Source organism: Fictibacillus enclensis (genome assembly GCF_030123385.1).
Taxonomy (GTDB): domain Bacteria; phylum Bacillota; class Bacilli; order Bacillales; family Fictibacillaceae; genus Fictibacillus_C; species Fictibacillus_C enclensis.
Genome location: NZ_CP126109.1, coordinates 3,101,349 through 3,159,019, shown reverse-complemented (window position 1 = coordinate 3,159,019; position 57,671 = coordinate 3,101,349). Strand labels below are relative to the sequence as shown.

The following is a 57,671-nucleotide window of genomic DNA, read 5'->3' as shown; positions in this document are numbered from 1 at the left end:
AGCACAACGCCAACCGGCCATTCTTACATTCTTCTTGTACCGGCAGGCGAAGATCAGGAAGATGATAGCGACGAGCAGGAAGTTTTCCCTTTCCGCTTTGAGGACAAAGGAGAAGGCGAAGACGATATCGAGCTCTTCCCTCTGGAAACAGATGAAGAGTGGCAGATGATTGAAGAAACCTTAAACGCATTTCAGGATGAAGAAGAATAAAACGACTTCGCAGCTAAAGGTAAACTTTAGCTGCTTTTTTTATGCAAATTGAACATACTAAATGACTATACCAGTACACTAGAGATTTGAAGATTCATGCTGTTTTCTGTTTCTTTATTATGGAAACTAGACATGAAAATTACTTATCAGTATAATGAAGCAGATGAAAGGGGAGAAAAAGGTGTCACAATATAATGGTGTTCCCGGCGGTCCAACAGGTTTCGGTAAGAAAAAGAGAAAGAAAAGAGTACTTACAGTCCTGGCCGTCATTATAGTGCTGCTGGCAGCGGCTGCTATTTTTGGCTATACATATATTAAAGATGCGCTCGGCCCTGCCGATGCAGGAAATAAAAAGGATGTAACCGTTGATATACCCATCGGTTCTTCTGTCTCAACGATCGGAAAGATTTTGGAAAAAAACAACCTGATCAAAAGCAGTCTGGTCTTTCAGGTGTATGCCAAGACCAAAGAAAATGGGAACTTACAAGCCGGAGTCTATGACCTTAATCCTTCCATGAACATGGACCAATTAATCGCTGCTCTTAAAAACGGAAAAGTATACCGCCATCCTGAAACATCGTTTACCATACCGGAAGGATTTATTGTTCCGCAGATAGCAGAAGTGATTGCGAAAAATACCGGCAAAAGCAAAGAAGAAGTTATGAAGACGATAAATGATCCGGCATTTGTCAAAGAACTCCAAAAGCAGTTTCCTGTGATCGACAATAAAGTATACAACAAAAAAATATACTATCCGCTCGAGGGCTACTTGTTTCCGGCCAAATACGAGTTTGATGAAAAGCAACCGGATGTTAAAGCCGTCATCACAAAAATGGTGCAGAAAACGCAAAGAGTAATGGACGGCCATCAGGAAGAAGTCAAAAAGAGCGGCAAGAAACCATACGAAATTCTCACGTTGTCGTCCATGATTGAAGAAGAAGCCCAGCGGCCTGAAGACCGTCCCAAAATATCAGGCGTATTTTATAACAGGCTTAAAAAAGGGATGAAGCTTGATTCCGACCCGACGGTTAAATATGCCCGCAAGAGCTTTAAAGTGCAGGTTCTCTACAAAGAGCTGAAAGTGGATTCTCCTTATAATACTTACAAGTACAAGGGGCTGCCTATTGGTCCGGTTGCTTCCCCGGGCGAAGAAGCGATTATAGCGGCATTGAATCCTGAACAAACAACGTATTACTTTTTTTATGCACGTCCAAACGGACAAGTCATCTATACAAAAACATATAACGAGCATAAAAGAATCGTTCAGAAATACCGACATGAATGGCAGGAACGTGCAGGAAAAACTAAAAAGAAAACATGACAGGTTGTTTTTATGATATAATGTTTCGGTTAAGTAAGGAGGCATAGCCTTGATATCACAGGAAGTCCAGAATTATATTGAACAATTAATACCCAGTCGGGATATTCGTATTCAAAAGATAGAGGAGTACGCCAAAGAACACGGTGTACCCATTATGGAGCTCGTGGGCATTGAAGTTCTGCTGCAGCAGCTTCGGATGATACAACCCCAAAAAATACTGGAAGTGGGAACGGCTATCGGATATTCAGCGATAAGAATGGCTGAAGCCTTGCCGGATGTGTCTATCGTTACGATTGAAAGAGACCCGGAACGCTATGAGCTGGCACTTCAAAATATAAAAGAATTTGACCTTTCTGAACGAATTGAAGTATTGTTTGGCGATGCCAACGAATTGGTCGCTGAAGCCGGAAAAAAGGCACCTTATGATGTGGTCTTTATTGATGCAGCTAAAGGCCAGTATCAGCGTTTTTTTGAAAGTTATGGAGAGTTTCTCCGGCCAGAAGGCATCATTTTTTCAGATAATATTCTGTTTAAGGGATATGTGACCGGCGATGTTCATCCAGGGACCAGGAGGCTGGCTTCCCTCGTCCGGAAAATACGTTCCTACAATGAATTTCTTATGAATCACAATGGATATACAACTGCCATTTTGCCAGTAGGAGATGGCCTGGGCATCAGCATTAAAAAAGATAACCAGCAGCGTTAGAGATTTCGGAAGGAGAAAGAAAATGGTACAAAAACCGATTGTCATTGGGGTAGCCGGGGGATCGGGCTCCGGAAAAACAACTGTAGCGAAAGAAATTTACCGCCAGTTTGCCGATCAGTCGATTCTCATCATTGAACAGGACTCCTATTACAGAGACCAATCCGATAAAACAATGGATGAGCGCTTGAAAACAAATTATGACCATCCTTTGGCATTTGATAATGAGTTATTAATTTCACAATTAAATGCTCTTTTGGAATTTAAATCCATCGAAAAACCCGTTTATGACTATACAGCGCATACAAGAAGTGATAAAATTATCCCAGTTGAACCGAAAGATGTTATCATTCTTGAAGGAATTTTGATATTGGAAGATGAGCGTCTCAGAGATCTGATGGATATCAAGCTCTTTGTCGATACAGATGCCGATGTACGCATCATCCGACGAATGGTCAGAGATACACGTGACAGGGGACGAACACTTGAATCAGTGATCGATCAATATACATCGGTTGTACGCCCGATGCACAATCAATTCATTGAGCCAACCAAACGATATGCGGATATCATCATCCCTGAAGGCGGACAAAACCGGGTAGCCATTGATTTGATGGTAACCAAAATTCAAACGATCCTTGAAGAAAAAGCAATATTAAAAAAATGAGGCCGAGCCCTCATTTTTTGCTCGTATACTGGATGTTGCGAAGTAAAAAATTTGGCAAGCGCTTTATTTTTTAGTAAGGTGTAAGCATCCACTATACATATCCGATCTATTAGACAACATATATAGTTATCAGGGTACTGATTAATTGAAGGAGTGAATACAGTATGTCAGAAGAGAAAAAGCATTATATGACACTTGAGGGTAAGCAAAAGCTTGAAAACGAACTAGAGCAATTAAAAACTGAAAAAAGAAAAGAAGTTGTAGAACGTATCAAGATTGCCCGCAGTTTCGGCGACCTTTCTGAGAACTCGGAATACGATGCAGCCAAAGATGAACAAGCTTTCGTTGAAGCGCGGATTGTTCAGTTGGAAAAAATGATTCGTGATGCTGTAATCATCGAAGAAAACAAAGCTGCCGGAGATGTGGTTTCCATCGGAAAATCGGTCAAGTTCCTTGAGCTGCCCGATGGTGATGAAGAAACGTACAAGATTGTCGGAAGTGCCGAAGCGGATCCGTTTGAAGGCAAAATCTCCAATGATTCTCCAATGGCCAAAAGCTTGCTCGGCAAGAAAGTAGGAGAGCAGGTCTCAGTTCAGACTCCTGGCGGAGAAATTAGTGTCAGAATCATAGAAGTAAAATAAATGACTCAAGGCGCCAAAGCTCAAGCTTGGCGTCTTTTTATGTTGAACCGTTTAATAATTCCTTCGCGCGACCACACTGGGAGTGAGGTGGTCTCCATGAAAAGGATCCGTAAACGAATAGTTATTGCAGGCGCTTTGTTTCTTGCGGCATTGTTTTTGCTGGTGGGGCGGCTGATTCAAATCCAGCTCATTTCTACAGAATCTTTTTCAAAGCATAACATTAATTTAATCGATGAGAGTGTCAGACAGCGAACCCATTCTTTTATGATCAATGAAGGAAGAGGCTTGCTGCTCGACCGCAAAGGCCAAATGATTTCAGCTGAATTGAAACCGGCGATCATCTTATTTCCATTTATCCAGGACCAAAAAGGTACCATTGACAAGGTGGCAAACATACTGGGAAAGCCAACCGAAGAAATCAAAAGCGCCCTGAAAGACCATGAGGAGCCCTTTGTCATCGCCGATGATCAGGATCAGATCACGCAGGAGGCGATGGAAGAAATTAATGGACTGCAGCTCCCAGGTGTTTATGCTCAATACATCTCCCGAACGAAGCACTCTCCCTTTGCCGGTGCGTTGCTGGGAGTCACCGGACAGGCACCGGAATTCATTAAGAAAAAATACCCCGACAAGCTGAACAAGGGGACAATTACCATTAATACCAAAATAGGAAAAACCGGATTGCAGCAGGCGTTTGACCCTTTTTTGATTTCTGAGGGGGAGACGAAATTAATCTATCATGTGGACCGTTCAGGTTCCCCGTTATTCGGGCTGGACGTCAAGTATTTGTCTCCATCGAATCCTTTTTACCCGGTAAGCGTTAAAACGACAATCGACAGTACCCTCCAGGGGATAATGGAAAAGGCGGTAAAAGCGAGTGGTATCAAAAAGGGAGGGGCTGTGCTGCTCGATATCGAGAAGAATGAACTTCTCGGTATGGTAAGTGTCCCGTATACGTCCGGTTTAATGAAAAATCAAATGCTGAGCCGGCATGCTCCAGGCTCTGTATTTAAAATCGTAACGGCAGCTTCTGCCATCGAGCATCAAGATCTTGCAAGCGGGAAAACATTTGACTGTAACCTCGGTATTGACGGAAAAGAGGCAAAACACGCACTTGGAACGCTTGATTTTTCAGAGAGCTTTGCCCAAAGCTGCAATCGGACGTTTGGATTGCTGGCCAATGAAATAATGAAAGAAGATCCAAAAATGATCGATGAATATTCAGGAAAGCTTGGCTTGACCGGAACATCCGGATGGAGGGGACAAGTATACCATTATCCGGATTTTTCACAGTTTCCGGAAGAAGAAACAGGAAACATATGGGGTGCTTCTTCTGACAAAAAAGTCCCGCTGGCAGTCTCGCAAACGGCGATCGGGCAAAAAGATGTTCAAGTAACACCGCTCTCGGTTGCCAACATGGTTGCGGCCATTGCACGGGGCGGCACGGTAAAGGAAGTTAAAGCGGCAACAGAAATTGAGTATAAAAATGGAACAACGTTTCTTTCTTTTTCTGATCACAAAAAGGAAAACAAGATTGAGCCCTATACAGCAAAGAAGCTGCAAATGCTCATGCGCGGGGTGGTCACCAACCCAAAAGGAACAGGACGTGCTTTAAATGGGCTGCCGTATAAGATTGCAGGAAAATCGGGTACAGCCGAAAAGGGTGACTCCAAAACATCCAATAAATGGTTTTCCGGCTACTTTCCCGCAGACCAGCCGAAATACGCACTGGTCATTGTCGATCTGGACTATAAAGGAGGAACCAATGGGGTCCTTTCCGCTTATTCAGACATCGTAAAACAAATTTACAAAAATGATAAAAAAAATAAATAAGGCACTCGACATACGCAAAATCTCAAACTTGTCGAATTCGTTTATCGTGGTAAAATTGATGTAGGCATAGTTTTGAGGAGGTAAGTATGGGAAGAAAAGAGTACCGTTCTCGTTTTGAGAAACGAAAACAAAATCGAGTGCTAAATATAGCAATTGGAGTCGTGCTATTATTAATCGTGGTAGTGGGAGCAAGCATTTTTATAAACGGAGGCAGCAGCCAGACAACATCATCAAATCATTCAGCCGACAAGAAAGATCAGTCTTCTTCTGTAAATAAAGATTCAAATAAGAACGATGATTCGTCGATCGCTGTTGAAGATAAGAATGACAGTGAGGCTGCTGATGAGAATAAGGATGCTTCCAAAAAAGAAGATAGTGAAGACAAGGATAAAGAAGCCGCTGACAAAGAAAAATCGGAAGATAAGGCGAAAGGCGGTCCTGAAGGTCCTTGGGATCCGGTTGGCACATCTCAAACCGGTGAGCATACAAAATCGTATGACAAAGGATCCTCAGACTGGAGCGAACAGACAAAAGCTCTTTCCTATGCTTCAGGAATTCCTGAAGATCAAATGACCATCCTTTGGCTGGGTAACGGCGGAGGACCGGATAAATCGGTCGGACGAGTCCTTTCAAAAGCCGACGGATCCCGATATGAGGTTCAACTTCAATGGGAAGACGGAAAAGGCTGGAAGCCAACAAGCGTAAAAAAACAATAACAGGGAATTTAATTAAAGCCGGTGGGGAGGCGCAATGCCTCCCTCCGGCTTTTCTTATGTGTTTTTAAAAGGGTAAGAATGGAAGCGCCGTTTCATTGATTATTGCGGATTTCTGTGATAAATTGTAACTTGTAACGATTTAATTCATAGTATAGTGATAGGAATTATATATTTTGTGATAAACGGAGTGAAAATATTATGGGCAGAGAGTTTATTTCACTGTTTGATGAGTGGGCAGAATCCTATGATCAATCGGTTTCAGGAAAAGACGAAGAGTATAGGGAAGTGTTCGAGCAGTATGAACACATTCTCGAAACCGTCGCATCCAAAACGACAGGAACAGTTGTGGAATTTGGAGTAGGGACCGGAAATCTCACAGAAAAGCTGTTGAAAGCGGGAAGAACTGTATACGGTATAGAGCCTTCTTTAGGAATGCGAGAAAAGACAAAAGCCCGTTTTAATGACCTTGAATTGTTAGACGGTGACTTTTTAACGTTTCCACAGCTTCCAGGTGAAGTGGACGCGATCGTAAGCACTTACGCTTTCCACCATCTCACAGATGAGGAAAAGGACTCAGCCATCCAATTATATAGCCAGATTTTAAAAGAAAATGGTAAAATTGTTTTTGCGGATACAGCATTCACTAATGAAGCCGACCGGGAGGAAAGACACCGACTTGTAAAGGAAAAGGGATACCTGAACCTTCTTCAGGACTTGCAGACGGAATATTATACGACCATTGACGTGCTGGATGATCTTTTCCGCAAGCACGGATTTGACGTTTCCTTTGAAAAACTGAACACCTACGTTTGGCTGATGGAAGCTGTTAAGACCAAAAAAATCTGAACAGAAGATACTGGAGTTGTCGCTATGAAAATTGGAATTATTGGGGCTATGGAAGAAGAAGTCATCATTCTCCGCAGCCAACTTGCCGAGAGAAAGGATACAAAGCTGGCCGGATGCGAATTCTATACCGGCCGGATCGATGGACTTGATATCGTTCTTTTAAAATCGGGTATCGGTAAAGTAAATGCAGCCATTGGAACAACGCTAATGATTGAGATGTTTAAACCGGATTGCATTATCAACACAGGTTCGGCGGGTGGATTCCACCAGGATTTAAACGTGGGGGATGTTGTGATCTCCACTGAGGTTCGTCACCATGATGTGGATGCCACCATTTTTGGTTATGAATACGGACAGGTGCCTCAAATGCCCGCCTATTATGTACCGGACCCAGAATTAGTATCTGTTGCAGTAAAAAGCGCGGAAAAAGTCAGCGGTATTCAAGTCGCTAAAGGACTTATCGCTTCCGGCGACTCCTTTATGAGCGATCATGACCGTGTAGAATTTATCCGGACGAAACTTGCGGGTCTTTATGCCGCTGAAATGGAAGCAGCCGCTATTGCGCAAGTGTCTTACCAGTTTAATGTCCCGTTTGTTATTATTCGGTCACTGTCGGATATAGCTGGCAAGGACGCCCGTGTATCCTATGACCAATTTTTGGATACCGCATCGAAGCATTCTGCAGAATTGATTTTATTAATGATTGAGGAGTTGAAACAGAATGGTTAAAAAAATGAATGTAGAAAGTTTTAATCTGGATCATACTAAAGTAGCAGCGCCTTATGTGCGCCTGGCTGGAACCACACAAGGTAAAAACGGAGATGTGATTCATAAATACGATATCCGTTTCTGCCAGCCGAACAAGGATCATATGGATATGGCCGGGCTTCACTCCATCGAGCATTTGATGGCAGAAAACATTAGGAATCATCATGATTCTGTAGTAGACATCAGTCCGATGGGATGCCAGACCGGTTTCTATCTTTCTGTGATCAATCACGATAACTATGAAGAGATTCTCGATGTTTTGGAAAAAACACTGCATGATGTTTTAAAAGCCGAAGAAGTGCCAGCCTGCAACGAAGTCCAATGCGGATGGGCTGCCAACCACAGTTTGGAAGGGGCTAAGCAAATTGCAGAGAAAATGCTTGAGAAAAAAGACGAATGGAATAAGGTATTTGCTGACTAAGAGGAGCCTGAGCAATGACGGTTTACAAAAACATACATGAATTGGTTGGAAATACACCACTGCTTCAGCTGACCCACTTTCCGCTGCCCAATAAGGTGAAACTCTTTGCGAAGCTGGAATACTTTAATCCGGGCGGTAGTGTGAAGGACCGGTTAGGAAGAGAATTACTGGATGAAGCCTTTCGTTCGGGGAAATTGGCTGAAGGAGGAACCATCATTGAGCCGACGGCCGGGAATACGGGTATCGGGCTGGCTCTTGCTGCGCTTAATCGTGGAGTACGTGTCATTTTCGTAATCCCTGAGAAGTTCAGTATAGAAAAACAGGAAATTATGAAGGCGCTGGGGGCAACCATCATCCACACTCCAACAAATGATGGAATCAAGGGGGCTATCAAAAAAACGGAGCTGCTCCTGAATGAAATCCCAGGTTCGTTTACGCCTGCCCAATTTTCCAATCCTTCCAATCCGAAGACGTACTATAAAACACTGGGTCCTGAGATATGGAACGATTTGAACGGTAAGGTAGACATCTTTGTTGCAGGAGCAGGAACGGGAGGCACCTTCATGGGTACTGCACAATTTTTAAAAGAAAAGAATCCATCATTAAAAACGGTGATCGTCGAACCGGAGGGCTCCATCCTTAACGGAGGCCAGTCGGGTCCTCACAAAACGGAAGGAATAGGCATGGAGTTTCTGCCGGACTATATGGACCCTTCTTATTTCAATGCCATTCATACAGTAATGGATACAGACGCGTTTTCCAGGGTGAAGGAACTCGCGCAAAAAGAGGGGATTTTGGTAGGCAGTTCCTCGGGTGCTGCGCTTCACGCAGCCTTGCTGGAAGCAGAAACTGCAGCTGAAGGCTCATCGATTGTCACGATCTTCCCCGACGGAAGTGACCGATATTTAAGCAAGAAGATTTATGAAGGGGGAATTTAAATGAAACGTAAAACAAAATTAATTCACGGCGGGATTCCAAGTGATGCAGCAACAGGCGCTGTTTCTGTTCCCATTTATCAAGTGAGCACATATAAACAGGAAGAAGTCGGAGTCCATAAAGGGTATGAGTATTCCAGAACCGGAAATCCTACCCGTTTTGCACTCGAGGAGCTTGTAAAAGACCTTGAAGAAGGAAGAAGAGGTTTTGCATTTGGTTCCGGCATGGCTGCCATCACTGCAGTCATGATGCTTTTCAGTTCAGGAGACCATGTCATCTTAACGGATGATGTGTATGGCGGTACGTACCGGGTGGTGTCCAAGGTGCTGAACCGTATCGGCATTGAGTCAACACTTGTTGATACAACTAATTTGGATGCCATTAAAGAAGCAATTCAGCCTAATACAAAAGCTCTTTATGTGGAAACACCAACAAACCCGCTGCTTAAAGTAACCGATCTTAAGGCGGTGTCCCAGCTTGCAAAAGAAAGCAGCCTTTTGTTGATCGTGGACAATACGTTCAGCACGCCATATTGGCAAAATCCGATCAAATTCGGTGCCGATATCGTCCTGCATTCAGCAACGAAATACCTTGGCGGACACAGTGATGTGGTAGCCGGAGTTGTTGTAGTAAATGATGACAAACTTGGTGAGGACCTGCACTTTGTTCAAAACTCCACAGGCGGCATTTTGGGACCTCAAGATTCATGGCTTCTTATCAGGGGGATTAAAACACTTGGCTTGCGAATGGAAGCTACGGAAGCCAACACAAAAAAAATCGTGAATTTCCTTTCCGGTCATCCAACGGTTAAAAAAATCTACTATCCGGGTCTTGAGAGCCATCCGCAGCACGAGATTGCCAAAGCACAATCCGGCGGATTCGGAGGCATGATTTCATTCGATGTAGGAAGTGAAGAAAAAGCAACAGAGGTGCTCAGAAAGGTTCGTTACTTTACGCTGGCTGAAAGTCTTGGAGCAGTGGAAAGCCTGATTTCTGTTCCTGCAAAAATGACTCATGCTTCCATACCGGCTGAGCGCCGTGCTGAGCTCGGTATTACCGATGGACTGATCAGAATCTCTGTTGGTATTGAAGATGCTGAAGATTTAATCGAAGACTTAAAAAATGCACTGGCATAAAACGGTATCTGGTTGGTTTAAAAACTCCCGTTCCTCTTTGGAGGAAACGGGAGTTTTTTTCATTTATTTGTCAAAAATTACGTGTGTCTTTGTACCTGTTCTATGTTATTGTAATACAAGAGGTTAGGAGGCTGGTTAAAAGTATGGAATCAAAAGTATTGCAAGACCTAAAGCAGAAGATCCAGGACTATCAGCACTACGGGATTGTCCTATTAGGGCTAAGTTCCTTTATGTATTTGGGAACCGTCATTCCGTTCGCAGGCAAAGACGTAACCGATGAAATCGTCTGCGGAACCACATCATTAACTGGACTAGGATTCACAGCACTTATGTACTTTCAGGCAAAGCGGCTGAAAAAACAGCTTCAGGATATAGAATCATAAATAAAAAAATGACCGGCAGCTTGTGGGCTGCCGGTCATTTTTTTATATGTTGAAATAATAGTTATCTTATATTGATATACCGATTAAGGTGCCTATGCAAAGAAGAATGCCAAAGCCTAAATGAAGCATGGCCGTTAATTCAAGTGAAGTGTTCAATTCTTTGGGATCCCAAGTGCGGAGACTGATGGACAGAGCTTTAATCGCAACGGGAAGTGACAAGAAAGCGAGCAGACTCCATAAAGGAAGCATAGAGATTGCTACCAGGATCAGCAACAGTCCATATGCGCCAATCATTAAAATCAAATATTCAACTCGGGCGCCGGTTCTGCCGAGCAAGCCGGCGACGGTGATTTTGTTAATCAATTTATCGCTGTCAATGTCTCTTAAATTATTGGCCTGCAAAATTGCCATAATCAAAAAGGCATTCGGCAGTGCCATAAGAACAGTACCCCAATCGACGGCAAGTGTCTGGACATAAAACGAACCGATGACGGCAAGTACGCCAAGCGTGGTGCCGGAAGCGAACTCTCCAAACCCGTTATAGGCCAAAGCGTAACGAGTGGCCGTATAGAAATAGCCAATTAAGAGAGATGGAATACCGATATAAAAAATAAAGCGGCCTGTGAGACCTGCCAAAACCAAGCCGATGATACTGCCGAGAGCAAAAAAGATGAGACCGGTAATATGGACTTGTTTTGGGGTCATTTCTCCGCGGTCAATAACGCCTGAAGGGCTGAGTGATCCAGGCTGGTCAGCACCTTTTACATGGTCGTAATAATCGTTGACCAGATTTGTTCCGCACTGCATAAAGACGGCACCAAGGAGTGTTAAAACAAATAGTCCCCAATGAATGCTTGTGGATTGCAGAGCAAGTATGGTTCCAAAAATAACCGGTATGATGGAAGCCGTTAATGAAAATGGCCGTGTAGAAGCCAAAATAACTTTAGGGCTTATCATAATGTTCCTCCTTACTAAAAAACAAATAATGTAGCATAACCATTATAATACAAATGTTTGTGAAAATGTACACAATATACCTGTTCCAACGAAATTGTACTGGCAGGAATGGAATCATTTTCTTTGAGCGGAAAAACGTTATAAAATGGGTGATCTTTTTCCTTTCTTCCGCATATAAATAAATTGTTTGAAAAAAGTGGTTTACAAGTTACCAAGTTATGGTTATACTTACCGTGTAAAGAATAATCAGAATTTATAAAGGAGGTCGAACACGATGATGAGATTACAACCGATTACAGCGTCACTGCAACCTTTTTCTGCACAACTACAACTTCATGCAACACTACGTTGTTCGGCCATTGGACACCAGCTTTTTTGATTTGCGATTTTTGATAAAAAAGCGCCGCAGGCCGAATGATGCCCTGTGGCTTTTTTGCGCCCTTTTATAGGGAAGGCTGCAGGGATCTGACTCCCTGCGGCCTTTTTTTATACAACTAAACGTGAAGGAGATGACAGGAATGATGATTAGCATTGCTTTATTAACCTGGTTTTCACTGGAGAAGGATATGGACTGTTAAATGAATATGAAAGGGGGAATGCCCAATGATTACACTGAACTTGTTTTTTGGAACGATTACGCTATCGTTTCAGGGTAAAATGAACAGCCAAAATGAATTGATTCATCAGCAGCATGTAAAGAAAATGTACCAAGAAACTCAAGAGAAATTGATGAACAATGTTCACATGTATTAAAACCCAAACATGAAAAAAATGAATGAAAAAGGAGAGGGTAGGAATGATGAAGCGAAAACTGGTATTTCTGGATTGGATGGTAACAGAGAAAGATACGACCTGAAAGGGTAAGAAAGCAGGAAAGGAGGAGTCTGTATGCTGACATTGAACCTTTTCTTTGCTACGTTGACCATTTCATTAAGGAAGAATGAAAGAACATACAAAGATTATGTGCATCAACAAAATGTGAACGAATTGTTCGAAGCTGCCCATACGAAGGCTGGCGAGGCGAACTATTTAAGATAAATGAACGGCAAAACCGCCCATGCAAAATCATTGCAGGGCGGTTTTTTTACGGTATGATGAAGATAACGACTTTGGTAAAGAAGGTGGAGAGTCAGCCATGAAAAAAGACATCCATTGCTGTGCAACGTGTGTAAACTTCAAGGCTTCACGGACGGATAAAGGAATGAAATATGAATGTGTGAGACTGGGGTTTGATACGAAGCCTTCCTATAAATTTAATTGCTGGGATCCGAAGGAACGTGTGAAAAAGTGGCTGGAAAAGTAGTTACCAGCCCCTTCCTGCGCCGCCTCCGCCGGATGATCCACCTCCGCCACCCCGGCGTCCTCCGCCTCCACCTCCACCTCTTGAAAGCATGGAAAGAATCATATAGGTGAGGAAACCATTAAAGAATTTGATGTCCAAAAAGATAATGGCCACGATAATGATGATGTAAAACCAGGAAAAGGGGTCCTTTTTCTTCTCCTCGGTCTTTGACGGGAGAGCATCCTGTCCTTTGTATTCTTTTTGTATTTCTTTGGCCAGGGCCTGATACGTATGGATAATGGCCTCATCGTTTTTTCCTTGCTTCAAATAAGGAACTGCATTTTCATCCAGAATTCTTCCAGCTTTGCCATCTGGAATCGCTCCTTCAAGACCATACCCCACTTCGATCCGGATTTTTTTCTGCGAGAGGGCCAAAACAAGCAGAACACCGTTATCCGCTTCCTTTGTTCCAAGTCCAAATTTCCTGAAGGCATCGTTGGCATACGTTTCAATCGGTGTATCTCCAATGGATTTAACCGTAAGAATAGCAAGCTGTGCACTTGTCTGATCTTCCAGCTGTCTTCCCTGGGACAGGAGCTTCGACTTTTCCTGCGGGCTAAGCACGCCTGCATGATCCTGTACATAAATGTCTCCCTCTGGCTCCGGTATCGCATCAGCAGATACCGGAATGGCGGTTGTTAATAATGAAAAAACAACAAACAACCCTAGTAAGAGGGAGAATTTTTTGGGAATCATCAGCTGTTTCCTCCAAAATCAACTTTTGGAGGCTCCTGTGCATTGGCGCTGGCCTTGAAGTATTCTTTTTTATCAAATCCTCCAATCCCTGCAATTAAGGCTCCTGGAAACCTTTTAACTTTTTTGTTATAGGAAGCAACTTTTTCATTATAGTCCCTTCTTGCCACAGCAATTCGGTTTTCTGTACCGGCAAGCTCATCCATCAGTTGGGTAAACTGCTTATCTGCTTTTAAGTTTGGATATCTTTCCTGAATCACAAGCAGGCGGCTAAGGGCACCGGTCAACTGGTCGTTCGCCTGGGCTTCATCCTGAGGGGATTTGGCCCCTGCAAGACGTGCACGGGAATCAGAGATATCTTTAAGAACCTCTTTTTCGTGGGAGGCGTAACCTTTAACGGTGCTGACGAGGTTGGGCACCAGATCAACACGCCGCTGAAGCTGGGTTTCAATCTGGGAATAGGACTGGTCCACATCTTCTTCGCTATTTACGAACCCGTTGTAGCTGGTGAAAAACAGAATCACAAGCACGGCAATAATAAGTACGGGCCATAGCCAACTTTTTTTCATTTGTACATTCCTCAATTCTATTTGGATATTTTTTATTTTTCCCCTATCCTATGATTTAAAAACGAAAAATATGGCGGGTGATTAATATTCCTTGGACATGGGTATATACCACTATAGACGATTATTGAATTTACTAAAGGAGGAACCAATCCATGAATGACGATCAGACACAAGGAAAATTAGACAAGCTGAAAGGCGAGGCGAAACGGGGACTCGGCAAATTGACAAATGATGAAACAACAGAGGCAGAAGGCAACAAGGACAAAATGAAAGGCGAAGCACGCGAGGGAGTCGGCGATCTGAAAGAGAAGGCAGCAGACAAAGTAAATAATGTTTTTGATAACAGAAGATAATACTATAGAGTACGGATGAGGCAAAAGGGCGAAACGTCTTTTTGCCTCATTTTTTATGGGGATCCTCTTCTTTGAAGAGGATTTTTATATGAAGAAATGCCCAAGCCTGCTGGACATTCTTCCTACAAAAGATCTCTTTTTTTATATTTACATTTACTTAAATTGACAAAATTATATAAATATTCAAAGATTAAGTATCTTTAATAATTGGGAGGTTGTTTCATGTATCGTCCGTTGCTTAAAAGGTTTGCTGCATTCTTCCTTGCCCTCTTAATCTTCCCGACGCTGCACACACATGCAGAGGGCCAGGAGCGTTTAAAAGTTGTTTCTGATATTGCCTTATCTGAAAGATTACATGAAATTGTTCTGGACAGTCCGGCGCTGGGAAAACAGACTCCTCTGCGCGTGCTCCTGCCAAAAGATTACCATGAGGACACAAAGAAGAAATATCCTGTGCTTTATATGCTTCACGGCTGCTGCGGTGATTATAAATCCTGGACCGTTGCCGGGGATATTGAAAACATGACAAAGGACTTGCCTCTCGTGATCGTGATGCCAGATGCGGGCAGAGGCGGAAGCTATTCCAACTGGTACAATAATGGAGCTTATGGAAAGCCGGAGTGGGAGACCTATCATATCAATGAACTCATTCCCTGGGTTGAGCAATCCTACCGGGTGAAACATACAAGAGAGGGACGAGCCATTGCCGGGTTGTCCATGGGAGGGTTCGGTTCCTTGTCCTATGCTGCCAGACATCCGGATTTGTTTCTGGCTGCCGCTTCTTTTTCAGGCGTGGTGAATACAAATCTGGATCCCGAATTTCTGGACAAGACGATTTTTCAAAATCAGGAAAATGTGCCTCCGGGCACTGTCTGGGGAGATCGTGCGAACCATGAAATCATATGGAGAAGCCACAATCCGTGGGATCTTGCCGAAAATTTAGCAGGTATGGATTTATCGATTTATACAGGCACAGGTGAAGCGGGCGGTCCCTTGGACGGCGGTGTAGCCTCCCCGGTTGAAGAGATTTGCTACAGCATGTCCACGAGCATGCACAACCGGCTGGAAGAGCTCGGCATTCCGCATGATTGGAACAGCTACGGACCCGGTTCTCATACATGGGGATATTGGAAGCGGGATCTTGCGCAGACACTGCCCCGTTTTATGACGTTGTTTGAGCATCCTCCAAAGGCTCCGCGGCCCTTTTCATATAAATCGGCAGAATCCTCATTTTCCATTTATGGATGGAGAGTTAAAATGAACAGAAAAGCAGAAGAGTTTGCTGAAATCAACCAAGTAACAAAAGCAGGATTTTCAATAACTGGTTCAGGAACCGCGGAAATTAAGACAGCATCCTGGTATCATCCGCAAAAACGATACCTCGTTAAAATGCATGGTAAAGGAAATCATAAGACAATGATCTTAAAGCCGGATCATAACGGAAAACTAAAGTTCAATGTAAAGCTTTCAGCTAATCCATCAAAGGAAGAACAAAACACAATTGCGGTCATGATTCGAAAGCTAGATTAAAAAAACCGCCCTCTTTTCAAAAGAAGAGGGCGGTTTGTATGTGCTCTTACAATTTTATGGAGCTTTTCTGAAAAGCCCATGTCTTCTTCCAGGCGTTTTGTGCGACCATTAAAAGAACAAAGGCACAACCGCCAATCAATGAATATACAATGAAACCGGAAGCGTAAGTGCCTGAAAGTTCCTTTAGTGAGCCAAGGATAATTGGAACAAAGAAACCGCCAACCCCGCCTGCAGCCCCTACAATTCCGGTAATCACTCCAATCTCGTTTTTAAACCGTTGAGGCACCAATTGAAAGACGGCACCATTACCCATGCCAAGGCAGGACATGCCGGCAAATAGCAAAAAAGTGGCTAATGAAAGGGAAGGAAGCTGGCTGACACCGAGCATACACAACGTCACGCCAATCAACAAATAACTCAAAAGCCGGACCCCTCCGATCCGGTCGGCGATCATGCCGCCAATCGGACGGACAATGCTGCCCGCTGCGACACACAATGTAACAAAATTACCGGCTGAAACGCTTGACAAGTGATATTGATCAACGAAAAAAATACTTAAAAAACTGGTCAAGCCTACAAATCCGCCAAAGGTAACACAATAAAGAAGGCAAAAATACCAGGTATCTTTTACTTTCAGCACGTTTAAATAATCTTTGACCGGCTTAGCAGCAGGCTGCGAGGGAGCATCTTTGGTAATGAAAAGATATAAAACCAGTGTGCACAACAGTGGAATGAGTGCGATGCCCATGACTCCGTTCCAACCATAGTGTTCGGCCAGCCTTGGACCAAAAAGTGTGGCAAGCAGTGTTCCGCTGTTTCCGGCTCCTGCAATGCCCATTGCCACCCCTTGAAGGTGCGGAGGGTACCAGCGGCTTGCCATTGGCAAAGCGGCGGAAAAGCTCGCTCCCGCTACACCAAGCAAGAGGCCAATTCCATACAGTTCGGCAATATGTGTTCCCGATAACCAACCCCATAAAAGAGGAATGGTGGTTACCAGCATTCCTCCAACGGCGGTCTTCCTGGGGCCGATTCGATCGGTGAGTACACCGAACAGAAGTCTGAATAACGATCCGCTCAAAATAGGGATGGCGACAATCAGGCCTTTTTGCGAAGGGGAAAGCCCAAAATCCTTTGTAATATAGACGCCCAGAGCACCAAGGAGCACCCAGATCATAAAGCTTACATCAAAATACAAAAAGGAACCTAACAGTGATGGGGCATGTCCGTGACTTCTTAACTCTTTTAGTCTCATTCATCTCTCTCCATTCCTGATTTTTCTTTTTAGTCTACGGTTCTTTTTTCTGCTTTGCTTTGTTAATGGAAGAAAAGATAACAAACTTTTTTAACTAATAAAATGTTCCTAGGCAGGGAAAAAGTATGTCAGTTTTTCTTACATACAATGAGAAATGATTCCAGTGGTTGTGGTACCTTTTTAAAAAAGAGAGATAGGATATTGACTAAACAGGAGGCTACCATGAAAAAAAAGAAGCTTGTGCTTGTAGGCAATGGCATGGCCGGAGTTCGCTGCATCGAGGAAATCTTGAAAATGAACGCTGAAGCATTTGATATTACCATTTTTGGAAGTGAGCCGCATCCGAACTATAATCGAATCCTTTTATCTACTGTTCTTCAAGGCGATACTTCCATTCAGGATATTACCCTTAATGACCGGGCGTGGTATGAGAAGAATAACATCACGCTATATACAGGAGAAACGGTCACCAGCATTGATTCAGATCGGAAAAGCGTTCATACCGATCTTGGAAGGGAAGTCGAATATGACCGATTGATACTGGCAACGGGATCAAAACCATTTATGCTGCCGGTTCCTGGTGCTGGTAAAGAGGGAGTCACGGCTTTCCGTGATATAAAAGACTGTGAAACCATGATCGATGCTGCACAGAATTACAAAAAAGCGGTAGTCATTGGCGGAGGGCTGTTGGGATTAGAGGCGGCACGGGGGCTGATCAATCTCGGAATGCAAGTGGATGTGGTCCATCTTGGCAACCAGTTGATGGACCGTCAGCTCGACGGAACAGCTGCTGCTCTTTTGAAAAAAGAGCTGGAGCAGCAAGGGATGACCTTTTTAATGGAAAAACAAACAACAGAAATTATAGGAGATATGCGGGCAGAAGGTGTCAGGTTCAGTGATGGGTCGGTGGCAAATGCTGATCTGGTGGTGATGGCTGTCGGCATCCGGCCGAATGTGCAGCTTGCCAAAAACAGCGGGATAGCCGTGAACAGAGGAATTCTCGTCAACGATTATCTGGAGACAGAAGTACCGGACATTTATGCAGTGGGAGAATGCGCGGAACACCGTGAAATGGTTTACGGACTTGTCGCACCGCTATACGCACAAGGGAAAATTTTAGCCGAACGTATTACAGAAACCGGATCAAACAAATATGAAGGATCTGTAATTTCCACACAATTAAAAGTATCGGGTGTTGATGTGTTTTCTGCCGGCCACTTTATGGAGGATGAACACACAAAATCAGTGAAAATTTTTGATGAATTGGAGGGTGTATACAAAAAGATCGTCTTTCAGGATAACCGCGTGATTGGTGCGGTGATGTTCGGAGAAATTCAGGATGGCCCGCGGCTGTTAAAAATGATACTTGAAAAACAGGATGTTTCCGGCATTCCGAAAATTGCAGTACTGGCAACGCCTGAGGAAGAAGCTGCAGAAAGTGCTGTTGCCTCGATGCCTGAGAATGAAGTTGTCTGCGGATGCAACGGGGTAACCAAAGGGGCCATTTGCGATGCCATTGTGAATCAGGGACTAACCTCATTGGACGAAGTAAGAGATTGCACCAACGCTTCCCGTTCCTGCGGGGGATGCAAACCGGTCGTTTCGGAGCTGCTGGAATACACATTGGGAGATGATTTCAAGTATATCGAACAAAAAGAAGCGATCTGCAGCTGTACCAGTCTTAGCAGGGAAGAAGTGCTTGAAGAAATTAAAAGCAAAAATCTGAAGTTTGTGAAGGAAGTTATGCATGTTCTGGACTGGAAGGAAAAGGAGGGCTGTTCCAAATGCCGTCCTGCCCTTAACTACTATCTGGGGATGATGAATCCCCAGCATGAAGATGAAGCAGCTTCCAAATTTGTGAATGAGCGGATGCACGCAAATATTCAAAAAGACGGGACGTATTCCGTGGTGCCCAGAATGTATGGAGGTGTGACCACCGCAGAAGACCTGCGAAAGATCGCTAACGTCGCGGAAGCTTATAATGTTCCGATGATTAAATTGACCGGCGGCCAGCGGATTGATCTCTTGGGCATTAAAAAGGAGGATCTGCCAAACGTCTGGGCAGAACTGGATATGCCATCAGGCTATGCGTATGGAAAGACCCTTCGAACGGTGAAAACCTGTGTGGGAGAACAATTTTGCCGTTTTGGGACACAGGATTCCACCAGTTTGGGGATTGAACTGGAGAAAAAATTTGAGCGGCTCAACACTCCGCACAAGGTGAAAATGAGTGTATCTGCATGTCCGCGGAATTGCGCCGAGTCGGGAATCAAGGATTTTGGAATCGTGGGAGTGGATGGCGGTTTCGAGCTGTATGTAGGAGGGAACGGAGGTACCCACCTGAGAGCCGGTGATTTGCTTTGCACCGTCGAAACGAAAGAAGAGGTCGTGATGATGGCCCCCGCCTTTATACAGTATTACAGAGAAACCGCCCATTATCTGGAGCGTACGTCAAAATGGATTGAACGAATGGGTCTTGAACATGTCAGGGAAGTCCTTTTTGACGAAGACAGCCGCTCCCAATTGGTCGGGCGGATTGAAGAAGCTCTTTCCTACACGAAGGAGCCGTGGAAAGAAATTATTAAAAATAAGGAAACCAAAGAGAAATTGTTTGAAAGCCTGAGTGTTTAATAGATCAAAGGGAGGACAAACAAATGAACCGGATTGAAGTGGCCAAGCTGAGCAAATTACCTGAAAAACTGGGGATGTCATTAAAAGTGGGAGAGCATGATATTGCTCTTTTCAAGCTTTCCAACGGAAAAATCAAAGCGGTGGAAAATCGCTGTCCGCATAAAGGGGGAGTACTTGCTCAGGGAATGGTAAGCGGAGAGTATGTATTCTGCCCGATGCATGACTGGAAGATTTGCACTAATAGTGGAGAGGCACAAGGGCCGGATACGGGCTGTGTGAAAACATATAAAGTGGAAGTGCAGGAAGAGAAAGTCTACCTTTGTTTATAAGCATGAGAGAAAAGGAGGGAGGAAGGTGAGGACAGTTGACTGGTAGCTTTCTGGAACATTTTCGCCATCAGCAGCAGGATGCAGAAACAGAAACTGTGATGGATACACAGTGCCCCTTCTGCAGTGTTCAATGCACTATGCAACTGCTTGAACATAGTACGGGAGACCGGAAAAAATATAAAGTTCTTCCGCTGAAGGATACGGTTTCCGATGGAAGACTGTGCATAAAAGGCAGAAATGCTCATCAGCACGCCCTCCATAAAGAACGGATTCTGCATCCGATGAAAAAGGTGAATGGACAATTTGAGGAGATTACATGGGAAGAGGCATTGTCTTTTATCATGGAGCAGTTCAGCACGATTCAGGAGCAGGACGGCCTCGATGCTGTCGGAGTGTATGGAGGCGGCTCATTAACTAATGAAGAGGCCTACCTGCTTGGAAAGTTTGCCAGAGTGGGATTAAAGACAAAGCATATCGATTATAATGGCCGCTATTGCATGTCGGCGGCTGCCTCCGCGATGAATGAAGCATTTGGCCTGGACCGTGGGTTAACGAACGAAATGGAAGAGATTCCACTGGCAGAATGCATCATTCTTGCAGGAACCAACATTGCCGAATGCCAGCCGACCCTTCTTCCTTATTTTCGAAAAGCGAAGGACAATGGTGCATTTATCATCGCTATTGATCCAAGAGAAACCTTAACCACCAAATTGGCTGATCTCCATTTAAAAGTAAAACCGGGCATGGATGCTGCTCTGGTTAACGGCATGTTAAAAGTAATCCTTGACCGCAATCTCCATGATGAGCGGTTTATACAGGAGCGAACGGAAGGTTTTGATGAAGTGTTAGAACACCTCTCTGGTGTTGACCTGGATGCTATCGCTGATTTAACAGGTCTTTCCCGTCAAATCATTGAGTACACGGCGGTTACAATCGCTTCCGTTTCCCGTGCTATGGTCTTTACAGCCAGAGGGGTCGAGCAGCAAACACACGGTCATGATACCGTCAGAAACTTTATTAATCTGGTTCTGGCCACCGGGAATATGGGTAAGCCTGGAGCAGGCTATGGAGCTGTCACCGGCCAAGGGAACGGACAAGGCGGCAGGGAGCATGGCCAAAAAGCAGACCAACTGCCCGGATACCGGAGTATAGAAAACCCGGAACACGGGAACTATATTGCCGATCTGTGGGGTATTCCTGAAAAGGAGTTGCCAGGAAAGGGGGTTTCTGCCTATGAAATGATGGAAAAGATGGCGGATGGCGAAATTAAGGCATTATTCATCATGGGTTCCAACCCACTGATTTCCACCCCAAATGCCACACTTGCGGCTCAAGCGCTTAAGCGGCTTAAATGTCTGGTGGTGGTCGATATGTTTGTATCAGAAACAGGCATGCTCGCTGACCTGTTGCTTCCAAGTTCTTCGTATTTGGAAGATGAAGGGACATTAACCAATCTGGAAGGCAGGGTGACGTTAAGAAGAGCGGCCCGAAGCTGCCCGGGTGAGGTGAGACATGACTGGCAAATCCTGTGTGATGTGGCAAGGGTATTGGGGAAAGATGCCTATTTTTCCTACACCAAAGCAGAAGATATCTTCAATGAACTGAGGCTGGCGAGCAAGGGAGGAAAAGCGGACTATTTCGGGATCACTTATTCACGGCTGAAGGAGGAACGAATTTACTGGCCATGCCCTAAAGAGGGACATAATGGAGAGGGAAGGCTGTTCAGTGAAACGTTTGCCCGGCCAAATGGCAAAGCGAAGATGCTTCCTGTCATCAACCATGTGCCAAAGGAGCGAACGTCAGAGAGTTATCCTCTTCATTTGACGACGGGAAGGGTGATGAGCCACTATCTGTCCGGCTCACAAACCAGAAGGAGCCCGGCTCTTTCTGCCCGCCAAATTGAAAGCTTTGTCAAAATCCATCCGAAAACAGCCAATGCATTTGGCATAAAAGATGGGACCATGGTCTACGTGGATTCTTCAAGAGGAAGAATGAAAGCCAGGGGCGCGTATGATGATTCGATACGGGAAGATACCTTGTTTATCCCGTTTCACTGGGGCGGAGAACAGAATGTGAACAACGTTACATACCAGGGGCTTGACCCTGTCTGCAAGATGCCCGGATTTAAAGTATGCGCCGTAAGGGTGTCGCCTGTCATTGACTTGAACAGAAATTGACCAAGGCAAAAAAGCAGTCTCTCCTTACACGGAGAGACTGCTTTTTTATACCAACCTGACTTGGAAGAAAACTCCCTGGAATACAAGCGGGAGTACTCTCCATTTTTTGCGAGTAATGACCGGTGTGTTCCCTGCTCCGAAATGCCTTTTTGATTCAGGACAATAATGCGTTCTGCGTTGCGGATTGTCGAGAGGCGGTGGGCAATAACGATGGTGGTTCTTCCCTTCGCCAGCTGGTCAAGGGACGCTTTGACGATGCTTTCACTCTCATTATCCAGCGAACTGGTTGCTTCATCGAGAATTAAAATCGCCGGGTCTTTTAAAAATATACGGGCAATGCTTAACCGCTGCTTTTGCCCGCCGGACAGCCTCACTCCACGTTGCCCGATTTCCGAATCATAGCCGTTTGGAAGGCTCAAGATAAATTCATGGGCATTGGCCTGTCGTGCTGCTTCTATAATTTGGGCATCGTTTGCCTCCGGATTTCCGTAGCGGATGTTTTCACGGACAGTACCGTCAAAAAGATAAACATCCTGCTGCACGATCCCAATATGCTTTCGCAGCCCCTTTTGTTCAAAATGGCGGACGTCGATTCCGTCGATGAGCAATTCTCCTGATGTCACCTCATAAAAGCGGGGAATGAGGGAGCACAATGTCGTCTTTCCGGCACCGGAGGGACCAACAAGTGCCACATACTCTCCCGGCTGAACAGTAAGGGACAGATTGGAGATGACCGGATCCAAATGTTTTTCATACTGAAAGCCGACCTGCTTGAATTCTATTTTTCCTTCAATTGATGAAAGAGTTACCGCATGACTGTCATCTTCAATCGCCGGCTTCGTATTCATAATCTCCATAAAACGCGCAAAGCCGGTAAGCCCTTCCTGAAGCTGTGTGCTCATGTGGGTCATCTGCTTTATCGGTTCAACCATGTAATTAACATAAAGAAGAAAAGTAATCAAATCAGAAAGGTCAAGCGTATGATGCATGATTTTTGAGCTTCCATAGATAATCACAGTTAGAGTGATCAATTGAATGAAACTTTCAACGCCGTTGAAAAAGAGGGCTTCTGTCCGATAAATGTTCTTTCGGCTGTCTAAAAATCGATTGTTTTCAACCTTGAATTTATGGATCTCAATGTTTTCATTGGCAAACGATTTAACGACGCGTATTCCCGCCAGGCTATCCTCAACGCGGGCATGTACGTCGCTGATCCGCTCTTTGTTTTTGGTTAAGGCACGGTTCAATATCTTATTGAAGAACAGTGAAAAGATGCCGAGCACAGGCAAGAAGCAAAAAACGGCGATCGTCAATGAAGGATTAATTACAAACAAAATGACAAAGGCACCCACAAAGCGCACCATGTATTTAATATAATCCTCCGGACCGTGATGATACAGTTCAGAAAGTAAAAGCAGATCATTCGTAATCCGTGACATCAGCTTTCCGGTTTTCTCATGATCAAAAAAACTAAAGGAAAGCTTTTGCATATGCGCAAATAGTTCACTTCGTAAATCACGTTCCATACGGGCGCCAACCTCATGGCCTTTGCAGTCCACAAAATAGTTCCCGATATTCTGAAGCACGGTCAAAACAAGCATCAGGCCACCGGTCCAATAAACGTTTTGGATGTCCAAAGCCCCTTGATCGGCCAGCACGTCTTTTGTAATGTACCGGACAAGAAGCGGATAGACGAGCGCAATGGTCGACGTGATCAGCGCGCAAAACAAAATGGAAAGAAACAAACGCAGGTAAGGTTTATAATAAGATAGAAATTTTTTCATTGGAAATCGCATGATTTACCCCTTTATGAGTGATTCAAAGACACACATATAAGGGGGGGCACACTGTTCACTCACTGCTTAAGAATGTGTATCACCCTTATATGTTGGTTGGCGATGGACATTTCTTTCGTTTCTCATTTGAACAGCCTCCTTGCTAATCGTTGTTTTTATTGTAAACGATTTCTTTAAAGGAAAACATAAGGAAAAAGAAAATTAAAAAAATTCTTTTTGCTTGTTGACATCTTCACAGCGTATGGTAGACTTTTTAAAAATGGAACCGGTTCCAAAAAAGATTTGACCGAAAGTAAGGTGGGGAAAATGGCCCAAAAGATAACCATTTATGATGTAGCGAAACGGGCGGGAGTTTCAAAAACGTCGGTTTCACGTTATTTAGGCGGGCGGCTGGATGAACTTGCCGATAAAACAAAAAAGAAAATAGAATCTGCTGTTCAGGAATTGGATTATCGGCCCAGTACGGCTGCAAGAGGGCTGAAAGGAAGAAAAAGCTACCTCATTGGCGTCATCATTGCAGATATCCGCAATCCATATAGTACAGCCATTTTAAGAGGCGCTGAAGAAATCTCTTCGAAAAATGGTTACAGTCTTATGATCTGCAATTCCGATAACCATCCAGAGAAGGAGAGAAACTTTATTCATATGCTGCAATCTCACCGGATCGATGGGCTTATTATTCATACAACGGGTGGGAATAACTCTTCCTTACTGGAAATGAAAGATGATTCCATTCCGGTCGTACTGCTGGATCGAAATATTCCTGAACTGGATATGGATTTTGTCGGCTTAGATAACCGGCAGGCAACTGAGGATTCTCTCGGATTTCTGCTACAGCGAAATTATGAACGTATCGCGTTTTTTAGTGAACCTTTTCAGGAAATCAGTACAAGGCATGAGAGGTATCAGTTTTTTCAAGACGTTCTGAAAAAGCACAATCACGAAAGCTCTGATGATGTCTATATTGTTTCAACAGATGATGGCTGCCTGTTCAGAAATAAGCTGGTTTCATTTCTGGAAGATGCCCAGGGGCAATCCAAAGCCATCTTTACTGTAAATGCACTTTTAATGCTAAAAATTGCGAATGAACTAAATACCATGAACATTTCTGTGCCAGATGAACTCTCACTCCTCACATTTGATAATCCAGATTGGGCACCTGTTGTATTTGGAGGAATTACCTGCATTGAGCAGCCAACATTTGAAATTGGGGTAAGCGCGATGAAAATGGTCCTCGAACGAATCAGAGGAGAACGGACAACCTCGCAATCCTTCATGTATAAAGGGAAGTTGATTAAAAGGAATTCAACACCAGGGAAATAAAGAGGTCTTATCGCTGGACCCCTTTTTCAACAGTTAAATGGTACCGGTACCATTAATAAGTAAGCACATTCAAAGGAGCGGGGGTAATGAATCACATTTATTGTACACAAAACGCATTCGGAAATACGGAGTTGAATGCGCGGGAGTTTGAAGAGATTGCACTGTGCTTGGCAGAGGCAAAGGCGGATGGCATAGAGGTTCGCCGGGAGTTGCTTTCTTCCGGGATCTCATTGAATGATGCAGGAGTAAGGTTAAAGGAACTGAATCTGGAAGTTGTTTTTTCCTCGCCCCAGCCGATGTTTGATGAAAACGGAAAGCTGAATATCGATTCCCTATTCTGTCTTCTTCAGGAGGCGGAAGCCGTAGGGGCATGGCTGTTGAAAATACCTCTTGGCCACTATTGCGGAATGAAGGAGGAACTTTCCCATGTAAAGCGTCTTTTGCTGCAGTTTCCAAAAATGATTTTTACCATCGAAAATGATCAGACCAGTTGTGGCGGACGAACAGATCTTCTGGAGACTTTTTTTCTGGACTGCCGTGCACAAGAGGTTCCTGCCGGATTTACCTTTGATGTGGGCAATCCAAAGTATTTGGGAGAGGATCCGTTGGCTATGTATGAACGGTTGAAAACATTTATTCGATACGTTCACATCAAACACGTAGTCGATGACAAAGGAAGTTGGAGAACAGTCCCGGTTTTTCCTGAGCTTCATGATGAGATCGATGGGATCATTGGGCAGATTCCTGAAGAAGTTCCCTTGGCGATCGAGTATCCCGTGAAAGTCATAAATGCATCTCAGCATGTAGCAAATCTGCGAAAAGAGAGGGTGAAAAGCTGGCAGGAGCAAGTGAAATAGAATGTACATGAAGTTTTAAAAAATGATAGAAAAAGGAGCGGTTTAACGATGATGGATTCTATAGCTTCAAAAAAACGGTTTCGCCGTTTGATTCCTTTAGCTTTTATTACGTACAGTCTCGCCTATCTGGACCGGGCAAATTATGGGTTCGGTGTAGCAGGGGGCATGGGAGATGAACTGAACATTACAGCGGGAGTTTCTTCTTTTTTGGCATCTCTCTTTTTTCTCGGGTACTTTTTCTTCCAGGTTCCGGGTGCTCACTATGCAGAAAAGCATAGTGCCAAAAAGCTGATCTTTTGGAGCCTGATTCTATGGGGCGGCCTTGCGACAGCAACAGGCATGGCAACCAATGTGGCTTGGCTGTATCCTATACGTTTTCTTTTAGGAGTAGTTGAAAGCGCTGTTATGCCAGCCATGCTAGTATTTTTGAGTCATTGGTTTTTAAAGGAAGAACGGTCACGAGCAAATACATTCTTAATCCTCGGTAATCCAGCCACCGTATTATGGATGTCTGTTTTATCGGGTTATCTATTAAACTCGTTCAGTTGGAGATGGATGTTTATTTTGGAAGGTGTTCCAGCCGTATTATGGGCATTTATCTGGCTGAAGCTGGTCAAAGACCGTCCAAAAAATGCATCATGGCTTACCGATAAGGAAAAGCAGGGTATCGAGAATGAGTTTAACAAAGAACAATCTACATTGAAGCCAGTCAAGAATTATCGGGAAGCGTTTAAATCCAAAGCCGTGATTCTGCTGAGCCTTCAATATTTTGCCTGGAGCATAGGGGTATATGGATTTGTTATGTGGCTTCCGTCCATTATTAAAAAAGCGTCGAACCTGGACATTGTTTCAACAGGCTGGCTTTCTTCGGTTCCTTACGTTGTGGCTGTGGTCGGCATGCTTGTCCTATCCTATTACTCGGATAAAACACTGAACCGTAAAACATTTGTATGGATATCACTGCTGATCGGTTCCATTGCCTTTTTTGGCTCTTATTTGATCGGTTCCAGCAATTTCTGGCTTTCGTATACACTTCTTGTCATAGCTGGCGGAGCCATGTACGCACCATACGGACCGTTTTTTGCGATCATTCCTGAAATCCTTCCGCGAAACGTGGCTGGGGGAGCGATGGCGCTCATCAACAGCATGGGGGCGCTCGGTTCTTTTGTTGGATCCTACATTGTTGGATATTTAAACGGCGTTACCGGAGGGCCGTCAGCTTCCTTCGTATTCATGGCATCCGCGCTTTTTGTATCCGTATTGCTTACAATGGCTGTTAAAGCTCCGGCTGCAAAAGAAGCGAAAAAGAGAATGGAGGTTGTTTCTCAATGAAGATTCAGCTGGCCCTGGACCGGATGACGATTTCTGAGGCAATTGAAACGGCAAAAGAGGCAGAGCAATATGTTGATCTTATCGAAGTCGGTACTTCATTAATTAAGGAATATGGTGTTGAGAGCATTTCTGAGATTAAAAAAAAGTTTCCGTTAAAACCAGTGCTGGCAGATATGAAGACCTTTGATAATGCAGCCTATGAATTTTCCATAGCCTTTGACGCAGGAGCAGACATGGCAACTGTCATGGGGGCGGCTCCCCTCGTAACGATTGAAACCTGTTTGAAGGTTGCCGAGGAAAATGGAAAAGAAGTGATGATTGATCTGCTAAATGTTTCATCTGAGCAAATGCAACGGCTGCTAAGCTATACATCTGCCGTATTTTGCGAACATGTAAGCAAAGATGAACAGGAGTCAGACAACAAAACGATGGAGAAACAGAACAAAGAAAGGCTTCCTGTTGACCGACTGGCCCTTGCAGGGGGAATTGCTTTATCCACTCTCCCAATGGCTGCCGAAAAAAATCCGGAGATCATTGTTGTCGGGTCCGCCATTACGAAAGCTGCGAATATCCAGGAAGCAGCCAAACAGATGTATACAGCTTGGAAAACGATTCGGACAGGAGAAAATGTATGAACGAACTGAATGTGATTGTAAAAGAGATGCAGGGAGTTATTGAGAAAATTGGAGAAGAAGAGATTGAGCGTTTTTATTCAGAACTCCAAAATACAACGAGAATCTTTGTGGCTGGCGAGGGAAGGTCGGGGTTTATGGCAAAAGCATTTGCCATGCGCCTGATGCACCTGGGCTATAACGTCTTTGTCATTGGTGAGACGGTAACTCCCTCGGTAGCCGAGGGGGATTGTCTTATCGCCATTTCGGGTTCCGGATCCACACAATCCGTCATCCATCAGGCGGAACGGTCAAGGTCGGCAGGCTCCAAAGTAGTATGCATTACAGCAAATGGAGATTCTGCTCTGGCACAAGTGGCTGATACATGTTTTGTCCTTCCGGCAGCTACAAAGAAAAGGGGAGAGAATGAAGCCAAAAGCATACAGCCACTCAGCTCCCTTTTTGATCAGTGTCTTCATGTGTTTTGCGATGCGGTATGTCTGAGGAGCAGCACACAGAAAACGCTCAGCCATGAGGAAGTTCTGTCCAGGCACAGCAACACGGAATAAAAATATAAAAAGAAAGCTTGAAACATTCAGATAATTGCGGTACACTAGGAACTACAATTTGATACGGATTAGATTTTCTTATCAAGAGAGGTAGAGGGAATGGCCCGATGAAACCTCAGCAACCTTCAGTGATTTCTGCTGAAAAGGTGCTAAGTCCAGCAAGTTCGATGACGAACTTGGGAGATAAGGAGAACGACAATTTGATGGTATTCAAAAGTCTTCTTCTTAAGAAGGCTTTTTTATTTTTTCTTTTGACTTAGGAGGCTGCCATGTATAAAACAGAAACAAAATTAGCTCAAATTGGAAACCGAAGTGAAGACCGCACGGGAACGGTTAATCCGCCCGTTTATTTTTCTACAGCATACCGCCATACCGGAATTGGAGAATCAAGTGGTTACGATTATATTCGAACAGGCAATCCGACACGTGAAGTGCTTGAAAAAGCGATCGCCGATCTGGAAGGAGCAGACGCCGGGTTTGCCTGTAGCTCGGGGATGGCGGCCATTGCGGCCATCCTCTCCCTCTTTCAATCAGGTGATGAATGGATTGTATCCAGTGATTTGTATGGCGGTACCTACCGCCTGCTCGAAGAAGGATACAAAAAATGGGGATTGTCCAGTAACTATGTAAACACGGCAGACGTAGCCGAAATTGAACAGGTGATCACTGAAAAAACAAAAGCCATCTTTTTAGAAACGCCGACCAACCCGCTCATGGAGGTATGTGATATTGAAGCTGTTGCACGTCTCGCCAAGAAACATGGGTTGCTCGTTATCGTTGATAATACCTTTTATACCCCTTTGCTGCAAAGGCCGATCGAGCTCGGAGCGGATATTGTAATCCACAGTGCAACGAAATACCTCGGAGGACACAATGATGTGCTCGCAGGTCTGATTGCGGCCAAAGGCGAGGAATTGTGCCAGGAGCTCTCGTACCATCACAATGCCTCAGGTGCCGTGTTAAGCCCGTTTGATGCCTGGCTTTTGATGCGCGGAATGAAAACATTGGCCCTTCGAATGAAAAAACATGAAGAAAACGCTAAGGTGTTGATTCAATTCCTGCAGAATCATGAAGGTGTAGATGACGTCCTTTATCCGGGAAGGGGAGGCATGATCTCTTTCCGGCTGAAAAAAGAGGAATGGGTCCCCCGTTTTTTGAAGTCTGTAAATCTGATAACCTTTGCCGAAAGCCTGGGCGGGGTTGAAAGTCTGGTAACGTATCCCGCGACCCAAACACATGCGGACATTCCTGAAGAAATACGTACAGCACGCGGAGTTTGCAACCGGCTTTTGCGTTTATCTGTTGGTATTGAAGACGAAAATGATTTGATTAACGACTTAAAACAAGCGCTGGACATTGTCCAGAAGGAGGCTGTAATTTATGAGTGACCATAACTGTCATACCTTTCAAACCAAATTGCTGCATCATAAACATAAAACCGATCCGGCTACCGGCGCGGTGAGTGTGCCCATGCATCTGTCCTCCACGTTCCATCAAGAGGATATTGATCAATTTGGAAAATATGATTATGCACGGTCTGCCAATCCGACAAGAGAAGCACTCGAACAGCAAATCGCTGAGCTCGAAGGCGGATGCAGAGGCTTTGCCTTTGCATCGGGCATGGCAGCGATCTCCACGTCATTTCTTCTTTTATCCCAAGGAGATCATATGATCATATCAGAGGATGTGTATGGCGGTACGTATCGAATGGTCACACAGGTGCTTTCACGACTGGGGATTACCCACACTTTTGTCGATATGACTGACCTTGATGCCGTAGAACAGGCAATCCAGCCCAATACAAAAGCCTTTTATATTGAAACGCCTTCCAATCCGCTTTTAAAAGTGACCGATATTCGGGCAGTGAGCGAGCTGGCGAAGGAGAAAGGTGCACTAACCTTTGTAGACAATACCTTTTTAACACCGGCTCTTCAGCAGCCGTTGTCGCTTGGAGCGGATATTGTTCTTCACAGTGCAACCAAATTCCTTGCCGGGCATAGTGATGTGGTGGCAGGTCTGGCCGTGGTGAAAGATGAAGAGTTGGCTGATCGCCTTTACTTTTTGCAGAACTCGTTTGGTGCCGTGCTGGGTGTCCAGGATTGCTGGCTATTAATGAGGGGACTGAAAACATTATACGTACGCCTCCGTCATTCTGTAGAAGCGGCTGGGAAACTCGCAGACTATTTAAACGGACACCCGCTGATTAAAAAGGTACATTACCCTGGCTTAAAGGAGCATTCAGGATACTTTGTACAGCGGAGCCAGGCGGAGGGGCCAGGTGCTGTCTTCTCATTTGAACTGGAAAGCGAACAGCTGGTCCGGCCGTTTACTTCCCATCTTCAGATCCCTGTTTTGGCGGTGAGCCTCGGAGCGGTGGAATCGATTTTATCCTATCCGGCAAAAATGTCACATGCCGCTATGCCGGAAGCCGAAAGAAAGAAGAGAGGAATCTCGAACACGCTTTTCCGGTTTTCAGCAGGCTTGGAGGACCCTGAAGATATAATTGCGGATTTTGAATTTGCCTTAGCACAAAGCACCATACACACACTGGCACGATAGAGCCAATGAAAAAAACGAGTCTTTAAGAAGGCTCGTTTTTCTGCTTGCGGCCTTTTCTCTCGTTTGCTTTTAACTTTCGTGGATGGTTTCCATTCGGATCTATCAAAATAAGGACTTTTAGTCAGTAAGGGATTCCTAATCAGGAATTCCTCTTTTTGTATGTGAGGTGTCTATACCATTTTTAGTATTTGTACATAAAATAAACAGACACACATACAGAAAGGGAGAACAGCATGAAAGACTCATCGTACCTGCCTTTTTGTGCGGAGGATTTCCTGCAAAATGTTCAAGCCGGGGATACTCACTTTTTTGTCTTCCGGGGCTCAACCGTCCCGGTGAGGTTGTCATTTATTTCGTATAATTCAGTGACGAACTGCATGACGGCTTCCCTTGAAGAGGGTAGAAATCTTACGTTTGATTGCAAGTATGTTGCTGCAGTCTTCTAAAAACCTCCCAGATTCCTAGAAAGATAGGACGCTGGAGGTTTTTCTGATTTAACAAATATCCTTATTTCATTCATTTTATTGAAAATAACACCTGGAAATTCCACAATGAAAGCGCTTATTGTTTGATTGCTTTCGATTTTATCGATGTAAATGACTTCACCATGATCTTCAATACATAAATGAACCGTTTCATTAATTTCTTTACACAGCTTTTCCAGGTATGGTTGGGAGATTTGAATTCCTTCTGGATATTCGGAAAGTTTGTTTAATAGTGTGAGAGCTCGTTCCAGTGATTGGACATTTGACATGTACTCTACCTCTTGTATGCTTTTGTCTAAATCATACGGCATGAAAATTATTTTATAAAATGCCCTTTCGTACAAAGAAGCAGGAGGATATGGGATTAAGACAAGAGAAAAAGTGGTATGTACTTATAGCAAGCAATTACGACAATAGGAGGAATAAAAGATGGCAACCAGTTTAAAAGATACAACAACACTACATAACGGCGTGAAAATGCCGCGCTTTGGGTTGGGTGTTTTTAAAGTAAAAGAAGGAGAAGAAGTAATCGAGTCTGTAAAAGCTGCGATAAAAAACGGATACATCAGTATTGATACGGCAGCGATTTACGGGAACGAAGAGGGAGTGGGGCAGGCGATCAGAGAGTCCGGAGTTTCCCGTGAAGACCTATTCATCACAACAAAGCTATGGAACAGTGAGCAAGGATACGAATCTACATTAAAGGCGTTCGAAACAAGCATGGAAAAACTTGGCCTGGAATATCTGGACCTCTATCTCATTCACTGGCCTGGAAAAGACAAATATAAAGAGACATGGAGAGCGTTTGAGAAGCTGTACAATGATGGCAAAATTCGGGCCATCGGCGTAAGTAACTTCCAGGTTCACCATTTGGAGGACTTGATGAGTTCCTGTGAAATTAAACCAATGGTCAACCAGGTGGAATACCATCCGCATCTTACCCAAAAAGAGCTGCATGCGTTCTGCAAAAATAATGAAATCCAATTGGAAGCCTGGTCACCGCTTAAGCAGGGACAGCTGCTGGAAGATCCTACATTAAAAGAAATTGCCGATAAGCACAATAAAACGGTAGCACAGGTGATTTTGCGGTGGGATCTTCAAAATGAAGTGGTAACCATTCCAAAATCAACAAAAGAGCATCGTATTATTGAAAATGCTGATGTGTTCAATTTTGAATTAAGCAGTGAGGATATGGAGCGTATCGACGGATTGAACCAGGATAGCCGAGCCGGTTCTCATCCGGACAGCATGACAGTTGGTTTTGAATAAAACGTGTAAAGGATGACCATTTAACGGTCATCCTTTTTGGTGTTCTTTTAGTTTAAAGTGCCTTTTTACACATTCGAGTGTTTGCTCGATTGTGAATGTCCCATCCATGGTAATCGTATTTAAATTCAGCAGATCCGCTTCTTTTTTCATCTCTTGTGAAAACCGAAAATCCTTTTGCATTGAGCCCTCGCATTTACTCGCAGGAAGGATTCATTGTGCAATCAGTATCCGAAAGATCAATCTGAATGGTTGTATGCTCAATATGAAATTGTTCCTTCAGCAGCTGATTCGCCTTTTTAAGCAAGGTTTGCTGATGATCCTCTGCGTCGGCCACCAGGTGACAGCTTAAGGCAGGAAAATCCGAAGAGATCGACCATACATGAAGATCATGGACCTGTTTCACTTCAGGGATGGAAAGCAACGCCTGTTTGATCTCCTTAAAGTTCACATTTTGAGGAGTGCCTTCCATTAAAATATGAACAGATTCTTTGGTCACCCTCCAGCCGCTGATAAGAACCAGAATGGCTACAATAATACTTGCGATAGGATCTGCCAGATTCCAGTTGAAAAACATGATGACAAGGGCAGCGGCAATTGCGCCAACGGATCCAAGCATATCCCCAAGGACGTGCAAAAAAGCACTTTTCACATTGAGATTTTCATCCTTGTCACCTTTCATTAAGATGTAGGCAGCGACAATGTTTACCATTAAACCAATAATCGAAATAATGAGCATCCCCTTACTAATGACTGAAGGGGGATTTAAGATGCGCTGATAGGATTCCCAAAAGATATAAAGGGCGATCGCTAACAGAGCAATGCCATTGATAAAGGCGGCTAAAATTTCAAAGCGGCGATAACCATAGGTTTTGGATTGGGAGGATGATTTTTGGCCATAAGTCAATGCCAGGTAACTTAATCCAAGAGCAGCCGCATCACTTAACATATGTCCTGCGTCAGATAATAAAGCCAAACTGTTGGTAATAATGCCACCGGCAATTTCCACGAGCATGTAGGCTGCAATTAGAAAAAACGCCCATTTCAATGCTCTTTTATTGTTTGTACCATGATGATGATGCCCATGAGATTCACCGTGACCGTGAGAATGCGCCATAAATGCTCAACTCCTTTTTGAATATATATATATATGAATATATGCTCATATATATTGTATAAGAACATTCTCCGACGTGCAATGATTTTCCTTTATTTTGTATACTTTTCCCTGGCACTCTATTATTACCCGAAATTATTCTAATGAAATACGGAATAGAAGCGTAAATTATTCATTATAGTTAAAGAAAAGAGAATTCGATTCAGCATTTACAGAAGCATAACCTTCGTTTAGAATATGAGTAATTATTCATATAGGGTTTAGTGGTAAGGAGTTGATATTAAATGGATGAACACGAAAAAGCAATTATTGAAAGTGAACAATTAGATGAAGAAACTCTTTTTGTCGCATCTCAAACCTTCAAGGCGCTGTCAGATCCGACGCGAATCCGAATCCTTCATCTTTTATCTCATAAAGAATCATCTGTAAATGAAATTGCTGAAAAGCTCTCACTTTTACAATCTACGGTTTCTCATCAATTGCGTTTTTTAAAAAATCTTCGCCTTGTTAAATTCAGAAGAGCAGGAACGACCCTGTTTTATTCGATTGATGATAATCATGTGATTACGTTATTAAATCAAGCAATACATCATGCATGCCATGATTGATTATGAATTTAACATGTTGCGTTGACACTTTTCGTGGTGCGAACATATAATGATTTATATATGAATTTCTGCTCATATAAGCATAGATGAAAAGATTCACGGCCAGAGAGGAGAGAACCTGGTGACTGATCAACAAAGAGAATTTTTATTGGATGGCTTGGATTGTGCAAATTGTGCCTCCAAGATCGAAGATGGTGTTCGGGAACTTGAAGGGGTATCATCCTGCAGCGTAAATTTTGTAACCAAAACATTAAGAATGGAAACCGAACAGGGGAGGGACATCACCGTAATTGAAAATACAAGAGAATTGATTCAATCGATTGAGCCGCATATAAAAGTACTTGACCAGCCAAATACAAGGCAAAATTCTGCCATGAGTTTCTATTTGGAAGGCTTGGACTGTGCCAACTGTGCAGCAAAAATAGAGAAGGAAGCAGCCGGGCTGACAGGTATAAGTCTTTCAAGTATGGATTTCGTTTCCAAAACCTTACGTATAAAAACGGATCCTTCCACTACGGAAAAAGATCTGTCAGCTAAAATTGTGGAAATCGTAAAGCGTCTTGAACCTGGAGTAAAGGTGACACAGCAACCCCGTCACATCAATAGCGAGCCATCACAAAATGATGGAAATAAAAACTCAGTGATGTTAACACGGATTGGTGTGGGAGCCGTCTTAACGGCAGTTGCTGCGTTTGCGCCTCTAAACTATTGGTTGGAGTTTTCCCTTTTTCTTGTCGCCTACTTAATTGTAGGCGGGGAGATCCTGCCAAAAGCTGTCCGAAATATAGTTCGGGGGCAGGTGTTTGACGAGAACTTCCTAATGTCACTTGCGACAGTTGGTGCATTCGCAGTTGGACAGTTCCCCGAAGGAGTAGCTGTCATGCTGTTTTACCAAGTGGGTGAATGGTTTCAGAGCTTAGCGGTCAACCGTTCAAGGAAATCAATACGTGCCTTGATGGACATCCGGCCGGACTATGCCAATCGTAAAGTGGGGAGCAGGACAGAGCGTGTATCGCCTGATGACGTAAGAATAAGTGACATAATTATTATCAAACCGGGAGAAAAGGTTCCTTTGGACGGTAAAATCGTTGAAGGAGTATCCATGGTGGATACTTCGGCGTTGACCGGCGAATCCGTACCCAGGAAAGTGAAGCCTGGCAGTGACCTGTTAAGCGGTACGATCAATAAAAACGGAGTACTTACTGTAGAAGTAACCAAGGAATTTGAAGACTCCACCGTATCCAAAATTTTGGACCTTGTTCAAAATGCAAGCAGCAAAAAGGCACCGACTGAAAATTTCATTACAAAATTTGCGAGGTATTACACTCCAGTTGTGGTCATTACAGCTGCGGTTTTGGCGTTTCTGCCGCCGCTCCTTATTCAGAGTGCATCATTTTCAGAATGGATTTACAGGGCATTGGTCTTTTTGGTCATTTCCTGTCCTTGTGCGCTTGTTGTTTCCATTCCCCTCAGCTTTTTTGGCGGGGTGGGAGGAGCTTCAAAAACGGGCATTCTTATTAAAGGAAGCAATTATCTTGAAGCGTTGAATGATGTGAAATATGTCCTGTTTGATAAAACAGGTACGCTGACAAAAGGTGTCTTTGATGTAACACGTATTCACTCGGATAATGGGTTTTCATCGGATGAATTGCTTTATTATGTTGCCATGGCAGAAGCGCATTCCAATCATCCCATTGCCGTTTCCGTACGTTCCGCCTTTGGTAAAGAGATTCAGGCCGATCAAGTAGGAGAATATAACGAAATTTCCGGGCATGGCATTAGGGCAACAGTAGATGGAAAAGAAGTGCTCGCCGGAAATGAAAAATTAATGAATCAAGAAAAAATAGCTTATGAGAAACATGAGGCAGAAGGTACCGTCGTCCATGTGGCTGTTAATCGGACATATGCCGGGCACCTGGTTATTTCAGATGAAGTAAAAGAAGATGCAGCATCGGCTATTGCGCAGCTGAAAGAGCTTGGAATAAAAAAAACGGTGATGCTGACTGGAGACTCCAAAGCCGTTGGTGAACGTGTGGGGCATCAATTAGGGTTAGATGAGGTTCATGCAGAACTGCTTCCTCATGAAAAAGTGGAACAAGTTGAAAAATGGGATGGCAATAAGTCTAAAAATGAAAAGCTGATATTCGTGGGGGATGGCATTAATGATACTCCTGTATTAGCCAGAGCCGATATCGGAATGGCAATGGGTGGATTAGGGTCAGATGCGGCTATCGAAGCTGCTGACGTGGTCATAATGACGGATGAACCTTCCAAAATCCCTGAAGCCATAAAAATTGCAAAACGAACAAGAAAAATCGTTTGGCAAAATATTATTTTTGCCTTAGGGGTAAAAGCGGTCTTTCTCTCATTGGGGGCCTTTGGAATTGCCACCATGTGGGAAGCGGTTTTCTCGGATGTCGGTGTAACTCTGATTGCCGTTTTAAACGCCATGCGAGTATTGAATGTTAAAACAAGAGCATAAAAGAAAAACAGCCTGCCAAATTTTTGGCAGGTTGTTTATTATTACAGTTGCTTTTCATTAAGATGTGAATAGTATAGAGATATATTAAATTTCTTACAAATTCATTGATTCGACAGGCTGGATGTAGTATTGTTGATTCAACCTATTTCTTCAATAAGAAAGGACTGTTCTGATCTGTTTGCTTATTCGCATAAAGTGATGGCGCACCACATTCAATCACATGTCAGAGAAAGCGTTCAGTATGATTTAAATAAGTCTACGTTTACCTGGGCCAACATGAAACCCGATTTCATTCCGGAACTTGCAAAACGAAAGCATTATATAGAAGAAAGCTTTAAATTTGTTGTTGATAAAATTGTGGGTCTGCTGGACATTCCCGCATCCGATCTGCTGGATAAACAAAAGCGGAGATGGCTTGAAATCGAAATGGGTGTAATTTGCCATTTCGTTACGGATTTCTTCTGTGTTCCACATAACCAGCGCTGGGAATTTAAGCATGCCATGATTCCCCATGTGAAGTATGAAAGAGCTTTGGATAAAAAGGCCAGGGTGCTCAACAGTATAAACTGCTTAACACTGCCCGAGATCAAAGAGCATTCCAAGGAAAGCGTTACGTTTTTCCTTGAAGAGCTGCTCTGTGAGTATGAACAAAAAAAGGATTATAAACGGGATATGGTTTATTCCATCAGTGTCTGCAGTGCGATCTGTACATTTATCCTGGAAAAGATTTATTTGAATGACTTTGGCAAAACGGCATAAGATAACCAAACTCCAAGCGGATTCGGCGGAATTCCCTTGGAGTTTTGTTTCAGGTAAATGAAAGGGAGGATGGAGATGGTGAATATGAAAATAGATGAATCTCCTATACTGTTCCTGATTCGTGTCCATATGGAATGGCAGGTGGTAAAAAAGGAGAAATATGGTTTACACAGCATAAAGCAAACTTTATCAGCAGTATAAACAAAGAAGGAACCATCACTTCGCACCCAATTCCAACACTACAAGCGGGTGTCCCCATACGTGAGTGGAGGAAAACAAATATCGTCGCAAGCAAGTTTGGCTAACATAGGAGGTCGATGTCTCATCAAATTAATACAAAAATAGAGCATGAACAAAATGAGGAAAAATTTAACTACGTATGGTAACAATAATGATAGTGTCCTGGTTTTCCCTCATTTAAAAGGTTATTTTGTTTCACGTTGTAGGGTCATATTAAGATAAAGAGAGTGAGAGGAAGAGGAGGATGTTATGAACAAGTGTAACATGGATCACTCAAAAGATGATGTCAAACGTAAATACGAGGCACGGAAGGAAGAACTTCCAGAAGATATTTGTGGGTTATTTGATGATTTTTTAAACAGGAATAACTCACAACCCACCTTAAATGAGATGTTTCATCTTCTCAAAAAATATGATTTAGTTGATGAATTGGAAAGATTAGAACGAAATAGAAAAATGAGATCGTTACTTCTTAAATAGGGATGTAATAAGACTTCCTATTACAGGGGTGCTGACAATTCAATAGGCATTTTAGAACTTGTGTCGATCTTTCGACATAAGTTCTCTTTTTAATGTGGAATTTTTATGATAGGAAGAATAGAAGAATCGGTCTAAATCGTTTTTCGGAATATGCCCCCTTAAATGATTATAATTTCACGTACCGTAATTTTATCAAAAAAAATGAATTTTCTATTCACGTTCTATACCTGCCCATTGTTATTAAGCGAAGGAACTTTCTGCCTGCAAAAGAATGCCCTTGTGTGAGGTGAAAACGCTCACTGTGTTTTTAATGAGCAATGTGAAAAGAGATGGCTGCTTGTTTTAGCTTCATGGTCCATCGTCAACCTATACCAACGCCACAAATCCAGCAAACATATATATCAAAGAGCTTTAGAAACAGTATTTAAAACATCTATAAGTACCTAATACTTTTACCTGTGTATACAATTGTGTTTTAGTAAACAAAAGTATGATGTATGAAAAAGGAAAAAGAAGGGGAATATAATTTTTGCGTTGGATAGGAAGAACCCTCTTTAGATGTAAGGGAACAATTTTGTTATTTAAAACATCGAGAAAGCTCCATCTTTTTAGATACCAGGGCTCTTCTCTTCCCTCAATTAGAGAAGAGGTTAAACAAAGGTCGTACTTCAGGTTGGTTTTAAATATTATTTATTTTCTTAAAATTTTGCTTTCTCTTCTATTTTCTGTTAAAATAAAAAAGGATTATTTTTGTTCGGTGTAAAAGAAGTTTAAGAATTCGATTTTTCATCTTGATGATCACTTTGGGCAAGGATAGTAACATTTTGTGTGTTTAACGCACTAGGAGGAAATAATTATGGAACAAGGTACAGTTAAATGGTTTAATGCAGAAAAAGGTTTCGGATTTATCGAACGCGAAGGTGGAGAGGACGTATTTGTTCATTTCTCCGCTATCCAATCTGAAGGTTTCAAATCATTAGACGAAGGTCAAAAAGTTACTTTTGACGTTGAGCAAGGTGCTCGTGGACCTCAAGCAGCAAACGTTCAAAAAGCATAATAATTATTTATTTTATAATAAAACAGGTCCTTTTTAAAAGGGCCTGTTTTTTTGATTTCTAAAAAAAGCGCAATAAAAAACCCGCTCAACGCAAGAGCAGGTAAATGGTACAAGTAAGTAAATGGTTTAAATAAGTATAGCATAGTGATTTAAGATTTCCTAATTTTTTCTAAAAAAGGGTATCAAGAAATTTAAGATACTGTATCAACAAGAATATGCTTGTCAAAATCAATAATTATTAAATGCACTGGCATGTTTAACTGGTACAATCCAATATTATTGAAGGCATAGTAGCTTCCCGGGTCATTTGGGTCAGATGCCAGTGCTGCCAGATAGGCCCCTTAGCAATCCAATCCATCACTGAGTTCCTCCCATTTTTCATCACCATTTTTTCGGTATATGGTAGAAAAAAGCGAAGCGTGATGCCCCGGTAGATGGGCTGGCGGCCGCAGCAACAAGCTTTTCATCCGGATCATCGTGGTGTATGACCATATTGTAAAGGTAAGGATGTTTTTCCAGTCCTTCACTGTCGTAATTCCAGGTTTCGCCCTCATCATGGCTTTCAGCATAAGAATGGCCTTTTATCATAAAACTGTCTCCACAAGCTGCAAATAAGGTTCCCGGTTGATTTGGATGGGCGAGAAGAGTGTGTGCATCCAATGGGCTGCCGAACGGACGGTTCTTCCATGTATAACCCCCGTCAAATGAGCGGATTACGGCTCCAAACTCAATGGAAACCGAAACAGCTGAAGGATCGGAATAGCTTAGCGTAATCCAGCGCACATGGCTCGTGTACGGCCGGGGAGGAAACTGCCAATTGACTTTGGATTGTAAATTTTGAACCGACTGACATTCACGCCAGGATTCACCTTTGTCTTCCGAATAATAAACCGCGGATGGCTCAGTTCCGGTCCAGACGATTCCTTCTTTTTCAGGTTGAGGGACAACAAACGTGACATGGGCAGAGCGAATTCCTTTCCCTTGATCAGAGTGATGATAGGAAGTCACTTTTCCAATAGCGGTTGAGTCAAAAATGATAGATTCACAAATCCCTCAAAATAGGGATACACAGTTGTGTTTTTTTTATGGCAAGATAGTGGAAGACAATCAATTATTCATCGGGGTGGGGGATAGGATGACATACAAACAAATTAAATGGCTTATTTTAATGCTGCCCACGCTTTCGATCGGTGCCTGGGAGTATTTGCGGCACACCTTATTAATGCCTTACATGTCAATGGAAATGGGGAACTTTTTATCACCCCTCATTGTTTTTGGAGTAACTGTAATCTTTGTGGTTAATCTGTTCAACCGGCTTGAAAAGATCCAATCCGAATTGAATGAAGAGCGGTCACAGAAAACAGCGCTGCAGGAACGGGCAAAAATGGCACGTGAACTGCACGACGGAATGGCGCAATCGCTGTTTCTTTTGTCCATTAAGATTAACAAGCTGGGCAGGCAGGCGAACCTTGCTCACAATCCTCATTTTATAAAAATGAAACAAACGCTGCATCATATTCATGAAGATACGAGGCAGGCAATCAATAATTTGCGGTCACCGCTTGTGGAAACCAATTTCAATTGGACAGAAGCATTGTTGAAATACATCAGTGAGGTTGAAAAGGAACACCAACTGCAGGTGGAGCTGAACTGGAAGATTGACGAATTGCTGCTTTCCACAAAAGAAAAGGTCGAGTTGTTCGCCTGCATAAAAGAAACATTGATCAATGCCATTAAGCATGCAAGTTCAAAACAAGTGTGGATGACGGCAGAAGAACATCCTGAAGGATGGCTGCTGACCATTCGAAACCAAACCGAACGGACATCCTTGCCAGAAGCGTCACAAGGCTATGGACTTCAAATTTTAAAGGACAGAGCGGCCGCCATGAGCTGTTTATTGGATGTATCTATTGAACATGGTGAGATGTGTGTTTCTTTTTGTAAAGGAGTGTTAAAGAATGACAGAGCCAATTCGTCTGCTGCTGGTGGATGATCATCAGCATGCAAGGGAAGGAATTCAGGAATTACTTGAGGATTATGAGGAATTTGAGATTATAGGTGAAGCGACTAATGGCCTTGAAGCCATTGAAATGACAGAAGCCTTACAGCCGAACCTCATCCTTATGGATATTCGAATGCCGGTTATGGACGGGCTGGAAGCAACCAAAATGATTAAGTTTAAGTATCCTATGGTTAAGGTGGTGATCATGACGGTATCGGATGACATCACGGACCTTTTTGAAGCGATTAAAAGAGGCGCACAAGGCTACTTATTGAAAAACTTGGATGCGAATGAGTGGTACAGTTATTTGCGGGCCTTTGCGGTCGACGAAGCTCCCATGTCCCAAAATATGGCGACCCGTATCCTGAATGAGTTTACGAATACCCGGAAAGAGAAAAAGCCAACACCGTTATCCGATCGTGAATTGGAAGTGTTACAGCTGGTTGCTCAAGGGAAATCAAATCGTGAAATTGCCAAGGCTTTTTTCATTTCAGAGCATACCGTTAAAAGTCATTTGAAAAATATATTAAATAAACTTCATCTTGATAACCGTGTGCAGCTGACGAGCTATGCCTACAGCAAGGGATGGATTGAATAGAACAAAAAAAATCAGACACTGTGTCTGATTTTTTTAATTCACCATGAATTCTTTTTTCGGCATCGTGTGCATGCCACGTGCTGTCACATGGGAAATGACCACGTATTTTCCCGGTTTTAAATCATGCGTTTTCATAGAATAGATACCGTTCTCGGCCTCTTTTATTTCAATCTTCTGGTGCTTTTTCCCGCCTGATCGCCATAGTTCAAAAAGAACTTCATCCGCATCATTAACCGGCTTTCCATTTTGACTTACGGCTGCCTGAATTGTAGGAGTATCTTTCTCTGAAATCGTTAGTTCTACTTTCACCGGTTCTATTTCATCTGCATTTTCCTCTTTTTGGGTGTGATGATCGTTTTTTGCCTGGTCTGCTGCCGCTTTCGTATCCTTCACGATTTGGTCAAAGGGGACATTTTGAACCCCGTCATACCTTTTTAATACATTCCCTTTTGAGTTGACCAGGTAAAAGGAGGTCCCGTGGGTGAATTGATCCGATGTCGGATCTGCCGTAACCGCAGCTTTGAATGAATCTCTGGCGAAGTTTTCAATTTCCTTTTGTGAATATCCGGTTAAAAAATGCCAATTGGTGAAATCACTATCAAATTTCTTTCCGAATGCCCGTAATTGTTTGGGAGTGTCCCTTTTGGGATCCACACTGAACGAAACGATGTCTGCAGTTATTTTCTCCTTTGCCAGCATATCCTGCAGCTTGGTCATATGGGCAGTCATTGGAGGGCAAACCGTTTCACAATTGGTAAATATAAAGTTGGCCAGCCAAACCTTTCCTTCTAGTTGGTTCAAGGAAAATGGCTTTCCTTTTTCATCGGTATATGTAAATGAACCTACCTTCCAATTTAATGAATCGTTTGCTTTTACTTCCTTACTCTTATCCATTTCCATATTCATATCATCATGATTATCCTGGCTGCTGCATGAGGCAAGCAATAAGGTTAGGAGCGCAGACAACAGGCATGCAATCCTTCTTTTTTTCAAAATTAATCCCCCTCTTTCCCAAACACATGAATCTATCATTTCATAACCCGGTGTCAGTGTGTATCCCTCTTTCGGATGAAATTAACAATTTTTCTCACGGGAATGAAGGGGATAAGAAAAAAAGACGCGCTTCTCCTGAGGGGAAATACGCGTCTTTTTTGAGTACAAGTACTTCATTCTTTCTGTTTTACTGTTCGATTTCAAGCTTCGCTTCTACCTGTTTGCAGACTTGATTTGCTGACATGCCATTTGCATCAATGACCGAAGCCGGAGTCACAAAATCTTGATTTTAACAATCGGTTCATTACTTCAGGGTATTTAGTATGTTTTCCGGATTGGTCAACTGAACGGTTTTCACACTTTCTACATTGTGCTTTTTAAACAGCTCTACATGAGTGGTATTTAAAATGGTGCCTTTTTTTAATAAAAGAACCCCATTGGAAGTGTAAACGTCTTCCAAAAGAATAGAGCCGGTTTCAACCTGCAAGTCTGACATGTGCATCCTCCTTGGAATAAACAAGATTATAGTTCTATCGTAATGGATAATTATACCTGTATCAACTTTTATTTGTACTTTTCTGTATATTCCTTTCTCATTGGAATCTTACTCTTTTCGTGAGCATACAATATAGCCAACACCACTGGCTGTAAGTCTGACCGGAGTGATGGACAATGAACAGACTGGCTAAAGTGATAACAGAAATTGACCGGCGCACCGACCGTCTTCTTGATCTGCAGCAGCCTGACGGCTCATGGCGTTTTTCTTTTGAAAATGCCCTGCTCACGGATGCCTATATGATCATTATGTTACGGACCCTGGAATGGGATGACGAGATGCTGATCCGGCAACTGACAAGGAGAATATTAGCCAAGCAAACAAAGAACGGAACATGGAAAGCCTATCCTGATGAAAGAATGGGCAATTTGTCTGCCACAGCGGAAGCGTATGCCGCCCTGCTTTATTCAGGGGTAATTTCCCGGGATGCCATCCCGATGAAAAAAGCTGCAAGGTTTATCAGAGAAAACGGCGGATTAAAAAAGACCAGTTTGTTAACGAAGGTATTCTTTGCATTTAACGGACTGTATCCATGGCCAGACCGTGAAGTGGATCCTTCGAGACTATTTCGAATCATGAAAAAAGTGAACATGAACTTTTACGATCTTGGAAGCTATGCAAGGGCCCACTTTGCTCCGGTTTTGTTGGGAATGGCAGAAAAGTTTCAGGTGCACAACAGCCGTAAACCTTGTCTGAAGCATTTGTTTACAGAAGAAGACCGCGGAAAGGCGAAGGGAAAAAAGAATTCTAAACGTCCGTTGTATTCCATCCAGAGCGCTTTTCTGGAAAATTACATACTAAAGAGGGTTGAGGAGGATGGAACTCTCCTAAGCTATGCCACTTCTACTTTTCTCATGATATACGGGCTTCTCGCGATTGGTTACAAGCCCACCGATCCGGTCATTCATAGAGCGATTACCGGGCTGATTTGTCTGGTTCATCATACTGGGAAAACCTTTCATCTACAGAACTCACCGCCGACGGTGTGGGATACTTCTCTCGTAAGCTATACCCTGTTGTCCTCAGGGGCCCCTCCTTCATCTTCACAAATGAGAAAGAGTTTGAGTTTTGTGCAGAAGCATCAGCAAACCCGTCTCGGAGACTGGAAATTTCATAATCCGGATGTCATGCCCGGAGGCTGGGGATTCAGCAAAAGTAACACCATCCATCCGGACATCGATGATACCCAGGCTGCTCTGCGAACGATGTTTCATTATGCAAAAACCGATAGAACGATTCAACACGCCTACAAAAGAGGTGTCGGTTGGCTTCTCTCCATGCAAAACAAAGATGGGGGATGGCCGGCATTTGAAAAAGACACAAATAAAAGATGGATGGCGAAACTGCCCATTGAAAATGCCGGGGATGCGCTTACCGATCCTTCCACAGCTGATTTAACGGGTCGGACGCTTGAGTTTCTCGGAAACTATGAAGGGATACGGCTCTCATCTCCCCACATTCAATCTGCTGTTCAATGGCTGAAGCAACATCAGGAAAGCAATGGTTCCTGGTATGGGCGCTGGGGCATTTGCTATATTTACGGGACATGGGCCGGTATAACAGGGCTCATGGCGGCTGGGATCACACATAAAGACCTTGCTGTACAAAAAGCGGTGGAGTGGCTGACTTCGATTCAGAAATATGACGGAGGATGGGGAGAATCATGCAAAAGTGACATCAATAAGCATTATTGTGCTCTTCCATACAGCACAATCACCCAGACTGCATGGGCAGTTGATGCACTGATCGCGGCTTGCCCAAAACCAACCGATTCGATAAAACGAGGAATTGACTATCTATTACATCGCGAAAATTATCATGGCATACATGTTTCCTATCCAACAGGGGCTGGGCTGCCAGGAACATTTTATATGTACTACCACAGCTACAATTACATTTGGCCGCTGTTGGCATTATGTCATTACAGGGATAAATACGGAAATAATTAAGAAGAAGGCTGATATCCGTAATGGATTCAGCTTTTTGTGTGGCCACGGTTAACCAGCATCTATTTGTTCATTTTCAAGCAGCATTGTTACCTTCTATTTTTTTTTGCTTAAAAATCCAAGAAATAGATTGTATCTCTGAATTATTGGTGTTATTATAGGATTTAAATTAAATTAGTATAACACATTTAAGGAAAATAAATTAAAAGTATGACACATTGGTTAGGAAGGAGAGTAAAGCTTAGAAATTTGCTACACTCAAAACTCATAGGATAGGAGATTCAAATTGGATACGAAGAAGATCGTCTATGTGGTTTCAGACTCAGTAGGGGAAACGGCAGAGCTGATGGTAAAAGCGGTCGCCGCTCAATTTAATGGGGGAGATATTGAAATTCAAAATGTCTCTTTTATTGAAGATATCCAGGATTTGAAAAATGTAATCTCTGTCGCCAAATATCGAAACTCAGTGATTGCCTATACGATTGTGGTTCCTTTTTTGAAACAGTATCTTGACCAGCGGGCGCAAGAAGAAGGTATTATTGCCATTGACCTCATGAAGCCGCTCATGCATGCCTTCACCGAAAAATTTCATAAAGAGCCGGTTTATCAGCCGGGGTTGCTCCGGAAAATGGACGAGAACTATTTTCGAAGAGTGGAAGCCATTGAATTTGCTGTTAAATATGATGACGGACAGGATACACGCGGCCTTTCCCGTGCGGATATCGTCTTGATTGGTGTTTCCAGAACATCGAAAACGCCGCTTTCGATGTATTTGGCCAATAAAAGATTCAAGGTGGCTAATGTTCCGTTAGTGCCCGAGGTGGAGCCGCCGGAAGAAGTCTTTCACTTCAAAAAGAAATGTATAGGATTAATTATTACGCCGGATAAGCTGAATGAGATTCGGAAGGAACGTTTAAAGAATCTTGGGTTAACGGTAAGAGCCCATTACGCGAACTTTGAGAGGATCATGGAAGAATTGGATTATGCCGAAAAAATCATGAAGAGAATTGGCTGCCCGGTGATTGATGTTTCCAATAAGGCGGTTGAAGAGACGGCAGATTTAATTTTGGCTATGTTAAAAAAGGAGAGGAACTGGATATCATGACGCAATTCGTATATCTGTTTGATGAGGATGGGAAAAAAGGTAAAGAACTATTAGGCGGAAAAGGGGCGAACCTGGCAGAAATGACGCGTATTGGACTCCCGGTTCCTTACGGGTTCACCATATCAACGGAAGCGTGCAATGCCTATTACCAGGCGGGGAAACGTCTGCCGTCCGAGATGAAAAAGCAAATCGAGACAGCCCTTCATCATCTTGAAGGAAGAACAGGAAAGAAGTTAGGGGATACCAGAAATCCACTTCTTGTTTCTGTGCGTTCAGGGGCGGTTCACTCCATGCCGGGGATGATGGATACCGTGCTGAATCTGGGCATGAACGATGAAACAGTAGAAGCAGTGGCGAGTCTCACTTACAATCCGCGATTTGCGTATGATACATACCGCCGGTTCATTCAAATGTTCAGTGATGTTGTGCTTCATGTGGACGGTTTTTACTTTGAACAGTTGCTCGAAGAAGTCCGCGTAGCAAAAGGATATGCTACAGATCCTGAAATGACCGCGGAAGACTGGAAAGAAGTGATAGAAGGCTATAAGGAACTGGTTCGAAAACACGCCAAAAAAGACTTTCCGCAAGATCCTAAGGAACAGCTTCAATTGTCCATATCTGCTGTTTTTGATTCATGGAATAACCAACGTGCTTTTGTGTACCGCCGGCTTCATAAGATCCCGGATGACTTGGGTACTGCTGTCAATATACAAAGCATGGTATTCGGAAACATGGGCAATGATTCTGGTACCGGCGTTGCTTTTACTAGAAATCCTTCCACAGGTGAAGCAAAGATTTATGGCGAATATCTGATCAATGCCCAAGGAGAAGATGTGGTGGCAGGGATCCGGACACCGCAGCCGATTGCAGCCATGGAAACGGCCATGCCTAAAGTGTATCAGCAGTTTACAGAAACATGCCATTTGCTTGAGTCTCATTATAAGGATATGCAGGACATTGAGTTTACCGTCGAGCGGGGAAAGCTCTTCATCCTGCAAACACGGACAGGAAAGCGGACTGCACAGGCGGCCATTCGAATTGCGGCGGAACTATTTAAAGAAAGCATCATAGATAAAAAAGAAGCGATTTTGCGCATTGAACCAGAACAGCTGAATCAGTTGCTGCACCGCCGTCTGGATAATACCAAGGAAAGAAATGTCATGGCAAAAGGCCTTCCCGCATCCCCAGGTGCGGCTACGGGCCAAGTGGTATTTGATGCAGATGAAGCCGAAAGAATGGCGAAAGACGGTAAAAAGGTGATTCTTGTCCGTCCGGAAACGACACCGGACGATATTCATGGAATCGTGGCAGCAGAGGCAACGGTTACCAGCCGTGGCGGGATGACCAGTCATGCGGCAGTGGTGGCCAGGGGAATGGGAAAGGCCTGTATATGTGGATGTGAAGCCTTACGATTAACCTGAAATTACAGCAGATTGCTGTAGCAGGAACGATAATTGAAAAAGGCGATGTAATTACCATTGACGGGTCAACAGGTGAGATTATGCTTGGTGAAATTCCGATGATTGATCCGGAACTTTCGGAAGAATTTCAATTGCTTCTTACTTGGGCAGATGAGGAGAGAACATTGGGTGTACGAGCCAATGCAGATAATCCTGAAGATGCCCAAAAAGCATTGGATTTTGGCGCGGGAGGCATCGGGCTTTGCCGCACCGAGCATATGTTTATGGATAGTGCAAGAATACCGGTTGTTCAGGAAATGATACTCGCAGAAACCTTTGATGAGCGAATGGAAGCTCTTGATCAGCTGCTGGTTATGCAAAAGGAAGATTTTGAACTCATTTTTGAAGCGATGAAGGGGTTGCCGGTGACCATTCGGCTGCTTGATCCGCCGCTTCATGAATTTTTGCCAGACAAGGAAGAACTTCTTGTAGAGGTTACGAAGCTACAACTATCCAGTTCCTTTTCAGAAGAATTATTGGAAAAAGAACGATTGCTTCGAAATGTTCGTAAATTGGATGAATGCAATCCAATGCTTGGGCATCGAGGCTGCAGACTGGGCATGATTTTTCCCGAGATTTATGAAATGCAGGTTAAAGCGATTTTTTATGCGATATGCAACCTGAGGGATAAGGGGATGGATGCCGCCCCTGAGATCATGATCCCTTTGGTAGGCCATGTAAATGAATTAAAAGAGATGAGACAATTGGTGATCGGTACAGCTATGGAAATTGAGCAAGAAGCAGGGCAGGAATTTAATTATCAGATTGGGACAATGATTGAAGTGCCTCGGGCAGCGTTAACCGCGGATCAAATTGCCAAGGAAGCTGACTTTTTCTCCTTTGGTACCAATGACCTTACCCAAACAACCTTTGGCTACAGCCGGGATGATGCGGAAGGCAAGTTTCTTTCTACTTATATCGAAAATAAGGTACTGCCTGAAAATCCATTTGCCACTCTCGATCAGGAAGGCGTCGGTAAACTTGTAGAACTGGGTGTCAGACTGGGACGGGAAACGAAGCCGGGGTTAAAAACTGGAATTTGCGGTGAGCATGGAGGGGAAAAAGAGTCCATTCGTTTTTGTCATGAGACAGGACTTGATTATGTCAGCTGTTCACCATACCGTGTGCCGCTGGCCCGTCTTGCAGCAGCTCATGCCGCAATAAAACAGGCACAAAAACAGGGGGAAAGCAGGGAACTTCAACTGCACTAATAAGAGAAGCTGTCCGATTCGGACAGCTTCTTACTTTTCATTTATCACGCAGCTGACTCTATAAAACTTACAATTTATAATAAACCTTAGCATCACTTTTACTGTTGTGCTGGACATGTTCATCATCTGATTGAATCCCCGCCCCGATCCAGACACCGATAATGACAAAAAAGGCAATGAGTGGTGAAAGAATGGGTTTTTTTCTATCCATCTTGCATCCTCCTTTTTTCCATTTTTGATAGGTTTCCCTGATGAACAGCTCTCGTAAACACGTTGAAGGATATTTTAATATTTCATGTGTTGAAGGGTTTCAAAGACCATCGATTGGGGAAGTCCAAAAAGGTATATTTATACAGAATGAGAATACTGAATTGTGTTGTTTTACTGTATAAATGCTAGTGACCTATCTACCTAAGGAGCGATGATGATGTCCAAACCAGTAAATCCTTTAACACAATATTTTAATGAGGATTATCCCAAACAATACCAGGATCCACCTGCGGTTCAGGGTCAAATGAGTCCGCTTCCTGACTGCGGAGAAAAAAGCTACAAAGGTTCAGGAAGGCTGTCAGGGAGGAAAGCGCTGGTTACCGGCGGAGATTCAGGGATTGGCCGAGCAGCAGCCATTGCTTATGCCCGGGAAGGAGCGGATGTTGCCCTCAATTATTTGCCTGAGGAACAATCTGATGCAGAGGAAGTCAAACAGCTCATTGAAGCAGAGGGCCGAAAAGCTGTGCTATTGCCTGGCGACTTGAGTGATGAAGCGTTTTGTGAGGAATTGATTAAGGAGTCTTACTCAGCTTTAGATGGATTGGATATTCTGGCGCTCGTTGCAGGGAAACAGCAGGCAGTTGAAAATATCGAAGACCTGTCCACTGAGCAACTTCGGAAAACCTTTGAAGTGAACGTATTTTCCTTGTACTGGACGGTGAAGGCGGCGTTGCCGTATCTTCCGGAGGGTGCGTCCATCATTACTACCACATCTGTACAGGGCTATAACCCAAGTCCAAACCTGCTGGATTATGCAGCTACCAAATTTGCAATTAATGGGTTCAGCCGTGGACTGGCCAAGCAGTTGGCCCCAAAGGGAATTCGCGTGAATTCAGTAGCGCCCGGCCCGATCTGGACACCGCTTCAGATTTCCGGAGGACAGCCCGGAGAAGCTATCCCGACGTTCGGACAGGACACCCCATTAAAGCGTGCCGGGCAACCTGTTGAACTGGCTGGTGTTTACGTGTTTTTGGCTTCCAATGAATCCAGTTACGTAACCGCTCAAACGTATGGAATTACAGGTGGTATTGAATTGGCCTAAGAATATAATCTTGGAGTGAGTAGGAGACTGCTATCTTTTTAGCAGTCTTTTTTCTTTTGTCTTTTCTAGGCAATTCGATAGAATAATTTGGAAAATTGAAAATATTGACCTATTTAGATTTGCTTCTTATTCGCGTATAGTAAGAAACCGAAAACACCATGTCCTTCACAGAAGTAACTTCTATGGGAGTGGTAATGTTGAAAATCAAACTGGAACGTGTACGCTTAACACTGCGACATAAAATCGAGGCCCTTGTTCATCGCATCATGAGTTGGATGCAGTCTCACCCTTGGATAATGGCACTTTATTCTATCCTCTCTTGGATCTCACTCCTGCTCTTTATTTTAAGTTTATTTTTCATTAAAGATTCCCGTATCATGTTTGTTCAGTTTCTTTGGTCATTTTATCTTTTATTACAATTTTGGATTCTTTGCAGGAGCAAGACGTTCACATGGAGAAAATTCACGTATTTCTTTATGGCGGGATCCTGGCTTATTGCGCCGCTCAATGCGATGATTGTCCTTCTTATTACAGCCGTGTTTGGAGGCAGGGCGCTTGATGTTTGGAGCCAGTCTTTTATAACGCCGGTAACAGAAGAGGTGCTGAAATTGCTTCCTCTTACCATTTATTTATTTTTATCCCGCAGGGCCACTGCACTAAGCTTGAGTGATTATGCTTTGGCTGGTGCAGCCACAGGAGCAGGGTTTCAATTTTTGGAGGAAACCGCACGGCGGCTGGTTTCAGGAGCTTTTTATGGAAAAAGTCTGCTGACCGGGCAAGTCCTTCATTGGGATTTCTTCAGTCTGTTTCCCGGGTACTTTGAAGGGTATATTTTCAATGAACGGACCAGTGCAGGACATGCGGTACTTACAGCAATGGTCACCGTTGGCTTTGGTTTGGCCATGAGGTATAAGCATCGATTAAAGGGATTTACTTTTTTAATACCCTTGTGTTTGCTGGGATTATGTATCCTGGATCATATCGTGTGGAATGCCGGTTATCGGGCACCTGCTGTTCTAAGAGGATTTCATGATTTGCTGGGAAGCGGTTATGCATCGAAACCTCTTTTTTTAGGTATGCTGATCGCGGCCGTTATCATCGATTACTGGGATCTGAACAAGGCAAAAGACAAACTGCTCCTGCTGCCAGAAGAAAGGATGATCAATCCAGTCAGCGAACTGCGAAACCTGCTTTCATCTTTTTATCGTGACAGAGAAAAGTTTGGCAGTCTGCTGTATTTCTACAGAGAACGGAGAGAGCTGGGGTTCACGCTGGTACGCGGAGATGAGGAGGCAAAAAGCAGAGTCCATGAGCTTTCAGCAACTATGTACCAATATTACGGAGCGCTAATGTTTCTTTCAGCTATACTTATTTTTGCAGGATATGGATGGTTTTCCGGTACCTCAGGTCTTGAGTCGTGCTTTGCCTGTCTATTCGATTCCTTGCAGAACTGGTGGGATTATCGATTATCTGGAACTGAAAAATTCATGCTGCTTGCAGGTGCCTTTGCGCTGTTTTTCCCTTTTCTTGGCGTATGGTCTGCGCTTGGGGCGGTTTCAGCAGCAGCGGGACTGGCCCAAAGCGGGCATCAAATTGCTGATATGCTTCGTCATCCGCGTAAATTATTGTCTCCGGAATATGCAGCGGCCGCTGTTTTTACACTCGGGTTTAACCGGCTGCCTTTTGGAAAAATAGTTGGAAAGAAACTATTAAAAACCGCTTCCGGATGGAAAAAATACGAGCTTGTGACAAAGGATGGACTTGTGTATCGAACGACTCTTGGAAAAAATGGTGAGCTGCGGGCAGTTTTTGCAAAAATTGATCCAAAGAGCCTTGGAAAAGGAACGGATACGAATGACGCATCAAGAAAGTTAATGAAACTCTTCGGCGGAAAAAATACGGACGATGCCGGACATGCGATTGGAAACAAGCTCGGCGGGCTTGGCAATAAAAACTCAGCCAACCTGTTTCCTCAAAACCACAGCATTAACCGCGGGGCGTTCAGGGCTTTTGAGAAACAGATCCACGATCAAGTGAAAGCTGGCAAAACCGTATTTGTTCGAGTCGTTCCGAAGTATGCACCAGGTGCCATACGGCCGCATGAGGTAGCCTATTCCGTAAGAATCAATGGCAATACGATAACAAGGATTTTTAAAAACCCGTAAGGAAGTGATGGGAATGGAAAAAAGCTATCTTCTAATGAAGGAATCCGGACAACAAGAGGAAGGTGATCTGACATTCATTGGCGGATTTCCCCGCATGCCCGCTTCAGAACCTTTACCAACGTGTGAGTTGTGCGGTGAAAAACTGACCTTCTTTTTTCAAGTATCCTTCCCAGAGAAGCATAGCTGGGAAGGAAGAACGATGGCAGTCTTTGCCTGTACAAAGTGTGCACACGAAGATTTCCTGATCCCCGAGATGCTTCAGGATACATTAAAGGGAATAGATATACCGCAGGGGTTTTTGGAATCCTACCAAAAAAACTTCAGAATCCTTCTCTTTGAAACAGAGAATGGAGAACTGCGAAACGACTATGATCAAATCATTAAATTTGTGAGATGGCGCCAGTCACCAGCAGAGAATCCTGATGAAATCCATGCAAAAATAGGAGGGAGCCCAGACTGGCTGCTGGATAATGAAACGCCCGCCACCTATAAAACAAAAGTGCCCATGATTTTTTTAATGCAGCTGCCTCAGGATATGAAGTTTGAAACCGTGGAAAACGCTCCTCCCCAGACGATATTAAATTTGGAAGGGAAACCAGCGTCTTCGCGTCATTCATACTATGAACTATTTTTGGCCAACCAAATTTACTTTTTTGGTACAAAGGATATGGAGCCACTTGTCTACATTTTGACACAGATTTAAGTCAGGATTCAGATCGGAAGTTTTCAACAAAAGCTGCTTTCCGAGGTCAGTATTTTCCCGAAAAGCAATGCATCATAATACGTATTCTCTATAAAATAGTGATCTTTTAAACGTCCTTCTAATTCATACTGATTCTTTTCAAGTATTCGAGCAGATCCAATATTGGCATCCACTAAGACGGCATGGAGTTTATGGAGCTTAAGAGAGGAATATGCAAAATTAGTCATCATTGCAACCATCTCTCTGCCATACCCCTTACCCCAATGATGTTTATTCAACACATAACCAATTTCGGCTTTGTTTGCTTTATGGTCAAAATTGAAAATCATGGCTGTCCCTATTATTGCATGAGTATGTTTTTCAACAACGGAGGAATATAGATGAGTACCTTCCGCCTCACGCTTTAACATTACTTCAATGTACCGACGAGTTTCCTCCAAGGTACTCATTAAGTTCCAGCCAATAAATTGTGAAACTTCTTGATCTGATGCATAATTATGTATTTCTTGAGTGTCCCTAATATTTAATGATTTGAAGTAGATATTTTTTCCCTCCAATGAATGAAATAATTCTCCACGCTTTTCCATCTTAGCCTCCTAAACATTATAAATTTAGAACTAGTTGAAGATGCACTCAAATAAGGAATATTTAAGCCCCAATTCAGTAAATCCCCGAATATAGACTAAAATTCTTAAATGAAAAGACGATATCTCAATATTCATTATTGGAGAGCACTCTTAAAGTAAAATCACAAGAAAGATTTGTACTTAATAATCAAAGGTTTATATTGTTTAATCCTTCGCTAAAAATCTAAAATCTAAAGAATTATAATTCAAGATGGAAGAAGACTGAGGAGTTTTAGGAAACTTACTGAAAACATAACACTTACTTAAATGAAGTGTTTATGTTGATCATATGTTAATGGAGAAAATTATAGAATGATTTTTATATAATGACCAATAGCATTCTTTTAATGGGGGAGAGCTTCCCCAGTTCAGACATATATTTATCTTTCTGTTTCGCTTGGTTGTGCGGTGAAAATAGAACAGAACTAATAGGGTTCACCAGCACTCCTTATGAAGCAAGCAAGGGATGATCAGTATCTATCACATATTAAAACGTTATTTAGCTTAGCTTATTAATCGAGGGAGACATCATTTCTTTATGAAGTCTTCTTTTTTATGTATTTACACAAGATATCTTATACTCTCGACAAGGTGGGGGAATGCGATTAATGTTGAAGAGTCGGATTCAGTTTAGGATAATCCATATCGATATGCTGGTTATCAGTACGGTAAAGAAACGAACCTCTATTACTTAATGACGCGGTTTAACCTGAGCTAGTCACCTTTATTTCTTCAGATCCTGGTCCTGGTTATATTTTAACGCAAAATGGATAATGCTTATGCTAATAATTACCGGAAAATGAATAGTATTTTTTGAACGTGTAAACCCTTAATAAAAGAGGTATACCTAATTGAACAGTAACAAATTTATCAATTATTCATGTAGTTTCATGAGGCATGGCAGTGGTGTTTCAAATATTTACCGAAATTACATGTATGTAAAAATTTTTGTGAAAATGATATTTATGCTTTTGTATTACTTATGAAGCAAGCCTAAAGTTTGATTTTGCTTCTCATTTTCGTATAATCATATACTGCAGAGGTGACATACTACTAATGAAGTTTAACAAGAAAAAAATTAATGTTGTCGATATAAAAAAAGCGAGAAAAAGTGTGTTTGCTACTGGTGTAGGAAACGCAATGGAATGGTATGACTTTGGTTTATATTCCTATCTAGCGGTTATCATTAGTCAAAATTTTTTTAGTGCTGTTAAGAATGACGAGCTAAAATTAGTGTTTACATTTGCCACTTTTGCGATTGCTTTTTTAATGCGCCCGTTAGGAGGTATTATATTCGGAAGGATCGGAGATAAGTTAGGGAGAAAAGTTGTTCTAACAACCACCATTATTTTGATGGCTTTATCAACATTATTAATCGGTTTATTACCTACATATGATCAAATTGGAATTTGGGCTCCGATCTTATTATTAATAGCAAGGATTATTCAAGGGTTTTCAACTGGTGGTGAATACGCTGGTGCAATGGTTTATATCGCTGAATCATCTCCAGACAATAAGCGTAATGTCCTTGGAAGTGGATTGGAAATTGGTACTCTCACAGGATATATACTGGCTTCATTGCTGGCTAGTTTGCTGTTTCTACTTCTATCTGATGATCAGATGGCCTCTTGGGGTTGGAGAATCCCGTTTTTACTTGGTTTACCTTTAGGTCTAATTGGGTTTTATTTAAGAAGCAGTTTAGGGGAAACACCGATCTTTGAAAATGAACTTGCTGATTCTGATGATGAGGTTGAAGAAGAAAGCTTCTTCTCGATTTTAAAAAATCACAAAAAGGATGTTTTCGTATGTTTTGTAGCTGTGGCCTTCTTTAATATTACAAACTACATGCTATTATCGTACATGCCGTCTTATTTAAATGAAATAATAGGGTTGTCTAACACTGTAGGAACCGTATTAATTACAGTTATTATGATTCTTATGGTGCCGCTTGCTTTCATGTTTGGAAAGCTTAGTGACAAAATTGGAAATAAGGCTGTTATCTTAATTGGTTTAGGAGGCTTAACCCTACTGTCTGTTCTTTGTTTTTATTTAATAAACTTGAATACTTTAGTCTTTATATCGATAGGTATCCTGATCCTAGGTTTTCTACTCGCATCTTATGAAGGAACCATGCCTGGAACCTTACCGACAATGTTCTATACAGATATTCGCTATCGAACATTAGCTGTAACTTTTAATGTCTCTGTTTCACTATTTGGGGGAACGACTCCTCTAGTTGCCACATGGCTAGTTCACGAAACAGGGAATAACTTAGCACCTGCATTCTATTTAACCATTGTGAGTATTATTGGATTTTTAGTTATTTTGTTCTTTTTCACTAACACAGCAGGAAAATCTCTCAAGGGTTCTTACCCGACAGTTGCTTCTAAGTCTGAGTTCAATGAAGCCGTTGAAAATCCAAAAGATGCTTTATGGTGGCATCCCGAACAAACCGAGAAATAAGCATAATAGGAAGCAACTAAGCGTTGGTATAAGAAAAAAGGCTGTTCGCTCCTGAACAGTCTTTTTTTTGTGTGTCCGGCATGAAGCCAGAGCAAGATAAATGACTAACAAACGCTTAAATATAAAAACGTTGACGAATTTTTTAAATCAAAGAATTATATCAACCAATTATTTTTCATTAATAGACTGAAAATTCAGACCGTATATGATATTATAAGATAAAAACATTTGTTGGAGAAGTATATATGAGGAAAGTTGGACAGCTTTCATTAATTTCACTTTCAATTGCTTTTACCACTTATCAAAAAATATGGAGCGGTCACCCTTTTTGGACCTTTGATTTTTTCCTTTTCACATTCATTGCCTGGCTCATTGGCTGGCATTATGACAAAATACGTGAATTTGCAAAACAATCAAAGGCTAATGAAGAAGGTTACAAACTTCTTATCGATACTTTGCCCGAATCTATTTTGATTCACCAAAATGGAAAAATACTGTACTTAAACCAGCCCTTTCTTCAACTAATAAATCTGAGTAGCATGGATGTAGCAATTGGTAATGAGTTGCATAATTTTG

General features: G+C 43.0%; 56 protein-coding genes, 2 pseudogenes and 1 riboswitch (2 of these 59 cut by a window edge). Of the genes and pseudogenes, 45 read left to right on the top strand and 13 right to left on the bottom strand.

The window, feature by feature from the left end; genetic code table 11:
- The 13 genes from QNH15_RS16660 to QNH15_RS16600 form a co-directional block, all read left to right on the top strand.
- Positions 1-210, top strand: partial view of a DUF1292 domain-containing protein gene (locus tag QNH15_RS16660; protein ID WP_061972691.1) — the 3' portion only. It extends 87 nt beyond the left edge of the window; 210 of the gene's 297 nt are visible here — the last part of the coding sequence; the start codon falls outside the window, past its left edge; its stop codon occupies positions 208-210.
- 181 nt (positions 211-391) lie between these two features.
- Entirely contained in the window at positions 392-1,531 is a 1,140-nt protein-coding gene (gene mltG, locus QNH15_RS16655; protein WP_283889388.1) for an endolytic transglycosylase MltG, read from the top strand.
- 49 nt (positions 1,532-1,580) lie between these two features.
- Entirely contained in the window at positions 1,581-2,237 is a 657-nt protein-coding gene (locus QNH15_RS16650) for an O-methyltransferase (RefSeq protein WP_283889387.1), read from the top strand.
- 22 nt (positions 2,238-2,259) lie between these two features.
- Complete coding sequence (udk, locus tag QNH15_RS16645; RefSeq protein WP_283889386.1) at positions 2,260-2,901, top strand: uridine kinase; 642 nt, start codon at positions 2,260-2,262, stop codon at positions 2,899-2,901.
- Positions 2,902-3,065: 164 nt separating this feature from the next.
- Entirely contained in the window at positions 3,066-3,542 is a 477-nt protein-coding gene (greA, locus tag QNH15_RS16640; protein ID WP_061972701.1) for a transcription elongation factor GreA, read from the top strand.
- Between the two features lie 96 nt (positions 3,543-3,638).
- On the top strand, positions 3,639-5,375 hold the full coding sequence (locus QNH15_RS16635; RefSeq protein ID WP_283889385.1) for a peptidoglycan D,D-transpeptidase FtsI family protein: 1,737 nt from the start codon (positions 3,639-3,641) through the stop codon (positions 5,373-5,375).
- An 86-nt stretch (positions 5,376-5,461) separates the two neighbouring features.
- Positions 5,462-6,091: a YrrS family protein gene (locus QNH15_RS16630; protein ID WP_061972706.1), complete on the top strand. Its 630-nt coding sequence runs from the start codon at positions 5,462-5,464 to the stop codon at positions 6,089-6,091.
- A 198-nt stretch (positions 6,092-6,289) separates the two neighbouring features.
- Positions 6,290-6,937, top strand: a complete 648-nt coding sequence (locus QNH15_RS16625; protein WP_283889384.1) for a class I SAM-dependent DNA methyltransferase — start codon at positions 6,290-6,292, stop codon at positions 6,935-6,937.
- Positions 6,938-6,961: 24 nt separating this feature from the next.
- Complete coding sequence (gene mtnN / locus QNH15_RS16620) at positions 6,962-7,666, top strand: 5'-methylthioadenosine/S-adenosylhomocysteine nucleosidase (RefSeq protein WP_283889383.1); 705 nt, start codon at positions 6,962-6,964, stop codon at positions 7,664-7,666.
- Complete coding sequence (locus tag QNH15_RS16615) at positions 7,659-8,126, top strand: S-ribosylhomocysteine lyase (protein ID WP_061972714.1); 468 nt, start codon at positions 7,659-7,661, stop codon at positions 8,124-8,126. Before mtnN ends, QNH15_RS16615 begins: the two co-directional genes overlap by 8 nt.
- A gap of 14 nt (positions 8,127-8,140) precedes the next feature.
- Positions 8,141-9,064 carry a PLP-dependent cysteine synthase family protein gene (locus tag QNH15_RS16610; protein WP_283889382.1) on the top strand — a complete coding sequence of 308 codons (924 nt, stop codon included), beginning with the start codon at positions 8,141-8,143 and terminating at the stop codon, positions 9,062-9,064.
- Positions 9,065-10,198 (top strand): bifunctional cystathionine gamma-lyase/homocysteine desulfhydrase, encoded by a 1,134-nt coding sequence (locus tag QNH15_RS16605; protein ID WP_283889381.1) that lies wholly within the window; start codon positions 9,065-9,067, stop codon positions 10,196-10,198.
- Positions 10,199-10,341: 143 nt separating this feature from the next.
- Complete coding sequence (locus tag QNH15_RS16600; protein ID WP_283889380.1) at positions 10,342-10,581, top strand: YrhC family protein; 240 nt, start codon at positions 10,342-10,344, stop codon at positions 10,579-10,581.
- Between the two features lie 66 nt (positions 10,582-10,647).
- Here QNH15_RS16600 and menA read toward each other — a convergent pair whose 3' ends face one another.
- Positions 10,648-11,538 carry a 1,4-dihydroxy-2-naphthoate octaprenyltransferase gene (gene menA, locus QNH15_RS16595; protein ID WP_283889379.1) on the bottom strand — a complete coding sequence of 297 codons (891 nt, stop codon included), beginning with the start codon at positions 11,536-11,538 and terminating at the stop codon, positions 10,648-10,650.
- Positions 11,539-12,141: 603 nt separating this feature from the next.
- Between menA and QNH15_RS16590 the strand changes: the two genes are divergently transcribed.
- From QNH15_RS16590 to QNH15_RS16580, 3 genes are all read left to right on the top strand, one after another.
- On the top strand, positions 12,142-12,291 hold the full coding sequence (locus QNH15_RS16590; protein WP_240482347.1) for a YrzI family small protein: 150 nt from the start codon (positions 12,142-12,144) through the stop codon (positions 12,289-12,291).
- Between the two features lie 135 nt (positions 12,292-12,426).
- Positions 12,427-12,576 carry a YrzI family small protein gene (locus QNH15_RS16585; protein WP_139168389.1) on the top strand — a complete coding sequence of 50 codons (150 nt, stop codon included), beginning with the start codon at positions 12,427-12,429 and terminating at the stop codon, positions 12,574-12,576.
- A 97-nt stretch (positions 12,577-12,673) separates the two neighbouring features.
- Positions 12,674-12,841, top strand: a complete 168-nt coding sequence (locus QNH15_RS16580; protein WP_283889378.1) for a hypothetical protein — start codon at positions 12,674-12,676, stop codon at positions 12,839-12,841.
- Here the strand turns inward: QNH15_RS16580 and QNH15_RS16575 are convergent, their stop codons facing one another.
- Positions 12,842-13,576, bottom strand: coding sequence for a TPM domain-containing protein (locus QNH15_RS16575; RefSeq protein WP_283889377.1), 735 nt, complete (start codon positions 13,574-13,576; stop codon positions 12,842-12,844). It abuts the gene before it with no gap.
- On the bottom strand, positions 13,576-14,142 hold the full coding sequence (locus QNH15_RS16570) for a LemA family protein (RefSeq protein WP_061972730.1): 567 nt from the start codon (positions 14,140-14,142) through the stop codon (positions 13,576-13,578). Before QNH15_RS16570 ends, QNH15_RS16575 begins: the two co-directional genes overlap by 1 nt.
- 152 nt (positions 14,143-14,294) lie before the next feature.
- Between QNH15_RS16570 and QNH15_RS16565 the strand changes: the two genes are divergently transcribed.
- Both QNH15_RS16565 and QNH15_RS16560 read left to right on the top strand, forming a co-directional pair.
- Positions 14,295-14,495 carry a CsbD family protein gene (locus QNH15_RS16565; protein WP_283889376.1) on the top strand — a complete coding sequence of 67 codons (201 nt, stop codon included), beginning with the start codon at positions 14,295-14,297 and terminating at the stop codon, positions 14,493-14,495.
- Positions 14,496-14,717: 222 nt separating this feature from the next.
- Positions 14,718-16,025 carry an alpha/beta hydrolase gene (locus tag QNH15_RS16560; protein ID WP_283889375.1) on the top strand — a complete coding sequence of 436 codons (1,308 nt, stop codon included), beginning with the start codon at positions 14,718-14,720 and terminating at the stop codon, positions 16,023-16,025.
- 46 nt (positions 16,026-16,071) lie between these two features.
- On the opposite strand, the gene QNH15_RS16555 is transcribed toward QNH15_RS16560, so the two are convergent.
- On the bottom strand, positions 16,072-17,277 hold the full coding sequence (locus tag QNH15_RS16555; protein ID WP_283889374.1) for a nitrate/nitrite transporter: 1,206 nt from the start codon (positions 17,275-17,277) through the stop codon (positions 16,072-16,074).
- A 222-nt stretch (positions 17,278-17,499) separates the two neighbouring features.
- Here QNH15_RS16555 and nirB point away from each other — a divergent pair, with 222 nt between their 5' ends.
- Genes nirB through nasC form a run of 3 tightly spaced genes read left to right on the top strand, consistent with a single transcriptional unit; the run spans position 17,500 to position 22,414 of the window.
- Positions 17,500-19,908 (top strand): nitrite reductase large subunit NirB, encoded by a 2,409-nt coding sequence (gene nirB, locus QNH15_RS16550; RefSeq protein WP_283889373.1) that lies wholly within the window; start codon positions 17,500-17,502, stop codon positions 19,906-19,908.
- 23 nt (positions 19,909-19,931) lie between these two features.
- Positions 19,932-20,237, top strand: coding sequence for a nitrite reductase small subunit NirD (nirD, locus tag QNH15_RS16545; RefSeq protein ID WP_061972743.1), 306 nt, complete (start codon positions 19,932-19,934; stop codon positions 20,235-20,237).
- 35 nt (positions 20,238-20,272) lie between these two features.
- Positions 20,273-22,414: an assimilatory nitrate reductase catalytic subunit NasC gene (nasC, locus tag QNH15_RS16540; RefSeq protein WP_283889372.1), complete on the top strand. Its 2,142-nt coding sequence runs from the start codon at positions 20,273-20,275 to the stop codon at positions 22,412-22,414.
- A 68-nt stretch (positions 22,415-22,482) separates the two neighbouring features.
- Here nasC and QNH15_RS16535 read toward each other — a convergent pair.
- A pseudogene (locus QNH15_RS16535) lies at positions 22,483-24,210 on the bottom strand (ABC transporter ATP-binding protein); the annotation flags it as partial.
- Positions 24,211-24,516: 306 nt separating this feature from the next.
- Here QNH15_RS16535 and QNH15_RS16530 point away from each other — a divergent pair.
- The 8 genes from QNH15_RS16530 (at position 24,517) to QNH15_RS16495 (ending at position 31,907) form a co-directional block, all read left to right on the top strand.
- The gene (locus tag QNH15_RS16530) at positions 24,517-25,533 is read left to right on the top strand and encodes a LacI family DNA-binding transcriptional regulator (protein ID WP_283889371.1); all 1,017 of its coding nucleotides are present in this window, start codon (positions 24,517-24,519) and stop codon (positions 25,531-25,533) included.
- A gap of 86 nt (positions 25,534-25,619) precedes the next feature.
- The gene (locus tag QNH15_RS16525; RefSeq protein ID WP_283889370.1) at positions 25,620-26,390 is read left to right on the top strand and encodes a hypothetical protein; all 771 of its coding nucleotides are present in this window, start codon (positions 25,620-25,622) and stop codon (positions 26,388-26,390) included.
- Positions 26,391-26,441: 51 nt separating this feature from the next.
- Positions 26,442-27,722 (top strand): MFS transporter, encoded by a 1,281-nt coding sequence (locus QNH15_RS16520; protein WP_283895612.1) that lies wholly within the window; start codon positions 26,442-26,444, stop codon positions 27,720-27,722.
- Positions 27,719-28,357 (top strand): 3-hexulose-6-phosphate synthase, encoded by a 639-nt coding sequence (gene hxlA, locus QNH15_RS16515; RefSeq protein WP_283889369.1) that lies wholly within the window; start codon positions 27,719-27,721, stop codon positions 28,355-28,357. Before QNH15_RS16520 ends, hxlA begins: the two co-directional genes overlap by 4 nt.
- Positions 28,354-28,902 carry a 6-phospho-3-hexuloisomerase gene (gene hxlB, locus QNH15_RS16510; protein ID WP_283889368.1) on the top strand — a complete coding sequence of 183 codons (549 nt, stop codon included), beginning with the start codon at positions 28,354-28,356 and terminating at the stop codon, positions 28,900-28,902. The genes hxlA and hxlB overlap by 4 nt, the downstream gene beginning before the upstream one ends.
- Positions 28,903-28,977: 75 nt before the next feature.
- Positions 28,978-29,092, top strand: a riboswitch (SAM riboswitch).
- A gap of 79 nt (positions 29,093-29,171) precedes the next feature.
- Positions 29,172-30,290: a methionine biosynthesis PLP-dependent protein gene (locus QNH15_RS16505; protein ID WP_283889367.1), complete on the top strand. Its 1,119-nt coding sequence runs from the start codon at positions 29,172-29,174 to the stop codon at positions 30,288-30,290.
- On the top strand, positions 30,283-31,461 hold the full coding sequence (gene metC, locus QNH15_RS16500) for a cystathionine beta-lyase (protein WP_283889366.1): 1,179 nt from the start codon (positions 30,283-30,285) through the stop codon (positions 31,459-31,461). Before QNH15_RS16505 ends, metC begins: the two co-directional genes overlap by 8 nt.
- A 233-nt stretch (positions 31,462-31,694) precedes the next feature.
- Positions 31,695-31,907 (top strand): hypothetical protein, encoded by a 213-nt coding sequence (locus QNH15_RS16495; RefSeq protein ID WP_061972765.1) that lies wholly within the window; start codon positions 31,695-31,697, stop codon positions 31,905-31,907.
- Here QNH15_RS16495 and QNH15_RS16490 read toward each other — a convergent pair.
- Positions 31,904-32,215 (bottom strand): IclR family transcriptional regulator domain-containing protein, encoded by a 312-nt coding sequence (locus QNH15_RS16490; RefSeq protein WP_283889365.1) that lies wholly within the window; start codon positions 32,213-32,215, stop codon positions 31,904-31,906. The genes QNH15_RS16495 and QNH15_RS16490 overlap by 4 nt on opposite strands.
- A gap of 160 nt (positions 32,216-32,375) precedes the next feature.
- On the opposite strand from QNH15_RS16490, the gene QNH15_RS16485 reads away from it, so the two are divergent.
- Positions 32,376-33,215: an aldo/keto reductase gene (locus QNH15_RS16485; protein WP_061972771.1), complete on the top strand. Its 840-nt coding sequence runs from the start codon at positions 32,376-32,378 to the stop codon at positions 33,213-33,215.
- Positions 33,216-33,242: 27 nt separating this feature from the next.
- Here QNH15_RS16485 and QNH15_RS16480 read toward each other — a convergent pair whose 3' ends face one another.
- On the bottom strand, positions 33,243-33,395 hold the full coding sequence (locus tag QNH15_RS16480) for a hypothetical protein (protein ID WP_283889364.1): 153 nt from the start codon (positions 33,393-33,395) through the stop codon (positions 33,243-33,245).
- A gap of 13 nt (positions 33,396-33,408) precedes the next feature.
- Complete coding sequence (locus tag QNH15_RS16475; RefSeq protein WP_283889363.1) at positions 33,409-34,329, bottom strand: cation diffusion facilitator family transporter; 921 nt, start codon at positions 34,327-34,329, stop codon at positions 33,409-33,411.
- Between the two features lie 284 nt (positions 34,330-34,613).
- Between QNH15_RS16475 and QNH15_RS16470 the strand changes: the two genes are divergently transcribed.
- The 5 genes from QNH15_RS16470 (at position 34,614) to QNH15_RS16450 (ending at position 39,955) form a co-directional block, all read left to right on the top strand.
- Positions 34,614-34,937 (top strand): ArsR/SmtB family transcription factor, encoded by a 324-nt coding sequence (locus QNH15_RS16470; RefSeq protein WP_061972775.1) that lies wholly within the window; start codon positions 34,614-34,616, stop codon positions 34,935-34,937.
- Between the two features lie 121 nt (positions 34,938-35,058).
- On the top strand, positions 35,059-37,419 hold the full coding sequence (locus QNH15_RS16465; RefSeq protein WP_283889362.1) for a heavy metal translocating P-type ATPase: 2,361 nt from the start codon (positions 35,059-35,061) through the stop codon (positions 37,417-37,419).
- A gap of 132 nt (positions 37,420-37,551) precedes the next feature.
- Entirely contained in the window at positions 37,552-38,178 is a 627-nt protein-coding gene (locus tag QNH15_RS16460) for a zinc dependent phospholipase C family protein (protein WP_283889361.1), read from the top strand.
- A 489-nt stretch (positions 38,179-38,667) separates the two neighbouring features.
- A complete protein-coding gene (locus tag QNH15_RS16455; RefSeq protein ID WP_061972779.1) occupies positions 38,668-38,898 on the top strand; it encodes a hypothetical protein in 231 nt (76 codons plus the stop codon).
- 856 nt (positions 38,899-39,754) lie between these two features.
- Positions 39,755-39,955, top strand: a complete 201-nt coding sequence (locus QNH15_RS16450; RefSeq protein ID WP_026694123.1) for a cold-shock protein — start codon at positions 39,755-39,757, stop codon at positions 39,953-39,955.
- Positions 39,956-40,336: 381 nt separating this feature from the next.
- Here QNH15_RS16450 and QNH15_RS16445 read toward each other — a convergent pair whose 3' ends face one another.
- Positions 40,337-40,963 carry a WD40/YVTN/BNR-like repeat-containing protein gene (locus QNH15_RS16445; RefSeq protein ID WP_283889360.1) on the bottom strand — a complete coding sequence of 209 codons (627 nt, stop codon included), beginning with the start codon at positions 40,961-40,963 and terminating at the stop codon, positions 40,337-40,339.
- A 127-nt stretch (positions 40,964-41,090) separates the two neighbouring features.
- Between QNH15_RS16445 and QNH15_RS16440 the strand changes: the two genes are divergently transcribed.
- Positions 41,091-41,948, top strand: coding sequence for a sensor histidine kinase (locus tag QNH15_RS16440; RefSeq protein WP_283889359.1), 858 nt, complete (start codon positions 41,091-41,093; stop codon positions 41,946-41,948).
- Entirely contained in the window at positions 41,914-42,555 is a 642-nt protein-coding gene (locus QNH15_RS16435; RefSeq protein WP_283889358.1) for a response regulator, read from the top strand. The genes QNH15_RS16440 and QNH15_RS16435 overlap by 35 nt, the downstream gene beginning before the upstream one ends.
- 33 nt (positions 42,556-42,588) lie before the next feature.
- Here QNH15_RS16435 and QNH15_RS16430 read toward each other — a convergent pair whose 3' ends face one another.
- Both QNH15_RS16430 and QNH15_RS16425 read right to left on the bottom strand, forming a co-directional pair.
- A complete protein-coding gene (locus QNH15_RS16430) occupies positions 42,589-43,548 on the bottom strand; it encodes an SCO family protein (protein WP_283889357.1) in 960 nt (319 codons plus the stop codon).
- A 304-nt stretch (positions 43,549-43,852) separates the two neighbouring features.
- A complete protein-coding gene (locus tag QNH15_RS16425) occupies positions 43,853-44,044 on the bottom strand; it encodes a hypothetical protein (RefSeq protein WP_061972781.1) in 192 nt (63 codons plus the stop codon).
- 176 nt (positions 44,045-44,220) lie between these two features.
- Here QNH15_RS16425 and QNH15_RS16420 point away from each other — a divergent pair, with 176 nt between their 5' ends.
- The 3 genes and pseudogenes from QNH15_RS16420 to ppdK all read left to right on the top strand — a co-directional run bounded on the left by QNH15_RS16420 (position 44,221) and on the right by ppdK (position 49,826).
- Positions 44,221-46,053, top strand: a complete 1,833-nt coding sequence (locus tag QNH15_RS16420; protein ID WP_283889356.1) for a terpene cyclase/mutase family protein — start codon at positions 44,221-44,223, stop codon at positions 46,051-46,053.
- Between the two features lie 283 nt (positions 46,054-46,336).
- Positions 46,337-47,155 carry a pyruvate, water dikinase regulatory protein gene (locus QNH15_RS16415; protein ID WP_283889355.1) on the top strand — a complete coding sequence of 273 codons (819 nt, stop codon included), beginning with the start codon at positions 46,337-46,339 and terminating at the stop codon, positions 47,153-47,155.
- Positions 47,152-49,826, top strand: a pseudogene (gene ppdK / locus QNH15_RS16410) (pyruvate, phosphate dikinase). Before QNH15_RS16415 ends, ppdK begins: the two are co-directional and overlap by 4 nt.
- A 67-nt stretch (positions 49,827-49,893) precedes the next feature.
- Here ppdK and QNH15_RS16405 read toward each other — a convergent pair.
- Positions 49,894-50,037, bottom strand: a complete 144-nt coding sequence (locus QNH15_RS16405) for a hypothetical protein (protein ID WP_156412586.1) — start codon at positions 50,035-50,037, stop codon at positions 49,894-49,896.
- A 216-nt stretch (positions 50,038-50,253) separates the two neighbouring features.
- Here QNH15_RS16405 and QNH15_RS16400 point away from each other — a divergent pair, with 216 nt between their 5' ends.
- The 3 genes from QNH15_RS16400 (at position 50,254) to QNH15_RS16390 (ending at position 54,006) form a co-directional block, all read left to right on the top strand.
- The gene (locus tag QNH15_RS16400) at positions 50,254-51,138 is read left to right on the top strand and encodes an SDR family oxidoreductase (protein WP_283889354.1); all 885 of its coding nucleotides are present in this window, start codon (positions 50,254-50,256) and stop codon (positions 51,136-51,138) included.
- Between the two features lie 194 nt (positions 51,139-51,332).
- Positions 51,333-53,303, top strand: a complete 1,971-nt coding sequence (locus tag QNH15_RS16395) for a DNA/RNA non-specific endonuclease (RefSeq protein ID WP_283889353.1) — start codon at positions 51,333-51,335, stop codon at positions 53,301-53,303.
- A gap of 13 nt (positions 53,304-53,316) precedes the next feature.
- Positions 53,317-54,006, top strand: a complete 690-nt coding sequence (locus QNH15_RS16390) for a hypothetical protein (RefSeq protein WP_283889352.1) — start codon at positions 53,317-53,319, stop codon at positions 54,004-54,006.
- A gap of 23 nt (positions 54,007-54,029) precedes the next feature.
- Here QNH15_RS16390 and QNH15_RS16385 read toward each other — a convergent pair whose 3' ends face one another.
- Entirely contained in the window at positions 54,030-54,593 is a 564-nt protein-coding gene (locus QNH15_RS16385; protein ID WP_283889351.1) for a GNAT family N-acetyltransferase, read from the bottom strand.
- A 1,095-nt stretch (positions 54,594-55,688) separates the two neighbouring features.
- On the opposite strand from QNH15_RS16385, the gene QNH15_RS16380 reads away from it, so the two are divergent.
- Together QNH15_RS16380 and QNH15_RS16375 are read left to right on the top strand one after the other, a co-directional pair.
- Complete coding sequence (locus QNH15_RS16380) at positions 55,689-57,095, top strand: MFS transporter (RefSeq protein ID WP_283889350.1); 1,407 nt, start codon at positions 55,689-55,691, stop codon at positions 57,093-57,095.
- Between the two features lie 245 nt (positions 57,096-57,340).
- Positions 57,341-57,671 carry the 5' end (the start) of an ATP-binding protein gene (locus tag QNH15_RS16375; RefSeq protein ID WP_283889349.1) on the top strand. Its footprint extends 893 nt past the window's final position, so the window shows 331 of its 1,224 coding nt (coding positions 1-331); it begins with the start codon at positions 57,341-57,343; its stop codon lies off the right edge, out of view.

Bases quoted from the DNA above. Each gene is read 5' to 3' on its own strand.
- udk (WP_283889386.1), top strand. From the start codon at position 2,260: ATGGTACAAAAACCGATTGTCATTGGGGTAGCCGGGGGATCGGGCTCC.
- greA (WP_061972701.1), top strand. From the start codon at position 3,066: ATGTCAGAAGAGAAAAAGCATTATATGACACTTGAGGGTAAGCAAAAG.
- QNH15_RS16635 (WP_283889385.1), top strand. From the start codon at position 3,639: ATGAAAAGGATCCGTAAACGAATAGTTATTGCAGGCGCTTTGTTTCTT.
- QNH15_RS16630 (WP_061972706.1), top strand. From the start codon at position 5,462: ATGGGAAGAAAAGAGTACCGTTCTCGTTTTGAGAAACGAAAACAAAAT.
- QNH15_RS16625 (WP_283889384.1), top strand. From the start codon at position 6,290: ATGGGCAGAGAGTTTATTTCACTGTTTGATGAGTGGGCAGAATCCTAT.
- mtnN (WP_283889383.1), top strand. From the start codon at position 6,962: ATGAAAATTGGAATTATTGGGGCTATGGAAGAAGAAGTCATCATTCTC.
- QNH15_RS16615 (WP_061972714.1), top strand. From the start codon at position 7,659: ATGGTTAAAAAAATGAATGTAGAAAGTTTTAATCTGGATCATACTAAA.
- QNH15_RS16610 (WP_283889382.1), top strand. From the start codon at position 8,141: ATGACGGTTTACAAAAACATACATGAATTGGTTGGAAATACACCACTG.
- QNH15_RS16605 (WP_283889381.1), top strand. From the start codon at position 9,065: ATGAAACGTAAAACAAAATTAATTCACGGCGGGATTCCAAGTGATGCA.
- QNH15_RS16600 (WP_283889380.1), top strand. From the start codon at position 10,342: ATGGAATCAAAAGTATTGCAAGACCTAAAGCAGAAGATCCAGGACTAT.
- menA (WP_283889379.1), bottom strand. From the start codon at position 11,538: ATGATAAGCCCTAAAGTTATTTTGGCTTCTACACGGCCATTTTCATTA.
- QNH15_RS16590 (WP_240482347.1), top strand. From the start codon at position 12,142: ATGATTACACTGAACTTGTTTTTTGGAACGATTACGCTATCGTTTCAG.
- QNH15_RS16585 (WP_139168389.1), top strand. From the start codon at position 12,427: ATGCTGACATTGAACCTTTTCTTTGCTACGTTGACCATTTCATTAAGG.
- QNH15_RS16580 (WP_283889378.1), top strand. From the start codon at position 12,674: ATGAAAAAAGACATCCATTGCTGTGCAACGTGTGTAAACTTCAAGGCT.
- QNH15_RS16575 (WP_283889377.1), bottom strand. From the start codon at position 13,576: ATGATTCCCAAAAAATTCTCCCTCTTACTAGGGTTGTTTGTTGTTTTT.
- QNH15_RS16570 (WP_061972730.1), bottom strand. From the start codon at position 14,142: ATGAAAAAAAGTTGGCTATGGCCCGTACTTATTATTGCCGTGCTTGTG.
- QNH15_RS16565 (WP_283889376.1), top strand. From the start codon at position 14,295: ATGAATGACGATCAGACACAAGGAAAATTAGACAAGCTGAAAGGCGAG.
- QNH15_RS16560 (WP_283889375.1), top strand. From the start codon at position 14,718: ATGTATCGTCCGTTGCTTAAAAGGTTTGCTGCATTCTTCCTTGCCCTC.
- QNH15_RS16555 (WP_283889374.1), bottom strand. From the start codon at position 17,277: ATGAGACTAAAAGAGTTAAGAAGTCACGGACATGCCCCATCACTGTTA.
- nirB (WP_283889373.1), top strand. From the start codon at position 17,500: ATGAAAAAAAAGAAGCTTGTGCTTGTAGGCAATGGCATGGCCGGAGTT.
- nirD (WP_061972743.1), top strand. From the start codon at position 19,932: ATGAACCGGATTGAAGTGGCCAAGCTGAGCAAATTACCTGAAAAACTG.
- QNH15_RS16530 (WP_283889371.1), top strand. From the start codon at position 24,517: ATGGCCCAAAAGATAACCATTTATGATGTAGCGAAACGGGCGGGAGTT.
- QNH15_RS16525 (WP_283889370.1), top strand. From the start codon at position 25,620: ATGAATCACATTTATTGTACACAAAACGCATTCGGAAATACGGAGTTG.
- QNH15_RS16520 (WP_283895612.1), top strand. From the start codon at position 26,442: ATGGATTCTATAGCTTCAAAAAAACGGTTTCGCCGTTTGATTCCTTTA.
- hxlA (WP_283889369.1), top strand. From the start codon at position 27,719: ATGAAGATTCAGCTGGCCCTGGACCGGATGACGATTTCTGAGGCAATT.
- hxlB (WP_283889368.1), top strand. From the start codon at position 28,354: ATGAACGAACTGAATGTGATTGTAAAAGAGATGCAGGGAGTTATTGAG.
- QNH15_RS16505 (WP_283889367.1), top strand. From the start codon at position 29,172: ATGTATAAAACAGAAACAAAATTAGCTCAAATTGGAAACCGAAGTGAA.
- metC (WP_283889366.1), top strand. From the start codon at position 30,283: ATGAGTGACCATAACTGTCATACCTTTCAAACCAAATTGCTGCATCAT.
- QNH15_RS16495 (WP_061972765.1), top strand. From the start codon at position 31,695: ATGAAAGACTCATCGTACCTGCCTTTTTGTGCGGAGGATTTCCTGCAA.
- QNH15_RS16490 (WP_283889365.1), bottom strand. From the start codon at position 32,215: ATGTCAAATGTCCAATCACTGGAACGAGCTCTCACACTATTAAACAAA.
- QNH15_RS16485 (WP_061972771.1), top strand. From the start codon at position 32,376: ATGGCAACCAGTTTAAAAGATACAACAACACTACATAACGGCGTGAAA.
- QNH15_RS16480 (WP_283889364.1), bottom strand. From the start codon at position 33,395: ATGCAAAAGGATTTTCGGTTTTCACAAGAGATGAAAAAAGAAGCGGAT.
- QNH15_RS16475 (WP_283889363.1), bottom strand. From the start codon at position 34,329: ATGGCGCATTCTCACGGTCACGGTGAATCTCATGGGCATCATCATCAT.
- QNH15_RS16470 (WP_061972775.1), top strand. From the start codon at position 34,614: ATGGATGAACACGAAAAAGCAATTATTGAAAGTGAACAATTAGATGAA.
- QNH15_RS16455 (WP_061972779.1), top strand. From the start codon at position 38,668: ATGAACAAGTGTAACATGGATCACTCAAAAGATGATGTCAAACGTAAA.
- QNH15_RS16450 (WP_026694123.1), top strand. From the start codon at position 39,755: ATGGAACAAGGTACAGTTAAATGGTTTAATGCAGAAAAAGGTTTCGGA.
- QNH15_RS16440 (WP_283889359.1), top strand. From the start codon at position 41,091: ATGACATACAAACAAATTAAATGGCTTATTTTAATGCTGCCCACGCTT.
- QNH15_RS16435 (WP_283889358.1), top strand. From the start codon at position 41,914: ATGACAGAGCCAATTCGTCTGCTGCTGGTGGATGATCATCAGCATGCA.
- QNH15_RS16425 (WP_061972781.1), bottom strand. From the start codon at position 44,044: ATGTCAGACTTGCAGGTTGAAACCGGCTCTATTCTTTTGGAAGACGTT.
- QNH15_RS16420 (WP_283889356.1), top strand. From the start codon at position 44,221: ATGAACAGACTGGCTAAAGTGATAACAGAAATTGACCGGCGCACCGAC.
- QNH15_RS16405 (WP_156412586.1), bottom strand. From the start codon at position 50,037: ATGGATAGAAAAAAACCCATTCTTTCACCACTCATTGCCTTTTTTGTC.
- QNH15_RS16400 (WP_283889354.1), top strand. From the start codon at position 50,254: ATGTCCAAACCAGTAAATCCTTTAACACAATATTTTAATGAGGATTAT.
- QNH15_RS16395 (WP_283889353.1), top strand. From the start codon at position 51,333: ATGTTGAAAATCAAACTGGAACGTGTACGCTTAACACTGCGACATAAA.
- QNH15_RS16390 (WP_283889352.1), top strand. From the start codon at position 53,317: ATGGAAAAAAGCTATCTTCTAATGAAGGAATCCGGACAACAAGAGGAA.
- QNH15_RS16385 (WP_283889351.1), bottom strand. From the start codon at position 54,593: ATGGAAAAGCGTGGAGAATTATTTCATTCATTGGAGGGAAAAAATATC.
- QNH15_RS16380 (WP_283889350.1), top strand. From the start codon at position 55,689: ATGAAGTTTAACAAGAAAAAAATTAATGTTGTCGATATAAAAAAAGCG.